At 58.5% G+C, this 48,827-nt stretch carries 36 protein-coding genes (1 of these 36 only partly in view); 15 read left to right on the top strand and 21 right to left on the bottom strand.

What is annotated here, in order from left to right:
• Nucleotides 1-420: 420 nt before the first annotated feature.
• The 4 genes from VMA09_12850 to VMA09_12835 form a co-directional block, all read right to left on the bottom strand.
• Entirely contained in the window at nucleotides 421-657 is a 237-nt protein-coding gene (locus tag VMA09_12850; protein ID HUA34490.1) for a hypothetical protein, read from the bottom strand.
• A 72-nt stretch (nucleotides 658-729) separates the two neighbouring features.
• Nucleotides 730-984, bottom strand: a complete 255-nt coding sequence (locus VMA09_12845; protein HUA34489.1) for a hypothetical protein — start codon at nucleotides 982-984, stop codon at nucleotides 730-732.
• 65 nt (nucleotides 985-1,049) lie between these two features.
• Complete coding sequence (locus tag VMA09_12840) at nucleotides 1,050-1,955, bottom strand: SAM-dependent methyltransferase (GenBank protein ID HUA34488.1); 906 nt, start codon at nucleotides 1,953-1,955, stop codon at nucleotides 1,050-1,052.
• Between the two features lie 299 nt (nucleotides 1,956-2,254).
• Nucleotides 2,255-2,851: a GNAT family N-acetyltransferase gene (locus VMA09_12835; GenBank protein HUA34487.1), complete on the bottom strand. Its 597-nt coding sequence runs from the start codon at nucleotides 2,849-2,851 to the stop codon at nucleotides 2,255-2,257.
• Between VMA09_12835 and VMA09_12830 the strand changes: the two genes are divergently transcribed.
• Nucleotides 2,844-3,296, top strand: a complete 453-nt coding sequence (locus tag VMA09_12830; GenBank protein HUA34486.1) for a hypothetical protein — start codon at nucleotides 2,844-2,846, stop codon at nucleotides 3,294-3,296. The two genes, VMA09_12835 and VMA09_12830, sit on opposite strands and share 8 nt — an antisense overlap.
• Nucleotides 3,297-3,311: 15 nt before the next feature.
• On the opposite strand, the gene VMA09_12825 is transcribed toward VMA09_12830, so the two are convergent.
• The 3 genes from VMA09_12825 to VMA09_12815 form a co-directional block, all read right to left on the bottom strand.
• The gene (locus VMA09_12825) at nucleotides 3,312-4,472 is read right to left on the bottom strand and encodes an acyl-CoA dehydrogenase family protein (protein HUA34485.1); all 1,161 of its coding nucleotides are present in this window, start codon (nucleotides 4,470-4,472) and stop codon (nucleotides 3,312-3,314) included.
• 110 nt (nucleotides 4,473-4,582) lie between these two features.
• Nucleotides 4,583-5,446 carry an SDR family oxidoreductase gene (locus VMA09_12820; protein ID HUA34484.1) on the bottom strand — a complete coding sequence of 288 codons (864 nt, stop codon included), beginning with the start codon at nucleotides 5,444-5,446 and terminating at the stop codon, nucleotides 4,583-4,585.
• A 133-nt stretch (nucleotides 5,447-5,579) separates the two neighbouring features.
• A complete protein-coding gene (locus VMA09_12815) occupies nucleotides 5,580-5,885 on the bottom strand; it encodes a hypothetical protein (protein HUA34483.1) in 306 nt (101 codons plus the stop codon).
• Nucleotides 5,886-6,284: 399 nt separating this feature from the next.
• Between VMA09_12815 and VMA09_12810 the strand changes: the two genes are divergently transcribed.
• From VMA09_12810 to VMA09_12800, 3 genes are all read left to right on the top strand, one after another.
• The gene (locus tag VMA09_12810; protein HUA34482.1) at nucleotides 6,285-9,161 is read left to right on the top strand and encodes an AAA family ATPase; all 2,877 of its coding nucleotides are present in this window, start codon (nucleotides 6,285-6,287) and stop codon (nucleotides 9,159-9,161) included.
• An 833-nt stretch (nucleotides 9,162-9,994) separates the two neighbouring features.
• Complete coding sequence (locus VMA09_12805; protein HUA34481.1) at nucleotides 9,995-10,171, top strand: hypothetical protein; 177 nt, start codon at nucleotides 9,995-9,997, stop codon at nucleotides 10,169-10,171.
• Nucleotides 10,172-11,069: 898 nt separating this feature from the next.
• Nucleotides 11,070-12,206, top strand: a complete 1,137-nt coding sequence (locus VMA09_12800) for a hypothetical protein (GenBank protein ID HUA34480.1) — start codon at nucleotides 11,070-11,072, stop codon at nucleotides 12,204-12,206.
• A 247-nt stretch (nucleotides 12,207-12,453) separates the two neighbouring features.
• Here the strand turns inward: VMA09_12800 and VMA09_12795 are convergent, their stop codons facing one another.
• From VMA09_12795 to VMA09_12785, 3 genes are all read right to left on the bottom strand, one after another.
• Nucleotides 12,454-17,181, bottom strand: a complete 4,728-nt coding sequence (locus VMA09_12795) for a protease pro-enzyme activation domain-containing protein (protein ID HUA34479.1) — start codon at nucleotides 17,179-17,181, stop codon at nucleotides 12,454-12,456.
• Between the two features lie 268 nt (nucleotides 17,182-17,449).
• The gene (locus VMA09_12790) at nucleotides 17,450-17,620 is read right to left on the bottom strand and encodes a hypothetical protein (protein HUA34478.1); all 171 of its coding nucleotides are present in this window, start codon (nucleotides 17,618-17,620) and stop codon (nucleotides 17,450-17,452) included.
• Between the two features lie 35 nt (nucleotides 17,621-17,655).
• Nucleotides 17,656-19,629 carry a S53 family peptidase gene (locus VMA09_12785; protein HUA34477.1) on the bottom strand — a complete coding sequence of 658 codons (1,974 nt, stop codon included), beginning with the start codon at nucleotides 19,627-19,629 and terminating at the stop codon, nucleotides 17,656-17,658.
• A 706-nt stretch (nucleotides 19,630-20,335) separates the two neighbouring features.
• On the opposite strand from VMA09_12785, the gene VMA09_12780 reads away from it, so the two are divergent.
• From VMA09_12780 to arsJ, 6 genes are all read left to right on the top strand, one after another.
• On the top strand, nucleotides 20,336-21,457 hold the full coding sequence (locus VMA09_12780) for a hypothetical protein (protein ID HUA34476.1): 1,122 nt from the start codon (nucleotides 20,336-20,338) through the stop codon (nucleotides 21,455-21,457).
• A gap of 192 nt (nucleotides 21,458-21,649) precedes the next feature.
• Complete coding sequence (locus tag VMA09_12775; protein ID HUA34475.1) at nucleotides 21,650-22,897, top strand: carbohydrate porin; 1,248 nt, start codon at nucleotides 21,650-21,652, stop codon at nucleotides 22,895-22,897.
• A gap of 177 nt (nucleotides 22,898-23,074) precedes the next feature.
• Nucleotides 23,075-23,944 (top strand): hypothetical protein, encoded by an 870-nt coding sequence (locus tag VMA09_12770; protein ID HUA34474.1) that lies wholly within the window; start codon nucleotides 23,075-23,077, stop codon nucleotides 23,942-23,944.
• A 337-nt stretch (nucleotides 23,945-24,281) separates the two neighbouring features.
• Nucleotides 24,282-25,175, top strand: a complete 894-nt coding sequence (locus VMA09_12765; GenBank protein HUA34473.1) for a metalloregulator ArsR/SmtB family transcription factor — start codon at nucleotides 24,282-24,284, stop codon at nucleotides 25,173-25,175.
• A 9-nt stretch (nucleotides 25,176-25,184) separates the two neighbouring features.
• Nucleotides 25,185-26,243: an ArsJ-associated glyceraldehyde-3-phosphate dehydrogenase gene (locus VMA09_12760; protein ID HUA34472.1), complete on the top strand. Its 1,059-nt coding sequence runs from the start codon at nucleotides 25,185-25,187 to the stop codon at nucleotides 26,241-26,243.
• A 5-nt stretch (nucleotides 26,244-26,248) separates the two neighbouring features.
• The gene (gene arsJ / locus VMA09_12755; protein HUA34471.1) at nucleotides 26,249-27,496 is read left to right on the top strand and encodes an organoarsenical effux MFS transporter ArsJ; all 1,248 of its coding nucleotides are present in this window, start codon (nucleotides 26,249-26,251) and stop codon (nucleotides 27,494-27,496) included.
• Nucleotides 27,497-27,823: 327 nt separating this feature from the next.
• On the opposite strand, the gene VMA09_12750 is transcribed toward arsJ, so the two are convergent.
• Together VMA09_12750 and VMA09_12745 are read right to left on the bottom strand one after the other, a co-directional pair.
• On the bottom strand, nucleotides 27,824-28,303 hold the full coding sequence (locus VMA09_12750; protein ID HUA34470.1) for an ArsI/CadI family heavy metal resistance metalloenzyme: 480 nt from the start codon (nucleotides 28,301-28,303) through the stop codon (nucleotides 27,824-27,826).
• A complete protein-coding gene (locus VMA09_12745; protein ID HUA34469.1) occupies nucleotides 28,300-28,686 on the bottom strand; it encodes a metalloregulator ArsR/SmtB family transcription factor in 387 nt (128 codons plus the stop codon). The genes VMA09_12750 and VMA09_12745 overlap by 4 nt, the downstream gene beginning before the upstream one ends.
• A 279-nt stretch (nucleotides 28,687-28,965) precedes the next feature.
• Between VMA09_12745 and VMA09_12740 the strand changes: the two genes are divergently transcribed.
• Nucleotides 28,966-29,259 carry a TauD/TfdA family dioxygenase gene (locus VMA09_12740; GenBank protein ID HUA34468.1) on the top strand — a complete coding sequence of 98 codons (294 nt, stop codon included), beginning with the start codon at nucleotides 28,966-28,968 and terminating at the stop codon, nucleotides 29,257-29,259.
• Nucleotides 29,260-29,284: 25 nt separating this feature from the next.
• Entirely contained in the window at nucleotides 29,285-29,506 is a 222-nt protein-coding gene (locus VMA09_12735; GenBank protein HUA34467.1) for a hypothetical protein, read from the top strand.
• Between the two features lie 84 nt (nucleotides 29,507-29,590).
• Here the strand turns inward: VMA09_12735 and VMA09_12730 are convergent, their stop codons facing one another.
• From VMA09_12730 to VMA09_12715, 4 genes are all read right to left on the bottom strand, one after another.
• Nucleotides 29,591-30,313: a VacJ family lipoprotein gene (locus VMA09_12730; GenBank protein ID HUA34466.1), complete on the bottom strand. Its 723-nt coding sequence runs from the start codon at nucleotides 30,311-30,313 to the stop codon at nucleotides 29,591-29,593.
• Nucleotides 30,314-30,507: 194 nt separating this feature from the next.
• Nucleotides 30,508-31,614, bottom strand: a complete 1,107-nt coding sequence (locus VMA09_12725) for an ABC transporter permease (protein ID HUA34465.1) — start codon at nucleotides 31,612-31,614, stop codon at nucleotides 30,508-30,510.
• Nucleotides 31,615-31,616: 2 nt separating this feature from the next.
• On the bottom strand, nucleotides 31,617-32,201 hold the full coding sequence (locus tag VMA09_12720; GenBank protein HUA34464.1) for an ABC transporter substrate-binding protein: 585 nt from the start codon (nucleotides 32,199-32,201) through the stop codon (nucleotides 31,617-31,619).
• Nucleotides 32,198-33,058 carry an ABC transporter ATP-binding protein gene (locus tag VMA09_12715; GenBank protein ID HUA34463.1) on the bottom strand — a complete coding sequence of 287 codons (861 nt, stop codon included), beginning with the start codon at nucleotides 33,056-33,058 and terminating at the stop codon, nucleotides 32,198-32,200. Before VMA09_12715 ends, VMA09_12720 begins: the two co-directional genes overlap by 4 nt.
• A 338-nt stretch (nucleotides 33,059-33,396) precedes the next feature.
• On the opposite strand from VMA09_12715, the gene VMA09_12710 reads away from it, so the two are divergent.
• Both VMA09_12710 and VMA09_12705 read left to right on the top strand, forming a co-directional pair.
• Nucleotides 33,397-33,990, top strand: coding sequence for a GNAT family N-acetyltransferase (locus VMA09_12710; protein ID HUA34462.1), 594 nt, complete (start codon nucleotides 33,397-33,399; stop codon nucleotides 33,988-33,990).
• 15 nt (nucleotides 33,991-34,005) lie between these two features.
• Nucleotides 34,006-35,043, top strand: coding sequence for a HAMP domain-containing sensor histidine kinase (locus tag VMA09_12705; GenBank protein ID HUA34461.1), 1,038 nt, complete (start codon nucleotides 34,006-34,008; stop codon nucleotides 35,041-35,043).
• 3 nt (nucleotides 35,044-35,046) lie between these two features.
• On the opposite strand, the gene VMA09_12700 is transcribed toward VMA09_12705, so the two are convergent.
• The gene (locus tag VMA09_12700; protein HUA34460.1) at nucleotides 35,047-35,319 is read right to left on the bottom strand and encodes an antibiotic biosynthesis monooxygenase; all 273 of its coding nucleotides are present in this window, start codon (nucleotides 35,317-35,319) and stop codon (nucleotides 35,047-35,049) included.
• 28 nt (nucleotides 35,320-35,347) lie between these two features.
• The gene (locus VMA09_12695) at nucleotides 35,348-36,403 is read right to left on the bottom strand and encodes a cobalamin-dependent protein (GenBank protein HUA34459.1); all 1,056 of its coding nucleotides are present in this window, start codon (nucleotides 36,401-36,403) and stop codon (nucleotides 35,348-35,350) included.
• Nucleotides 36,404-36,686: 283 nt separating this feature from the next.
• On the opposite strand from VMA09_12695, the gene VMA09_12690 reads away from it, so the two are divergent.
• Nucleotides 36,687-42,524 carry a sigma 54-interacting transcriptional regulator gene (locus VMA09_12690; protein ID HUA34458.1) on the top strand — a complete coding sequence of 1,946 codons (5,838 nt, stop codon included), beginning with the start codon at nucleotides 36,687-36,689 and terminating at the stop codon, nucleotides 42,522-42,524.
• Between the two features lie 760 nt (nucleotides 42,525-43,284).
• Here the strand turns inward: VMA09_12690 and VMA09_12685 are convergent.
• The 3 genes from VMA09_12685 to VMA09_12675 form a co-directional block, all read right to left on the bottom strand.
• Nucleotides 43,285-44,031, bottom strand: a complete 747-nt coding sequence (locus VMA09_12685; GenBank protein ID HUA34457.1) for a hypothetical protein — start codon at nucleotides 44,029-44,031, stop codon at nucleotides 43,285-43,287.
• 376 nt (nucleotides 44,032-44,407) lie between these two features.
• The gene (locus VMA09_12680) at nucleotides 44,408-45,667 is read right to left on the bottom strand and encodes a hypothetical protein (protein HUA34456.1); all 1,260 of its coding nucleotides are present in this window, start codon (nucleotides 45,665-45,667) and stop codon (nucleotides 44,408-44,410) included.
• A 548-nt stretch (nucleotides 45,668-46,215) separates the two neighbouring features.
• On the bottom strand, nucleotides 46,216-48,827 hold the 3' portion of the coding sequence (locus VMA09_12675) for an AAA family ATPase (protein ID HUA34455.1). The gene runs 724 nt beyond the window's last position; only the last 2,612 of its 3,336 coding nucleotides appear in the window; its start codon lies off the right edge, out of view; the stop codon is at nucleotides 46,216-46,218.

Genomic DNA, 48,827 nt, shown 5'->3' with positions numbered 1-48,827 from the left:
AATCCTTGGATGAAGGCGAGAATACTTTGCCCTCACCGTGCCCGAACTGGTGATGCATACCGACATATGAAGGGCGTCTACGATTGTCGGATCAGGCAAAAAAGGCCGAATAAGACGACGCAGCCGCCCCGCATATGTCTGCAGTGCCCCCTAGGTAGACGGACTCCGGAACCTCAAGTCCGGGTTCGACTCCCGGCCGGGGCAATCGACTTCGACCTGTTCGATGTTTTCCGTGCCCGACATCTGGTAGAAGCCGCTTCCGCCTATCACTCCGATTGTCGTTTTCGCCAACTACTACCCAGCTATCCGACCTGAACGGTTCGCTCACCGCCTGCTGAACCCGAACGATGATCTGCGCAGAGTTGCCCGCATGCCGCGGCGATATCGCGGCCCCTCCTCTCGCGGATGGTGGCGGTCAAGTTACCCCGATGAAGAATAGCTTGAAAGGCCTCTACCGAAGCGCGCGCACTGCTCTCGAACCCCCGATTCCTCGAACGGTTTGAAGAAAATCAGGTTCACCTTCGTCTTCAGCGGAGCCAACGGTTTTACCAGCCGGTGCGCATCCATGGGCGTATCGTTCACCCCCGCCAGCATCACGTATTCGAAGGCGATGCGACTGCGTCGTTTTAACGGCAGGCGCTGGCAGGTCTCGAGCAATTGCTCGATCGGATAGCGCGCGTTGAGCGCAATCCGGTCGCAGACTTGTCCACCAGTTGCCGCCGTTGATAATCATCGTAACCCCGCCACTTGAGGAACATCCTTTGCCAAGTTCAGCCAAGGTTCTGACGATCGTCGGCAGCGGCGCACCGTAACCCCCCAACGGCACGGCACCATCATCTTGAACAGATTGGCGGCTTGAAGGGCCTCGACATTTTCGTCCGGAAGACGACGGTCGCGTTCAGCACGCGTCGCATTGCGCGCCAGCAGTGGACGTAATTCAGCGGCTAGTGAAACCAGCTCCAGGCAGTCATCCGTTTGAGCCATTTTTCCTCCGCGAGCCTCACTGTAAATTGAAGCCAGGGGTACGGATTGCGCAAGCTTCTAGTGAACTAGGTGGAGCGCGGGCCGACTCGCGCGCGCATGTAGTGATTTAGCGAGTGAAGGCGAAGACCGTCCGTGCGGCCGGTAAAATACCGCGCCGTTGCCTCATCAGGACCGAAATCCGTTACCTCGGCGAAGCCGACTTTCCGCACTTGTTCAGCCAGTTTGGCGGGTTCGAAAAACGTCGTCTGTGGTTCACCACGAGCTTGCGCAGCCATCAACACAACGGCAAGCATTTTTTGTGTCTCCGCATCAACTAGATCTTTTGGAACGCTATACTCGAAGATGATTTCCGTTCCGGCTGCGAGTGCGGCTATCGCCTCCAATGTGCCGAAAATCGCGTCGGTAGAAAGGTACATGGTAACACCGAGCCATGAGAAAAGGCTGGGCGCGACTGTCCGATAGCCACTCATCCGCAAATTATCGATCAGCGATTCCCTCTCGAAATCGACCGCTACAAGGCTCAGGTGAGCCGGCAGCTCTATACCTGCCGCGCGAAGACGAGTCCGCTTCCAGGCCTGGGTGGCAGGATGATCCACTTCGAAGGTATGCAAAGCCGTTGCGAGTTCTGATCGCCGATAAGCGAAAGAGTCCAGCCCGGCGCCAAGGATCACGTACTGGGAAACGCCCCGTCTAACAGCCTCGTCAACTTCGTCCTCGAGGTAACGGCTTCGCATGACAAGCTGAGCCGTCATTGTGCGACGAAGCTTTAGAGCGAAGTCGGGAGTTGTAGTTCGCGCCAATTCTCCATCTAACTGATCGATCTGCGCCTTGAGAGCGGCCTCGCTCTCGCATCCGGAAAGCTGCAGTGCAAGCGTATCTTTGAAGACCTTGGGCGGCTGGTCCCACAAGAGATGAGCAGCGCGACCCATCGCGCTGATTATGGCGGTGGCGCTCGGTTTACCATCTTCCATTTGATCCCCCTAATGATATCGGCATCAACCGTAATTCAGTAGCGTTGTCTCTCGTTCGTCAGATCCAACTCGAGAGCGCTACCGCTGGCGGGACCTTTTCTCCCTGCACGGTTATGACTGCGACGACCTGACGTCTTGGCAATTCGACCAATCGCGAGAAATCCGCAGCGACGACCGTCCGATGCATCACGCGGGTCGCCTCATCACAGTCGTGATCGCTTGGTGTCACGTGCAGCGATTGTCCCACATGATGCGTGGTTTTCTTAGCGCCAACTCTGTTCGCGCAAACTGAGCTCCGATTATTCGTGAGGTTTGCGAAGCATTGGAAACAAGGGCGGCGAGTCAGCCACCTGGATGGTGCCCATAAGCTCGAACCCGCATCGGATATACAAGCTGAGATTGCGCGGATTGGATGATTCAAGGTACGCAAGCTTCTTCTCGCGATCGCTTCGTTCAAGAGCGTGCATCATCAGCCGGGAGCCGAAGCCCCGCGCTTGAAACATTGGATCAACGCCAACAACCGGCAGGTACCAGTGTGGTTCATCGGGATGGAAGTTGCCCATTTTTTCTAATATTGAGAATGTCGTCTGCAGCCGATGTTTGGGGACGCTCTCTCTGATGATCGACACCATCTTTTCCTCGTTCGGTTGAACCTTGGGCGGGAGCCAGAGCGCCGCGCCACAGTAGCCTTCCACATAATAGGCACTGCCGACATCGAAGGACGCACCGCCGAACGCATTAACAAACTCGTCCATTCGTCCGAAGTATTTGTGCGCTTCAGGCCACAGCCATCGCGCCACCGGATCGGTCACGAACGCGGCTAAAATCGTTGATATCAGCTTGTTCTTCTCGTCGCAGGTCGCGGACTTGACTGTAGTTTCCATTTTTATGTCCATTTTTGTTTTAAGCGTTCTCAAATCCGGCATTCCAGCTAGCGGTATCGGTGTATTCGCGATGACGGCAGATCAAGCCCTCGCGGAAATCGAAGATCTGCACCCACCTGGCCTCGACAACCCGGCCCGTCGCGCGGACAAGGCATCGCTCGTGTCCAAGCACGACGACGGAATCGCTACTGAGAATGAATTCGTCGCCTTCAAATTCTTGAAAATCGAGCACTGCGGCCAAGGTCCTAAAGTATTGTTCGACTTCCGTGCGACCGCGCCATGGATGCGCCCAAGGCACACGCGCCATAGCCGGAGGAAAAAATTCCACATCGGCGGAGACAGAACTCAGCAGCGTCGGCAAGTTGCGCTCGGTGAAAGCCTTGTAAGCGCGCTGTATCGTTTGCAGATTGTCTTGTTCGCTCATCACGGTTCTCCATCGCAACCCCATCACGCTTGATTAGTCACGGGGCGATTACAGCATGGGATTGGCGTCGGGCTGCTTCAGTTTAAACATACCCACGGCGCGATATGCCCCCTGACTCACAGCAAAGTGCTGCGAGGCGGCAGCGATATCGCGGAAGCATCGCTGCAACGGATTGGCGTCGAAAAGTGCGGTTCCTCCTGCCGCCTGGAAAGCGGCGGTCGTCACGCGTTGCGCCACCTCGGTGATATAGCTACCGGCGGCACGAACTTCGGCCTGACGCGCAGGTGGCGGCACGCATCCAGTCTGCGCCTCCGTGTAAAGATCGCTCATCACTCGGATTCCGTAGGCACGCGCCGCAGCGAGTTCGATCTCTGCCTTGCCGAGAGCGAACTGAACATGCGGCTGTGCGGACAAGCCGGAGGGCGGAAACCCGCGACCCTTCTCGGTTGCTTGTACGAGGATTTCGTCCAATGCCCGGCGCGCGATTCCAAGCGCGATCCCAATATGAAATGAAATGACCCACGCCGGTGTGCCGAGCCTGAATGCCGGGCCGCCCGTTGTTGCTTTTCCCATCAAGAGGTCTTCAAAAGAGAAAGTCATCGCGTCCGGAACGAACTGGTCTTCGATGCTGTAATCGGAGCTTCCGGACGCCCTTAACCCCGCTACCTGCCAGTTATCGTGAATAACAACTTGTTCGCGAGGCAGAACAACTACGCGCGCTTCCATAATCGGCCGGCCCGGAATCACAGCTCCCGCGGCCACCCATTTGACATGATAGATGCCGCTCCCATACGGCCAGCGACCTCTGACTCTATAGCCTCCGGTAACGCGTTCAGCGCTGCCCTTAGGCAGGAGGGAACCGACAACCAGCGGAATCGTGTCGGCAAAGAGTCTTCTGCTCGTAGCGATCGGCAAGTATGCTCCGAGCGTGGCGGTTGCGCCCGCTAGAATCCCAACTGTCCAACTTGCGGATGCATCGAGTCGGGCAATCGCTTCTAGAACCAGGAGTTGCGTAACTGGATCAGCTTCCAGTCCGCCAAGCTCGCGAGGAGAGCAGAATCGTAATAGCCGCGTAGTGCGCAGCGCCGCCATCGTGGGCTCATCGAGTCGGCCGAGGGCTTCCGAGGCCGCTGCATGCCCGGCCACAATCGGCGCTATCGACTCGATCTCGGCCAACAACCCTTTGCGAAGCACTTCTTCCTGATGCATTCGCTTGCCTGGCTCTGGCCGGTTCGGGAGGTCACCGTGTAACTTCTTGTCAACACGCGGGAGCGCTCTCGAAATACTCATAGCTCCTCCGCTAAAGAAAGATTCGCTGACTATAAGTCCAGATCCATGCCGACTTCGCGCTTCATGGCGGCGGCGAACTCCTCGTCAGTTGCGATGGCGTGCAGGTCTACCCAGTGCTCGTCAGTGATCGACGCGCGATACTTGAGCAGGCCCTCGGCGTCTGGTCCGAGCGGGTGGCGCAACTGCCAGGTGCCGCTCTGCACGATCTCAACGATTCGATTAGCGGCCACCGAGGCTGCCTGGCCCATCTTGAGCGACGCCGCGTAAATGGCGTTCATCCGCCGTTCTTGCGGGTAATGAGTATTCTTGGGTAGGTCCCGCATCTTCCCGAATATCGGAGTTACAAACACTCCGGGCTCTACGATCGTGACGTGAATGCCAAACCGTTTGACCTCGCCGGCCAGGATTTCGCTGATCGCCTCGAGCGCGTACTTGGAGCCACTGTACGGACCTTGCGAGAGGCCGCACATCCGCCCACCGACGGTTGAGACATTAACGATGTGTCCGCTGCCCTGCTTACGCATGCCGGGAAGCGCCGCCTGGATGCATCTCAGCGCGCCGAAATAGTTCGTTTCCATCACACGCCGGAACTCGGACAGGGGAAGCTCCTCGGTCGCTCCTTGAGCGTGGATTCCGGCATTGTTGACCAGTACGTCGACTCGTCGGGCCTCGGCGAGGATTTTGCTGAATGCCTCGCTGACCGAGCGATCGTCATCGACGTCCATAGTCACGATCTTGATCGGCAACTTTTCCGCTTTGGTGATGGTGGCCAATTCCGGCGATGCCTCCGGACGACGCATGGTTGCGTAGGTTTGATACCCAGCGCGACCGAAAGCAACCGCGCTCGCGAGTCCGATTCCGGTGCTCGTTCCTGTAATTACAGCGACGGCCATTGCAAACCCTCCCCTTGTTCTGTTGGTGCTTTTGGATTGGTTCGATTTTCCGAGCAGATAGTTCGCGAAAACTTGATGCCCGCGGGAATCGACAGCTTACGTGGCGGTGAAACTGCCGATCCCCGCAACACGATTAAAGCGGAACCTCTTCGATGATGTTTGCCACATACGATTCATACGGCGGGTTACCATTGCTGTAGATCGTCTGGAGCAGTCGCTGCATCTCCGGATCCGAACTGGCCTTGTCGAAGGCTGCGTAGCCGGGATACGTGTGGACGACGATGATATTTCCAGTATCAACGCCAGTGGTCACCCGGCCCACGAGATAATCCCCGCCGCACCGCTCGACCACCTTCTTGAAAGCCCTCGCGCTCTCGAAAAGCTCTGCGTAGCCGCCCGGCTTTACCCGAAAATTTACTCCGATTCGTATTGCTGACATTGGTTATTACCTCCCTTCATTTGATCACCGTCGCAAAGTCTAGGCGTTCATTCTGAATGTACGGACCGTTCATCGCGACTCTGCGGTGTTGAGCTGAGATGGACGGGATCGCGCCTGGGTCGTTTCTCCAGACGTTTTGTCCCGATCGTTTCGAGCTTTGTTCGAGCTCAAGTACACCTGTCTACCGTTCGTCGGTCATCGAGGCGTAATCCGATTTGCAGCATGCTGGGAATCGAATTAAGGTCGCAGATGACGCGCTTCGTTTGGGATCCAGGAAAATGGGTCTTCGGTCTCCAATACTCACTCCGGTTAATGGTAAATAAGCTAGATTCGATCAGGATGTCCTTAAATTTCGCCATAATTTCTACTTAATTTTTCCAACCCCGTCGGTTGATCGACTTGCCGATTCCCCAGCTACAGCTCTTTCCGCCCTTCAATCTGGATGCTGCAAATGGCCAACTGAAGCGAGGGAAGCAGCGCATCGCGTTGCGACGCAAGACCTTCGAAATGCTCTGCTATCTGGTCGATCGTCCTCAGGAGTTGGTGACGAAGGAGGCCCTGCTCGACGCTCTTTGGCCCGATGTGATTGTGAGCGATTCGATGCCTTCAATTTGCGTCGCCGAATTACGCAAGGCGCTGGGTGACGATCCAAGAGAACCAATTTTCATTGAAACAGTGCATGGCCGCGGCTATCGCTTCGTCGCCAAGGTCGAGATTGCCGGTGCGATCGCTTCTTCATCCCGCCTCGCGTCTGCGCCACAGGATCCGCCGGTGATTATGGTGGGACGCGCGACCGAATTAGCTCGCTTACAAGGGTTCTTTAGGCAAACGCTAGCGGGTGCCCGACGGGTTATCTTTGTTGCCGGCGAGGCCGGAATCGGGAAAACGACGCTCGTCAGGGCGTTTCTTCGTTCAATCAGCGATAACAGAGTTCGAATCGGATACGGTCAGTGCGTCGAGCGATATGGCAGGGGCGAGCCCTATATGCCGGTTCTTGAGGCTTTGACTCGCCTGGGTCAAGAGGCAGGTGGGGAGCGCGTCGTGGAGATCCTCGACCGGCTCGCCCCAAGCTGGCTTGCACAGATGCCCGCCCTATTGAGCGAAGCAGATCGCACGCGCCTTCAGGCCGCAGCGCAGAACGTAGCGCGGCAGCGGATGCTGCGTGAGTTGTTGCAAGCCCTCGAAGCGCTTACGACGGACTCGCCGCTGGTGCTGTTTATTGAAGATTTGCACTGGTGCGATTTCTCGAGCTTAGAGTTGATTTCGGCTGTCGCACGGCGGACCGAACCAGCACGTCTGCTCGTAATCGGTAACTATCGACCGATCGAGATGCTGACGAGCGACCACCCACTGCTCGCTCTAAAGGTGGAGCTGGAACTTCATAAACAATGTGAAGAGCTTCGACTCGAGTTGTTGAGTAGGAGTGACGTAGCGGCCTATCTCGCCGAGCGCTTTGCCGATCTTGAAAAACATTCGCTGGAGAGCCTCGTCCCGGTGATTCATGAACGATCCGACGGGAATCCGCTGTTTATGGTCAACATGGTGGATTCCCTCGTAAAGAACGGTTCACCTTTCTTGCCAGGCAAGTTCGAGCCGCCACGCAGTATCTTGCAGATGATTGAGCGTAACTTGCAGCGTCTCAGTGCGGACGAGCAAACGATACTCGAGACGGCGAGTGTTGTAGGTGCTGAATTCTCTGCCGCAGCCGTGGCCGCAGGGCTTGAATGCCCAGTCAGCGCCGTCGAGACCTGCTGCACTCGCTTGTCGCGTCACGAGCAGTTCGTTACTGCTCAGGGGATCAGTAGGTGGCCTGATGGTACTCGCGCAGCCCACGTGCGCTTTCATCACGCTCTTTATCGAGACGTTTTGTATGACCGCGTGCCGCCCAGTCGACAAATCGAGCTGCATAGACGGATTGCTGCGCGGCTGGAACAAGGTTATGGCGCGCAGGTCGGCGAAATCGCAGCGGAGCTCGCCGATCACTATCGTCGCGCCAATGACGGGAATAAATCCGCTGCATATTTTCATCTCGCCGGTGAACGCGCCGCCGACAGGCGGGCCTATCGCGAAGCCGAACAACATTACCGCGACGCTCTCGCGATGCTGTTATCAATGCCTGAGTCGACCGAGCGTAAGAGCCGCGAACTTATCTCGCAGCTCGCGCTCGGCGGAATAATGGTGGCGACGCGCGGTTGGTCAGACGTAAAAACCGCCGCAGTCTATTCGCGCGCGCGAGCCCTCGCCGATCGAGCGGGCGCAGCCGCGTCACTGCAAGTATTCAACGGCATCTGGGCCTCCGTAGCCACGCGCGGCGAGCTGCACATGGCCGTCGCCATAGCCGACCAAATGCTCGACCTTGCACGCGGCATAGACCATCCGCGCGCTCTTTTCCTCGCGCACTATGCACAAGGAGTGCGCTTCGCCCTGGGCGATTTGGCCTCGGGTGCCCATCACTTTCTCAAGGCTGCAGAGTACTATCGCGAAGACGATTTCCGTGACACTCCTGACGACCCTGGAGCGATGTCTCTCGTTTGGGCAGGGCTCATAAAGTGGTTGATGGGTTATCCAGCACAGGCGCGGCGGCTGACGGACGATGCTCGCAGGCTCGCCCTGCGTCTAAATAAATCTTTTGCGTTGGCTTACACCAACGCGATTGGAGCGGTGACTGACGGCTTCCTGGGTGACTTCGCGCGCGCGAGTGCTGCCTCCAAAGAAGCGGAAAGAGTAAGTACGGATTTTGGATTTCCGATCTTTAACGGATTGGGCAAGATCGCCGGGGCTTGGTCGCGGGCTGAAATGGGGGAAGTTGGTGACGCTGTTGCCTCAATACGATCTGGTCTCCTAGAAATAGACGCCGTGAGATTCTACGTCTTTAGGACACTCTATTTAAGCATCCTGACCCAAACGCAAGTCTTGGCTGGAAGTATCGATGACGCGCTAGTTTCGGCTCAAGAGGCACTAGAGGCCAATCCCGATGAGTTGTTCTGCCGCCCTTGGATGTTTCAGCTCCGCGGCGAGCTTTTTCTCCGCAGACCGGTACACGAACAGAATCGCTTAGAACTCGCTGAGCATGATTTCCGCGAAGCCATCGGCCTGGCGCGAGAGATTGGCGCGAAGTCGCTTGAGCTGCGCGCTACTATCAGCCTCGCTCGATTACCTCGTAAGCGAGGACGGCGCGACGAAGCACTCGCGGAGCTCGCAGAGATCTACGCGTGGTTCACCGAGGGCCACGACACTGCTGATCTTGAACAAGCGAGGACCTTGCTTGAGTCTTAAGCTCGCGCGCCAAGCGAAAGCGACGCCTACGGCCCGTTCCGCTTGGCTCAAAAGCCGAAACAACGAGCCCAGGAAATCACTCGTTTGCTCGAAGGCTCCGGGTTCCGCGCGGAAGATAAAGGCGGAGAGATCAGCGACAGCCAATGTCTCCAAACGCTTGATCTCATCCTTTATTGTCGACGCATCGCCAACTAATGCGACGTCGACGGGTTCGGCAACGTCGCCTCGATCCCACATGGCCCGATAGGACCGCAAATCGCGATAAACCCGAAAAGCTTCGCGGCGACTGCGCGTGCGGAAGCTACGTCATCGACGGTTGCAAGTGGGACCTGACTGATATCTGCGAACTTCACGAAGAGTCAGTCCAGCCGATCGAAGCAGTTCGTTAAGCTCAGGCTTGGTTCTCGTTCTTCCACCTCTCTGGGCCAATTTTCCCCAGCTCAACTAAGAAGCCCCACACGAGGGGGCCTTTTTCCGAAGTCCCGTACAGCTTCGACGAACAGTAGTGCGCCCTACTGCCCAGCTCGTCGAGCTTCTGCGCGCAATCACTGTTTCTATCGGCCCGGAATAATCACGCCTTGCACTGCGCGAATTACTTACCGCGATGCCGCCGGACGACCACGGGCGCATAGGTCAAGATTCAGCACAGGTCCCGGTAAGTTTCCGATTTGACCTCGCGATGGAGCGAGACAAGAGCGCCAGCGGTTGTACTACGCTCGAACAACTTCACACTTACCTTTTTTTAAATGCGAATTACTATTTCGATCATCTTCAGCGCGAAATTTCGTAATGGAGCCGGCCTTCGGACAACCCAGCAGGCGATCGAAAACAGTATGAAAAACACCATTTTGACGGTCGTCGGATGCGCGTTGCTGGTTTGGGTCGGAGCGGCGCATGCACAGACAGGGCGCTACGTGGATAATGGCGATGGCACGATCACCGACAAGAACACCGGGCTCATGTGGGAAAAGAAGACCACGGGCGGCGGTGTGCACGAAGTGAACAACTAGTATTCATGGAGCAAAGATGGGACGCAGCCGAACAGAACGGCCTTCGTAGATTTTTTGGGCACCCTCAACGAAGGGTTGGTGTCCAGTAGAACCGCGCCTATCACTAATTGTTTCGCCTACCACTGTGACTGGCGATTGCCGACGAGCGAGGAACTCCGGGGGATTTTCGATCCAGCCGCGCCTGGCTGTGCGCAGCCCGGAGGATCTCGGATTTTTCCAGTTTCCGCACCGCCCATGCATCGACCCCGCATTTGGGCCGACGAAGCCAAACTTCTACTTGTCGGCCACGACCGACAGCACCAGTTCGAACTACTCATGGGGCGTTAACTTCTCCGATTTCCGCGGCACCTTGGGCAGCGGCACTAAGACCTTTAACCTCTGGGCACGTGCAGTACGCTGAGGCTTTTGGTGATCGATTATTGGGTGATTCGTCGATTGGCTATTTGATAAGGAAATTTCGGTTCACGGAAAGAAGGTATTATGAGAAGCATCAATCCGACGCTTTTTGCATGTGCGCGATATTGTCAGTGGCAGTTCGCACCCAATTCCGCTTGCATCGCGCAATAGTATTGACCGACATTCTAGTCCGATTCAAACTCTGACAACGACTATTTGTTGAAGCGATGCTATCATGGAATTTACGAGCTGGGTTGGCTGGGGTTTGGCAGATACTGCAGCAAATCGAGCTCGTCCGGCGCATCACCAAGCCTGGTTTCAATTTTGGTACAAGGCAACCCGTGCGGAAGGCCACTCTGTTGGCCGGACTGCGGGGAAAGCTGTGTCGCATTCTTTTTCGTTCCGAGCTGTGTTATCCACTACCCTCAATGTTCGCTGCGATCAGACACCGATACGACGCCGGAATCCAAAAATCAGTCGCGGCCGACGCATCGAGGCATCCGTGATCACCAACCGTACGCAGAATTCATGGCTGACCGTTTCGATGGTTCTCGTGCTGGTCTTTCTCCCAGGATACTACGGGAGCATCGCCGCCGCGGAGATACCAGAAACATATGCCTGTAACGAAGGATGGGGACGCGTATGTTCGGTGCTGTTCGTTGGCGATAGTTTCACGCACGGGCGCTATACACCGGTGCGAACCTACAATGCGCAGACACCCGGTGAACCGTGGCAGCCTCCCCAGGTTATCGACGAGAACTATGGCCAGACTGGCGAGCGCGAAGAGTCGCCCGCTGAGTCCGGGCCATGGGGCGGCATTCCGGGGATCTTCTCCGAACTGGCCCAGGAGATGCGCCTCAGCTACGAGGTCCATATTGAGGCCATCTCTGCAACCAGCCTGAAAAAGAACTACGAGGCAGCCTCGGACGTGATCGCGCAAGCGGGCTGGCAGGCAGTGGTGCTGCAGGAACTAAGCGTCAAGCCGCTGCCACGCTCCCTCACCAATAATGATCACAGTGATCCGCCCGGTTTCTGGGCCAGTGTGCAGACGATCGAGCAAGCCGTACACGTAGTTGCGCCAAAAGCCCAGATCATTCTCTACGAAACCTGGGCGAGCGGAGACCTGGCAGAGGAAATCGCTGGCGATCCGACCCAGCCGGGTTTTTCTCAGAAATATATAAAGGCGTTGAACGATGTTCTCGATGCGAACCTCGCCAGTTATCGGTGCGCCGCGCAGCGCGATGGCAAGGTCACCGGTGTCGCACCAGCGGGTGAAGCGTGGCGCCGTGCCTGGAACGACGGACTGGCCAATCCGAATCCCTTTCTATCTCGCCCTTCCGCCCTGCCGCTCCTTTGGTACGGAATCAATGCGGTCAACGATCCTCCCATCAAGAAACCCGACTACCACCATCCCAGCCGGTATGGCGCCTATCTGAGCGGTCTCGTCCTTTTTGTGAAGATGACGGGGGCTGATGTACGCAAACTTGGAGCGAGCGAGCAGGCGGCCGCTGAACTCGGCATCCCCGGCAAGCTTGCATCGCGATTGCAGCAGGAGGCTTGGCTGGCGGTTAAGGGCTTTCCGCTCACGTGGGCGGGTATCACTCCCCGTCCGTGCAGTCTGGTCGACACTGGAGACTAACCGTCTCAATCTTCGAGCCGAAACCGTAGTCCGCTGGTATCAGCGAGGCTTCCACTTCTACTGCCGTAGCAAGGCCCAGATTCAAGAGCCTCGGGTTGTCGCTCGACGAGCTGCCAATCAGAGTCAGAGACGCGCTTTGTTCTCCCGGCAAATAGACGTGATGTAGCTCCGGATTGTAAGCGATGACGTCTACGCCATTGTCAGATGAGATCTGTCCTGTCGGTAGGAGGTAAAGGCGGAATCTACTCTAGCGGCGGGTGACTATTGCCACTTGCAGCGGCAGGCCGCTGATTGCGCCGTCACCGCCGCTTGCCTGGGCGCCGGTGATGGTGATGGCGGACTTTGCGAGCGCCGGTTGGGGTGTGCTGCTGCCGCCGCATCCGGCGGCTGCGACCGCCAGGAGCAGGCCCAGCGACATCATCGCGATCAGCGCGCGCTTGCGCTTGTCGCGCTCGATTAGCGCAAGACAGACGCCGAGCAGAATCAGCCCGAGCATCAGCGGCATCGCGTCTTCAGGATGGGGTGACAACGTGTTCGCGTATGCAAGCTTCAGCGGTCCACCAAGCATTGCCGCATTCCCGGCGATAGTCGCAGTGACGGTGAAGGTCACTGAGCCGCCGGCCGCAACCATCAGCGCCGGGCTGAAGGTAAAGCTATTCGATTCGCCAATCGCGCCGGAGGGCTGCCCGGACTCGCCGGCGCCACTCAGACTCAACCCGGAGAAAAGCCCCGGATGGCTGAGCGCGATCGTAACCGAACCGATGGTCTCAGCCGCTCCTGTATTGTTGACGGCCTCGAACGAGGTGCTCACCTGCTGACCGGGCGTGCCGCTCAGATCCGCCGTCGAGCCGGAAAATTCGGTTGTGCCCATCACGGGCGTTGGCGTCGCGGATGGCGTTGGAGTTGGCGTCGATGTCGGCGTGGGTGACACCGCTGCGAGCACAGTGAAGCCTTTTGAAGCGCTCGATCCATTGTAGGGCGAGCTTGCGCTGAACGCCGCGCTCAGCGTCTCGACTCCATCGCCAGTCGGGGTGACCTGGCACGTCGCATTGCCATTGGAGTCAGTAGCGGACGAGCAAGTCGCTCCACCGACCATGAAGTTCACTTGCTGATCTAAGACCGCGGCTACCGGGCTGCTCGAGACATCGACCAGGTTGGCCGCCACCGTAACGGGAACGCCCTGCGTTCCGCTGGTCGGGCTCTGATTGACGTTAAGGAACGTAACATCGGTTCCACTGGCCCATGTAACCACCGCGTTGTTCGAAGTTACGTTCGAGACCCCGACGGTCGCCGCCGCGCTGAGTGTGTCCACACCTTGATGCACTGCGGTGTAGGCGAATGTCGCCACGCCGCTTTTCGTGTTGGCTTGCAAGGTCTGCGGATTGGCGCCGGTTACGCGCAGCAGAACCGGGGTGCCATCAGGAATACTCGTGTAGTGGAAGGTTGCGGTGAATGTTTGCGAGGTTCCCTGCTGCGGATTGGGACTGATCGTCAGAGGAGTGAGCGAGAGCGATGGTGAAGGATTTGCCGCAGTGTAGGTACATTGCCCGCTGGTATCGGTGATCCTGAATACGGCCACGCCGCGCGCCGCGTATACGCAACCATCGGGCCCAATAGTCATGTCGATGGCCTGGCCATTGTCAGTCACGAGCGTGCTACTTTGGGCCGGCGGAGTGACGCTCAGGTCGAAAGTCCCGATGCCGCCGGGCACTGATCCGTTCAGATTGAAACTCGAAATTAAGAACTGTGCGGCCGCATTCTGCGGACCCTGCGCGATCAAGCCGAGACCGAACGTGTTGGGCACGGCGAGCGTTTCCTGCGTCGGGGTCGAGGGTCCATTGGTGCCGCTGACCTCGACGAGCTGGATGCCGCCGGACGTCGTCGGCACGTAGATCGTGCCGTTGGGCGAGAATGCGATGGTGCCGTTGGGACTGCCGGGCAGCGCGGTATAAAGAGAGGTGGTGGGCGAGACGCTGCCAGGATTCGAGATTCGCCACATCGAGCTGTTGTTGAGGCCCTCGCCGTTGCAATTGTCATCGGCGAAAATGTCGCCGCTCAACGGATCGATCGAGATGATACCCGGGCAGATGAGGTTCGACGCAACGGTGCGTGTGACGTTGCCGCTCGTGGTATCGATCTGAACAACGGCACCCTTGGTATAGTCGAAGGCACTGCCGGTGTTGGTGGCGTTGAGGCCGCCATACAGATTGTCATGGCTGTCGATTCGCACCGTGTCGAGCGTCGTCAGCGGAGTTTGAGTCAGCAGGGTACTTGTACCCGCCACGCCGCCGCCGGGAGGGAACTTGTAGATGTCGCCGGTCGGCTGATCGACGGCGTACAGGTTGCCGTTCGAATCGAACGCGACGCCGAATGCCCCGGGGCATCCGGTGATGCAGATGCTTCCGACACAGAAGTTCTGCGCGAGAAATCCGGTGGCGTACGGCTGCGCGACGAATCCGGGAGCCGCATCGAATGTATTCGAGCACCCGGGCTCGGGCGCATTGCTGAAAGTCACCGATGCGGTCTGCGGGAACGGCAGGTTGCCATCGGTCACGTCAATCGCCGAATAGGTGATGGTCTCGTTGTTCGAGTCGACCGCGGTCAACTGGATCATTCCGTTCGAGTTGGTGACTGGTGGATTGGATCCGCTAATCACAGAGTTACCACCGGTCTGCGAAATCTGTATGAGTTTGCCGGGCGTCGGGCGGCCCAGCGAATCCTGGAGGGTCACCGTGATAGTGGCGGCGGTCTTGCCATCGGCGGTCACCGTGCTCGGCAGCGCCGTGAGACCCGCCGAAGCGGCAGCCGGCGTGACGAAGATCGCCGTGGGCGTGACGCTCGGCGTGAGCTGGATATTGTCGGTGGTATCGGTTGCAGTGAAAGTCACGCTCTCCGAGACGGTATCGGTGACGCTGAACAGCGCCGAGCCGTTAGTGGAATCGGTAACCGCTCTTATAGTGGAAATCTGCGCGCTCGAGCCATTATTGGGTGTAATGCTGACCGTCTTTCCGGGGACACGGAATCCATTTGCGTCAGCGAGCACCACCGAGACGAATTCCTGCGTGTTGCCGTCGGCTGGTGCGCCGTTGCCGGAGGGCGCGATCGAACCCGGGGCAAGATACACTCCCACCTGGGAGACGGTGGCGCTCACCGCACCTGAACTCTGGCCGGTAAGTTGAAGGTATAGCGCCCCCAAGCTGGGCGAGCCCAGTCCAACATGCGCGAAGTCGCTGCCCATCGAGGCCGGGATGTGAAACGCGCCACTGTTTGAAAGCGGATAGATCTGCGGGTTCAGGAACCCCAGCTCTTTGCCGATCTTTTGATTGAGCGCCGCGGTATAAGCCGCCCAACTGGGCGCGGCCATGCTGGTCCCGCCGTTAAGCGTGCCGTTGGGGCATCCGCCATTGTCGGCCTGGCATATGAGCATCCCCTGGGCGGGGTCGGCATTGGTTACGACATCCGGTACTGAGCGCTTCGTGCCGCTAAATCCGCTCTGATACGGCGGGGCGCTAAAGAACTTGCTTACGCCGAATCCGCCTTGACCGGTGACGGGTACCGAGTTGGAGCCGTTCCACCATGTCTCGCTGCCATAAGTAAGTCCGGGGCCGACGGTCATCGAACTGCCGCCGACGGCGGTCAGGTTGGGCGAATCTGCCGGCACCGCCACGGTATTCGGGCTGCCGTCGAGGCAGGTGCTTCCGTTATCACCGCTGCCGCTGAACACGCTGATACCGGCCACTCCCGCTTGTTGCACCAGCGTATCGATGCTGGTGACATCGGCGAGCGTGGTCTGATCCTCGCAGTACGCCCAACTGTTGCTGATGATGTTGACCTTGTCGTCGATCATCTGGCTCAGAACGGATTGGAAACTGCCAGCGCCGGAAAACGGCGCATCGTAAACCGTGACCTTCGCGCCGGGCGCGATCGTCATCACGTCATCGATGTCTATCAGGACTTCGCTTTCGCCCGGGCCGACTGGAACGCCACCGTCTACATCGATCTTGGTCAGATTGTTGATATCAGGCGACGAAAATCCGGCCAGACTGGCGGCGGTTGAGACCAGGTTGATGTAGTCGCTTACGTCGCCCTGGTTGAAACTGTCGAATTCGAGCAGACCGACGGTCTGGCCGGAGCCGGGCGGCGGTGTGGGAGGGTCAACGTTCGCGCGAAGTTGCGCCTCGGTCTGTAGCGATCCTTCCGAATAAAGCAGCAATCCAAGAATGAGAAGAAGCGTGGCAATAAGTATGATGAAGCCCAGCGCTATCGCAAAACCGCCCAAGGCCAGCGATCCGGTCAAGACCGCGTCTATCCCGATGGACGCACTTATACCGGCCCCGGTCAGGCCAGCAACTGGAATCTGCTCGGAGCCATGCTCCGGCCTGGGAAGATTATTGAGTCCGATCACGGCCTCTACGCCGGAGGCAAGGTCTATTGGCAAAGATGGATCGACGTCGTTGGCGTAGAACCTCTGCCCGCCGAGTTGGTAATCGCCAATATGAACGATGAAGGTTTGCTCGACCTGCCGGCGGGTCCCGCGCGCCTCGATCGTCAGCCGACTGGTCGAGCCTTCAATCAGGCGCAAATCGCAGTTGTCCAGGTATCTTAGAATCGATTCATAGCGGGCTCGCGTAGGGCCGAATCGATCCGCGATCTGTTCTTGTGTGAGGAACTTGCCGAAGTTCTCCGAATCTGGATCGTAGACCTCTCGAAAATATTCCGCGAAGCCCTGCTCATCATCGTGATGCAGAACGATTGTCAGAGTGAGCGATTGGTTCGGTTCGTCCGGAGATGGCGCCAGCTTGATGGCCGTCGGCAGCACGCCCAGGACGTGGCCGGGAATCCGCGCCATCTGTAGAGGAAATTCCTGCTGCTGATACCTGGACTGCGAAGCGTAGGCAACCGCGTTCAGGAAAAACAACAACGATGCGGCAGCCAGCCATCGTGCTGAATTCAATCCGACGAATTTGCGGCTCATCCTTGGATACCCTCGTCGGCCGCTCCTCCCGCCATAACCGAGAAAGTGGTGCAGAAAACAACGTAAGGTGAAGAATGCAAAGTTGGGGCGTGCATTAGACCATTCGATAACTACCACGAGGCCACGCGCCTCACGCTCGAGTGGTTTAGCCAGTAAGACGCTCTGCCGCGCCGCGCAGCTAAGTGACGCATCAGCGCGCTTTGAGCAACCGGCCATGAATGACAATCTGTCGAGAGAACTGCTTTGAGTTTACAGACGATTTGGCTGTTCAAGCAGCATTTGGACATGGTTGAGCACCTGTAAGGCGGTTGGCGAGTTCGAGGCGCAGATCGAGGCTGCGCTTGAGTCCTTTTCGCGCCGTCATCGAGCGGCTCGTGACCATCGCGGGAGTTAGCGCAACGGTGGCCAGCGTGATCGTGGCCGAGGTTGGCGTTGACATGAAGCTCTTCCCGACCGTGTGGCGCAGCGCGAGACTTACGGTAGTGGGAATCCGAATGCCGCAACCAGTTTGTCGATATCAGGACTGCCAAGGCCAGTGCCCAAATCGTATCCCGGTCCGATCAGATAAAGGTTGGGAGTTCCGCACACGCCAGACGAATCCACCGTGCAGTTGCTGCCAGGCACCGAAACATCAACCAGCGCGCGACTCCTCAGCGCGGCAAGCAGATAGAGTTGCGGATTGATGTTGCCCAGAAACCGGCTACCTAGATGCTGTTCAATCCGGTGCTGCGCGATCAGTCGCGAGATACCTGCCCACACCGGTGAACTGGCGCTCGTTCCACCAACGGAGGCGAAGCAGGTTGAATTATTATCGTCGCAAGTCAGACCGACCCCCTGCAGCACAGTGTTGGTAGTTGCAACCCAATATCCTGGGGAGTCTCCGCTGGCTGCGATCGAGACATCGGGCACGGCCCGCATCGTAGGCGGCCTTTTCAAACCGTATGGAATGATGCCTAGTTGCCAGAGGGGCCGAGGAATAACCGTGCTTATTCCTCCGCCGCTGGCGCCTTTGGTCGGTGTCGCAACGGGTGTCGGCAGCGGCGTGGCAAACTGCCATACCTGCTCGAAGTTCTTCGTCAGCACTGAGACATCATTGCCGTCGCTGTCATACTCCGGCTGGAACTCCGTGCCGCCAACCACCGTCACGTCGGAACTGGCAAAACTCTCCTCGATACTGGGCTGCTTTCCGGTCGGACCGGATTGATTCCCGGGCTGTCCGCAGACGTAGTTTGCGCCGTAGTCTCCAGATGAGTGGAACACGGTCTGGCCTTGCATCACCGCTCGCGCCTCGAGGTCTTCGTAAACCTGAATCAGCGACCGGCTCGGGCATGGGGAGGCGCTACCGGCTGCTCCACGGTCGTCAATACTCGAACTGATTGCGCCGCAAAGACGCGGATCGGTAACCGCGGCCCTCAGCGTATCCAGTGCGGGCGTCGTCGAGTGGGGAATGGTTGCAACATAGACCTTGATCGGCGTGTTGGGCGCGATCGCATGAGCCCAATCAACATCCAGGTTTGGTTCATTGTCGGACGGCTGCCCGGGCGGTGTAGATGGATCGGTGTAAACAAATGTAATCCTCGCCTCGGGAAGGCAGAACTGGTTGGTAAAGGTGTTCACTACGCCGGTGTCCGTAGCAATCGCCGCCGGCGCTAACGAACAGTCTTCTGGTACCGCTGGCGTGGGTGTTGGCGATGGAACCGTCGGCAAAGTGTCGTATTCGAGCAGTGCGATACAGTCGGGGCCTAAAGTCCCGCCGTTGGCGCCGCTAGACTTACCCTGGGAATTGATGGGAGGCGTCTCGTCGTAAAAGTGCCACATGTCCTGCGGGCCAAAATGCGGACTTGAAGTACCGCCGGGGATTAGATAATCCCGCCCCGCTCCAGTCTCAGCAATTCTCGACTTTCGTGAAGCGAGGTTATCCAGCCCGAGAAACGCCACCACCGATCCCGACAGGCTCGCGGGAATCCGGGGCTCGTTCAGGTTGGCATACAGAGAGCCGTTGCTAACAAACCTGACGCCCAAGGCCTGTTGCACCCGTGCAACCGATCCGTCAAACCTCACTTCCGATTTGCCCAGATCAGCGGATTCGATATCGAACCCCCTGCTACTGAGCCAATCGGTCACCGCTTTCATTTGCTCAGAGGTGGGGCCAAACCGACGTTCAAATTCAGCACTGGTCAACCATTTGTGGAACTGCGGAGAACCCGCTTCTTCGAGTTGATTTTTGAGGCTCTCCATTTCGGCAGCGTGGCGCAAGCTGAGGGCCGCCGTCAGATGGACCTCCATGTCGGGCGGCGCCGCTGCCCAATTCCAATAGTTAGTGAGAAGCGTTTTGCGTGGTGCGGCGGCCTGCGGAAGCGTCCGCTCCCAGGCGAATATCAGAAGTGCCAGCGGCCCCAATAATGCTACAATTAGACGCGATTTATGCCTGACGGATCCTGTTGACATCCGAATTTGATCCTTCCCCTCCAGGTACCGGGCCGGCTTATGGGCGATAAACTGAACTTTCGCGCGTACGCCGTGCGCACGGGACCAGGCCAAATGAGCTCGGTCGCTTTTTCTCTTGTAGTCAGCGTCAGGTTAACAGCCAGTGTGTTATCATTTGAGTTCGGCTACGACAAGCTTTAACGATTAAATTTATTCCACAGCGCCTAAAACATATTGTTTATCGATATAGATAATATCTCATTCTAATAGCCTTGAGATGCTGGTATTAGATTGCAAAAGTGCAACTGCTGTACCTTTCTCACGCCACCAGTGCCGCAGCGGTCCAGGCATCGGTTAACAAATTATGGGTGGCGCATCTCGGTAGGCGCCGCTTCGTGACGTGGCGGGTAGTTTTGATGCGGCGGTCGAAGGCCTGCGCCGGAACCGCTCAAGCCGCCGCATGAGTGGAGATTCAATAGTTGGGCAAAATTCATCGGCAACGAAATATACTCGCCAGTCGAAGGACAATCCTTTTTTGGCTCGACATGTTTCTTCGCCAAGACTGGCAGAGAACGCTGCTCCAGAGGGGCTCTCGTGCGCTATTGCAAATCTCCACAGGATGTCAATAGCCATTGCGAGTTCATGTAGTTTTTAGCTACTGTCTGCTGGTTTTCGGGCTTTCGTGGTTGAAGCATTTTCGAAGGAGAATTGAAGCGAAAAAGGGCCTATGAAAAAGCCACAGTATTTTGCTTTGATGCTGGCGCTCGGACTTGCAACGGCCGCGGCCGGCCGATGCTTCGCCGAATCGGCCGCGCAACTGGGCCTTCCCGACTATATGAACATCATCGTGGGCGACGAAGAGTCCCGCCCTTCGGCGCAGACCGCGACGCAGAACCTGTTGTCGTTGGACCTCGCGATGTTTGGCATTTACGACGACGCCCTCGCCAAATATCAGAAGAACTTCGAGGCACAGCATCCGATCGTCATGGGCCTGTTCAGCAACGAGGGCGGCAGATTTATTCTCTACCGCCCCGGCCAAGCGCCGCTGGAAGCGCCGCCAGTCCCGGTCCAATATCAAATCCTCAAATCAGTCGGTCATTCTGCGCTTGCGATATTTGAATTGACGGGTTCGCACCTCGGCACTGTTGCCGATCATTCCTGGATGGGGCCGATGGCGGCGTTTCGTGCCGCCAATCAAACTGCGTTAGGCACCATCGACGCGAGTGAACTCAGTCCGGGATGGCGACAGAATGAAATCGACGTTCTCAGGGCAAATATCAAGTTCATGGACGAATGCATGAGCCGGGGAACTTACTCGTTTGCGGATATTCAGAGTTATGCAGATCAAGTGAAACCTTTTCTAGAGAAAAACATTCACTGGGGTGCGACGATCCAGGTGGAACATTGGATGAAGGTGTTGAAGGACTGGAAGGAGATGCTCGGTCCTGAATGGGACAATACCTATGCAATCAGCAATACGCTATATGTAGCGCGTCAGAATAATGTGATCTTCAGCGTGCTGGCACAGTTCTTTGGCAAAGAAGCGATGAACACCCGCCTTTTCCTTTTCGAAACTTCCGATTTCGTCACTACTCCCGACCAAATGCTCAACGTGCTGATTCGAACTGTGGCCGATCGCTCAGTCGGCAAAGTCTTCTTCGGTAGCTACTACCTCATGGACTACGAGCTGATGGGCGGTGACGGCCGCCTGGCGATCGAGGCAGAAGACAAAAAGTACGGCCTGCCGATCTTCTTGCCGCCACTGGTCCCTTTCCATTCCAACGAATGGCCATTCCGCATCGATCCGAGCCAGGGTGAGGGCCCCGCGACGATCCAACAGATCAAGTAGATTGGGGTGCCGGTGAAGCGCTCGCAATCCTGGACGCGTGTGGGTCGCGCGATTGGGAGCCGCCGCGCCAGACTGGTATTTGGGCTGCCGTGCATCATCGCGTTGTGCGCCACATCGCCCGGACCGGCACATAGTGACGGTTCCCAGCCGGCAACGTCGCCCAGCGCGACATCCTCGTCAACCGTTTCTGCATTGTTCACTGAGCGCCCGCCTGCCATAGCGGCCAACCCGGGGGCCTCGAATCCGTTCCCAGGGACCGGGCTGCTGGGCAGACTGCTCGGACTCACGCCGGAGTCGGGGATCAAAGTCGGCGGTCTGTGGGCCGGAAATTCCGACTACTTGTTTACGGGAGGACAGAAGCCGCGAACATGGTCGTTCAATAGTCTGTTGATTCTTAACGTCAACCTGAATCTCGACAGGATCGTCGGGCTGCCGGGAGCAACCGTCGATTGTTCGATGCTCGAATTCAATGGGGAGGACGCCAACGAGAAAGCAGGCGTCGTGCAAGGTTACGACGGACTGCCCGGGGTTTCGCCTCTGGTTCGCACGGAGCTTTATCAGCTTGTGTGGAGACAGAGTCTTTTCGAAGACAAGCTCATCGTTCTAGCGGGCAAGAGCGTCCCGACGGTCGACTTCAACAATGTCTCGCGACCGGTGGATGTTTCAGATCCTGCGCGGATGATACCAGCGGTTACGAGCCTTACTTATACTCCGATATTCATAAATCCGGCGATGTTGGGCGTTGCGCCCGGATACTACAATTCCGCGTACGGGATTATGGCCAACTGGGCGCCGAGCAAAAAGTTTTATATCACCTATGGTTTCTACGACGGCGCCCTGGCTGACGGAACACAAACCGGTCTCAAGGAAGCCCCAGTGCTAGATGGCCACTACTTCACTATCGGCGAGGGCGGCTATTGCTGGCTGCTTGGCCGGGAGAAATTGCCGGGCAAGATCGCGGTGGGCGGATGGATTCAAACCGGCGAGCTATACGGACCCGACGAGTCTTTGCCGGGCGGGACCAAACCCGAGTACCAGGTCGCCGAGGAGGGCGCGCAGGGAGCCTATAGCCTGGGTTCGCAACGCTTATGGTATCGAGAGCCCGGTACTGACGACAGTGGCGTTTCGGCTTTTTATCAATTCGGTTTCAACCAATCGAATACCATGTTGATCAACCGCTACTTCGGCCTGGGTCTGACAGACTTCGGACCGATCCCGGGGCGGTTATCAGATTCCCTGGGTGTAGGACTGGCGTGGTCCTGGCTTGACCGGCGTTATGGCTTTCGCAGCAATGAGGCAATGCTCCAGGGCTACTACCAGGCGCATCTCATAGGGAGTTCGTTCATTCAGCCTGTGATAAGTTACATCCCGAACCCCGGACTTAATCCGCGCATTCAGGGTGTGGTGACGGCCACCGCGCAGCTGATCATACTATTCTGAGCAGCGATATAAATTTACCGGACTGAGTGAAATACAGGCACGCAGCAAAGAAAGATGGCTCCCACAAACCTCAATTATACAGCGATAAAACCAAGATCGGCCGCGACTATCGGGTTCACAATCACGTGCCTGATCGTGGCGATGATCCCCGCGGCAGCTCAGGCATGGACTGATTGGATGTCAGAGTTGCCACGCCGGCCAATTCATGTGTCAGCATGGCCGGGCGGAAGAAAAGTCGCAGTTTGTTTCGTCCTCTACGTTGAGGTGTGGGGGATTGGTCAGGGCCCGGATCTCAGGCCTGACACGGTCGCGCGTCATCCGGACCTTTTGAACGAATCATTCCGTCAATACGGAATAACTAATGGAATCCCACGAGTCGGCCAACTCTTCGACGAGCGCTCTCTGCCCTTGAGCATAGCCCTAAACGCCCATTTTCCCGAACAATATCCCGCGGTGTGGAAACAGTTCCGCTCTTTGGTTCCAAAGGCGCCGATTATCGCGCATGGTATGAACAATTCGACCGAACTGTTGCCTCTCCAATCAGGTCTCGCGGGCCAGGAGACCTATATTGAAAAGACCCTGGAGCTGATCCAGAAAGAAACAAAGATTCGATCAACTGGTTGGTCAAGTCCGAGCGTGTATCCAAACGCGCTTACTTTTTCGGCCGTCACTGCCGAGGGCATTACCTACTCTCTTGATGCCATGGATTCCGATTTTCTTTCGAGGCTCGATACCAGATCCGGACCATTGGTGCTGATTCCTTATCCGACAGTTACTGTCGACATGGGCCAATACTTGCAGCGCTTTAAAAACGCGACCGACTTGGAGAAGCTGTGGATAGACTACGTGGATGAGCTGGTCGACGAGGCCAAGCGCCATCCCAATCACGAGGCTTCGATAGTAGCAATTGGAATTCATCCTTTTGTGGTCGGAACGCCAGATGGCGCCCGCGCGCTCGGACGAGTCCTGGATCATTTCAAGGATCAAAAGCTTGTCTGGGTAACGGACGTACAGTCGGTTATCGACTTTGTTGGCGGGAAAGACTAAACGAGCCTGGCCTCGTTGCCTGGATAGAGAGTCCAAGTCAGATCGCAAAAAGCTTCAGCCTTGGATGCGGGAAAAACCACCTGGCCGGAACCGTAAAGCTGAGACCGAAGCCTCGCTGCCGAACGAGGACGCGAGTCCTGTTGCTCCTCGGCTCGAACATCGTCCGAATATTTCATCATCGGGTACGCGAATAAAATTCGGAAAAGACGCGTCAATTTCGAGCTATTGTTCCAGAGTTCTGGAAATAATATGATTCCAGATAACTGGAATCATGGAAAGGCTTATGTTCAGGTAGTGGCTGGTAAACATTCGGCCGCTAACAGAAGTTGTGCGCAGCTTGCAAGGCGCGACTCGCAACCGGACCGCCGGAAACGGCGGTCAACGACACGGAACGGCGATGACTAAAGCAGAGGTAATGGCGGTTCTAGGGGCGCTGTCCCAGGAAACCAGGCTCGAAATTTTCCGGATGCTGGCGCAGCGCGGCCTCGCGGGGATGCCGGCCGGTGAAATTGCCGAGCGAATGAAGCTCCCCTCTCCGACGCTCGCGTTTCATCTCAACAACTTGAAGCATTCGGGGCTGGTAGCTCCTCGCCGGCAGAGCCGAACGGTTTTTTACGACGCCAAGATCCGAACGATAGACGCCGTCATCGATTATCTCGCCGAAAATTGCCGCGGCCGCGTGAAACCATCAACGCGAGAGAAACGCTCGTTCGTCACGCACGGGGACCGACCAATGAACGTGCTCTTTCTATGCACCCGGAACTCGGCCCGCAGCATCATGGCTGAGTGCGCGATGAACCGCTGGGGCGGAGAAAGGTTTCGCGCGTTCAGCGCCGGTAGCGCTCCGGCCGGCACCGTTCACCCCGCCACACTACGGCTGCTTCGGGAATTGAAGTACAAGACCGAAGGATTGAGCAGCAAAAGCTGGGACGGGTTCGCGGTGCCCGATGGCCCGCGGCTGGATTACGTCTTCACCCTTTGCGATCGCGCGGCCGCCGAGACCTGTCCGGCATGGCCGGGACAGCCGTTAACGGCGCACTGGGGCTTCAAGGATCCGCTGGCCTTCAAGGGATCCATCTCCGCGACCCGCAGCCCGTTTCTGAAAACCTACTCCGCGATCGAACAGAAGATCAGAATCTTCACCGCTCTTCCGATCGAGACACTGGAACGATTCGCATTGCAGCGTTGGGTAACCGAGATTGGAAAGCTCGATTTCGCGGCCGCGGCCTAGGTGCGTCTAATGAAAGAAGACGCGAATCCCCCGCCGGCGAAGATCGGGATCAACGGATTCGGGCGTATGGGGCGCCTGGCGCTGCGTGCGGCTTTCATCAATCGCGCATTCGGAATTGCCCACATCAATGAGGTCAAGGGCGGTCCGGAGACCGCTGCTCATCTACTCGAATTTGACAGCGTTCATGGCAGATGGAGAGCGCCGATCGCTTCTGAAGCGAACGCGCTTGTAGTTGAAGGCGAACGAATCAGTTACAGCAACTTCGCCGAGATCCGCGAAACGCCCTGGCGGCAAGCGGGAATCGATATCGTTCTTGAATGCTCCGGCAAGCTTCTAACTCCAGAGGCCCTGCAACCGTACATCGATCAAGGCGTTCGAAAAGTGATCGTCGCCGCGCCGGTCAAGAAAGGCGCCCTCAACGTCGTGATGGGCGTGAACGATCGCCTCTACGATCCAGACCGGTATCACATCGTCACCGCCGCCTCGTGCACCACGAATTGCCTCGCCCCGGTAGTGAAGGTTGTGCATGAGAAGCTCGGCATCCGCCACGGCGTCATCACAACTGTTCATGACGTGACCAATACTCAGACAGTGGTCGATCTGGCGCACAAGGATCTCCGGCGCGCGCGTTCCGCATTGATGTCTCTGATTCCCACGACTACCGGCTCTGCCACTGCGATAGGTCTCATCTATCCGGAACTACAGGGCAAATTGAACGGAATGGCGATTCGAGTGCCGCTGCTCAATGCTTCGCTCACCGACTGCGTATTCGAGGTGGCGCGTTCCACGACGGTCGACGAAGTGAACGGATGCTTGCGCGCTGCTGCCGAAGGCAAGCTGAACGGAATTTTGGGTTTCGAGGCGCGGCCCCTGGTCTCGGTCGATTTCGTCAACGACGCGCGTTCATCGATAGTCGATGGACCTTCGACCATGGTCGTCGACGGAACCCAAGTCAAAGTAATTGCCTGGTACGACAATGAATGGGGCTACGTAAACCGGCTGATTGAACTCGCGGCGAAGGTCGCGGCGAGTCTTCACGCGGGGCAGGACTCCGCGGCCGCGAGATAAGAACCGTGAACAACGCGCTACGCAATTACGCCCTGGTAACCGGTGCATACTGGGGCTTCACACTCACCGACGGCGCGCTGCGGATGCTAGTGCTGCTGCATTTCGATCGGCTCGGATATAGCGCCGTCGAAATCGCGTTCCTGTTTCTGTTCTACGAATTCTTCGGCATCGTCACTAATCTTCTCGGCGGATGGATCGCAGCCCGTGCGGGTCTCAAAGTCACACTCTACGGCGGTCTTCTGCTTCAGATCGGATCGCTCATCATGCTGGCGTTGCTGCAGCCGGCTTGGTCGCGGCTCATGTCGGTTTGCTACGTGATGTCGGCGCAGGCGTTGTCGGGAATCGCCAAAGACCTCACCAAGATGAGCGCCAAGACTGCGATCAAGGTCGTAGTTCCGGAAGGTGCGGAAGGCGCTCTCTTCAAATGGGTCGCACGGCTGACCGGCTCCAAGAATGCACTCAAGGGAGCCGGGTACTTCATGGGCGGCGCACTGCTCGGGGCGCTTGGATTCACGGGTTCGCTCATCGCGATGGCCGTTGGCCTACTCGCTGTGCTGCTCGCGACGGTATTCGCGCTACCGCGCGGGATGGGCAAGGCCAAGACCAAGATCAAGTTTTCGCACCTCTTCTCAAAGAGCTCGGCGGTTAACTGGCTATCGGCCGCCCGATTATTTCTTTTCGCCTCGCGCGATGTCTGGTTTGTGGTCGGGTTGCCGGTGTTTCTCTATTCGGTACTCCACTGGTCATTCTGGCAAGTCGGTGCATTCGCGTCCGCGTGGTTCATCGGCTACGGCTTCGTGCAGGCACTCGTTCCGGAGATCCTGCGGCTAGTCGGGGCACGCGAAGGAGTCACTGGCGACACTGCGCGCCTGTGGGCCTTTGTGCTGGTCGAAATACCGATCTGCCTGGCACTCGCGCTGGGATTAAATGTGAGCCCGGGTCCTGCGCTCATGATCGGGTTGGCCGTATTCATGGTCGTGTTCGCGATCAATTCCTCCGTGCACTCGTACCTGATACTCGCCTATTCCGGTGAGGACGAGGTCGCGGTCAACGTCGGCTTCTACTACATGGCTAATGCGGGCGGGCGGCTTCTGGGCACCTTGCTGTCCGGATTGATCTTCGAGTTTTACGGATTTATCGGCTGTCTTCTGGCTTCGGGCATCATGGTGCTTGCCGCCAGTCTGCTGTCATTCAACCTGCCGCGCGCGCAAGGGGTTCAGCTTACCGTCAAACTCAAAGAAGCTGACGCATGACGCGAGATTGCCGCAACGAGCAGCGCAGGTAAGCGTCGCAATCCCATAAATTTCAGGACGGGAAATCAGCGGAGAAGTCGTGTGAAAATATCTCTCACTAGCGCAATCAGTCTCGCGGCTATCTCGTTGATAATCGGATCGCTGCCGATGACGAGAGACTCAGCTCTTGCCGACACTTTAGTAATCGCGGGCGATGGGTCGACCTTCGCCTACCGATACCGAAGTGCCGCGCGGCGAAAGCCGCTGGCTAAGGCGGCTGGAAGTCCGGGATGTACCTGGCTATGCGATAACGTTGGGCGCTGATTCGCCCGTGTATAGCTGGGTATCTTATTGCGTCTTTGAAGCCCCGCAGCACGGGGTCGTGGAAGACTTCGCCGGCGCACAGCACGACTCGGACTCCAGCGGCTTGGCTTCGAGGCGTGGAGCAAAATCATTGCCGTACACCGTACTCTCTCCGAACGTGTGGAAGGTCTCCCAGGAAATGCCGCTGGGATCGGATACCCAGCCTTTATTGCCGCGAGCATAACAGCATGCCGCGTTCTCCTGCTTTCTGACTGACTGGCCGGCGGATTCCAGGCGGCCCGCTATCATCGCCAAGTCCTCGTCAGATTCCACCTGCAACCCCAGATGGTCGAGGCCGGTCGAGGTCGATCCCGCAGTGATCGCGAAATTTATGCGCGGATCCTCGAGCATCCATTTCGCGTAGTCCGATTTAAGAACTGCCGGCTCGGTGCCGAAGAGCGTTGAGTAAAACCGCACCGAGGACTCCAGGTCATCGACCCGGACATGAGCGTGAAAGCGTTTCATACCGCAGCCCTCCGATTCTTTTTTGGCATTAGCGTTTTGGGTTGAGGTGCACATTCGGTCATGCAGTTGGACGCCCGCGCGGGCGCGCAAAGTTCCGACCGTCCGCCACAGCAGTTTTCGGTCAGATAACCGAGCAGATCGGTCATGGCTTTGAAATTCGCGCTGTAGATTATTGATCGGCTCTCGCGGCGCGAGGTAACCAGGCCCGCGAACCTGAGCTGGTTCAGATGAAACGACATCGTGGGCGACGGTTGTCCGAGCCGGGCGCCGATCTCGCCGGCGGGCAGACCTTCGGGGCCCTTCTGCACCAGCAGGCGAAAGATGTCGAGCCGGGTTTCCTGCGCCAGCGCACCCAGCGCAGCGATCGCGGTTAACTTCTTCATAGTTTTATATTTATAAAGATATCTCCAAGGCAGGTCAAGCGGCCAAATCGGGAACCACCAGATATCGAAGAACCAATTCAAGGCGCCAGCGTTTGGAAGGGACCTGAAATCGCGCACGACGCTTCGTGGGTTTATCAATTGAGCCACGATGAAATCCGTGAGCTTGACGGAGCGATCGCCGCGGCCAAGCGGGCCGGAGGCACTTTGGCCGCTCTGACCCGCGATCATTTCGAGCTTCCCAAGCTCGCGCCCGCTATCCGCCAATAGATGCGCGATCCGGTGCCACAGAATCGGGATGGGGACCTGCTGGGGCACGTGCGCGATACTGGCGGGATCGCGACCAATGCCGATGTGCCGCGGCTCACGTCGGTGCAGTTCGAGCTGCTCGAACTGATTGAGTCGATCGCGAACGACCCCGCTTTCCGGCTCGACATGGGGTTTGAGCCAGGCGATATCCAGTTTCTGAAGAACTCGACGATCCTTCACTGCCGCAGCGAATATGAGGACTTCGACGATCCCGATCTGAAGCGCGAACAAGGGAACCGCCTGTTGCGCTCCGGCGAAGTCGTATGAGGCGATAACTTCGAACCTTTACGACGTGAACGAGACCGCACAACTCCCCGACGACGCGATCAGGGCTTCACTCGGATGCGGCAGTCCGACCGCGCTTGCCGAACTGAAGGCTGGCGAGACCGTTCTTGACCTGGGGTCTGGTGGTGGAATCGACGTGTTGTTGTCAGCACGCCGTGTCGGGCCGGGCGGTAAGGCCATTCTCGAACTCAGCCGCTCACGCATCACAATGGTGCATGGTGTACGCTGAGCGGCGCCCTTCCCTATTCAAGTCGCGCTGATTGGGAGGCGCCTGGGCGGGAGGCATTTACCAAACCCTTGATCGCAGAACGAGCTATTCAGTCTGAATGTCGAGCATCTCCGGATCCGACGAATTCGGGGCCGTTCCAATTGACTCACGATGTTGGCTTGTACCTGAAAAGCTCTTCCAGATTCGATCGCGATCGCGAATTGCGTCGTCGATAGATCTTTGACGCCGCTGCAAATAGCCATTTCGCACCGCGGCGTAAAGATCGAGCGACGAATCTTCGACGTCGTCATAGAGTTCCATGTTGTCGGCGCGCTGATTGATCGTATACGCCGCTCCGCGTCCCACGTCCGCTAACAACGGGGTTACAAACCAGGAAAGAGGATCCATGAAGGAGTCGGCCGCATAGCCAATCGCGTCACGGACAGTCAACGGCTGCAGAACCGGCAAGACGAGGTACGGCCCAGGCTTGACGCCATAGACGCCGAGGGTCTGACCAGTGTCCGCGTCGCTCTTATCGATTCCAACACACGAGGCGACGTCGAAAAAACCGGCGAGTCCGACCGTAGTATTCAGCACAAAGCGCACCAGCTCTTCGCCGGCTCCCGGCAGGCGGCCCTGGAGAAGCTTGTTGACGAAGCGCTTCGGCATCCCGATGTTATCGAAGACGTTGGCCAGACCATGGCGCACCGGCTCAGGCAAAACGTCGGCCCATACCTTGGCGGCGGGCTTCAACCCATAGCGATCGAGCACGTTGAAATTGAAATCAAAAGTCTCCGCATTGAAGGACTCCCACGGATCGTAGTCCATCGTCTCGCTGGTGCCGGGCGCGCGAAGTGGGTACGGAGAGTCCGAAGCGAGCGCGGTGCGATCACTCTGAGTGTACGAATTTCGGGTCGAATCCCTTTGCTCTGAACAACCGCAGAGGCCGAGAGCTAGCACCAGCATCGCCGGAGCTAACAGCAACTCGACCGGGCGAGAGCGGAACGATAGGTAAAAAATGTTCACGACTGGGCTTCGTCTCCATAGCGGAACAACCGCAATCCAACGACGAAAGATGCGGCCGCATAGCCTGTGAGAACGACCAGCTCAGTGGAGATCCCGGCTAACCCACGATCGCGAAGAATCACATCCTGGATCGCCGACATCGACCACGAAGTCAGTAATACATGAGCAACGGCCTGTATCGCTCGCGGCAAGTCATAAAGAGGCCAGAACAGACCGCCCAGCGCCGCCAGGACGAAAGCCACCGCAAGACCGATGGGAATAGCCTGTTCGCGTGTTCGAACAAAGGCGGCAACAACCGCGGCGAAGCAAGTCATCGATGCGACCACTGTCACCGCGACTGCGATCATCGCGATGGGCGAATGACCTAGCCTGAGTCCGTAGACGAAATGGCCGAACAGCAGGAGTAGCAGCAACTGCGCGGTGGCAACGATCAACCGCGCGAGCAGCTTGCCGCCAAGGATCGAAACCGGCGAAACCGGCGCAATCGATAACCGCGCGCTTGTTTGCCAGACTTCCTCCTCGCGCAGCGCGAGCGAAACGCTGAAGATCAACGTCAGCAGCACGAACATCAGGCTGAAACCCGGGATGTTCTGTTCGAGCGACGAGAAGGCAACATGGTCGCCGGTGATACTGCGCTCATGCAGTGTGAGGAGCTCCTGGCCGAACGGATCGCCGAGGGAAGCCGTTTCGCGATCGGCCAGCAGCATCACGACTTTGATCGCTTCGAGTTCCTGCCATTGCGCGGGATCCGTCAGTAGTTCCACTGTGGAAGGCTTTTGCGCGAGGTAGTGCTTGCTCAGCTCGGGCGGAAGAATGAGCGCCGCTGGGGCATCATTGGCTTCAGCGACAAGATGATTTGCCGTCGCACGCGATACGACGCGCACATCAAGATGCTCGCGGAAGGCACGAATCAAGGCGGTGGCAACGGGTCCCTGATCCTCATTGACTACCGGGAACAATATACTTTTACTGCCCTCGCCCGACTGGGTAGCTGCGGCAATGACCATGATCACGACGATCGGAACGAGCAGCAGAGCCACCAGGCCAAAGCGGTCGCGCCAGATCAGCCGAAGATCCTTCATCATCACGGCCAGCGTCTTCATGACTAGGCGGCTCCATTCGGGTTACCGTACTTGCGCCGCATCAGCGCGAGCAGGTCGTCGACCGACATCCGTGCAAGAAGATCGCTCAGCTGGCTGCCAAGGTTGGCGGTGAGACTCACGTCCTCGACCGTGATCCTCGTAACCATCCAGACGCCGCCCGTTGGTATCAATCGATAAGTGACGTCAAACTGATCCCGTGGAGTGACTATTTTGGTGTCAACAATCGCGGTAGCGCCATTAATCTGCTGGCCGGCATAAACGAAGTCAGGATTTTCGAATAGTAATAACTTCTGTACATAGGTACGCTCGACTAATGCGCGGAACAGCGCAAGGAAGTTCGTCTGCTGATCGGGGCTGAAGGTCGACCAATGCGAGCCAAGCGCCTCGCGGCCCATCTCGTCGGTGTCAAGGAACTTGCTGAACAGCACCGAAAGTGCGCCGAGCTTCTCGTCGTGCGGCTGATTGCTTGCGACGATCGATTCGGCCTGTTCGAGAATCGTTCGCGTGTAATCAATCGGAGTTGCTGCGCGCGCGGGCGCAATAGTCACAAGCCAAATTACGACCACGATGGGCAGTCTTCGGATCATGCGGGAACCTCGCTGCCCGTTAGTTGCATGAAGATATCCTCGAGACTGACCGGCGTAATCTTGAGGCGAATCGATCTATCGCGGCTGACGAGCTTTTGCAGCGGACCCAGATAGTCTGTTGCGCGTTTAACAAAAAAACGCACGAGCCCGTCGTGCCGTTCAACCCGGCATCCGCCGGCCATCGCCCGAATCGCGGCATCGACTCGACTGTCCGGGCCGCTCAATTCGATCACTTCGGAAAAATCAAGGCCGGCCAGCAACGTGTCCATCGTACCGAGCGCCACGAGTTTTCCTCGATTGAGGATCGCCAGTCGATCGCAAAGGCCCTCGGCCTCTTCCATGTAGTGGGTCGTATAAAGAATCGCATTGCCGTCGTGGCGCAGCCTCCGCACGATCGTCAGGATTTCTTCGCGGGATTGCGGGTCGACGCCGGCCGTCGGTTCATCCAGCAGAATGAGTTTCGGCCGATGTATCAGGGCAACTGCAAGGTTCAGCCGCCGTTTCATTCCGCCGGAGTACGTAGCAACTTGATCGTCGCGACGATCGTGGAGTCCGATCAGGCAAAGCAGCTCATCAATACGGATCGCCAGCTCGATGCGACTCACGCCGTAGATGCGGCCGAAGAAGTGGAGATTCTCAGCTGCGGTTAGATTCGGATAGAGCGCAATTTCCTGCGGCGCCACACCAATCATCTGGCGCACCGCGCGGCGCTCATCGCGGATACTTCGGTCCAGCAGTTGCGCATCGCCCGCGGACGGTCGTTTCTCCGTCGCCAGCATCGAAATCAACGTGGTCTTTCCGGCCCCATTCAGTCCCAACAGCCCAAAGACCTCACCTTGACGAATGTCGAAGCTCACTCCCGCTACGGCATCGATCGAGCCGTAGACTTTGCTTAGCCCCTCGACGCGCAGAGCGACGCTTTCGCGTCCGTGAGAGGTCGTTAGCGAAACCAGCGGGCGTTTTTCGCCGCGATCGGGTTCGGGATTGCGATACGCGGATGATGACGATCGATACATTCCTGTCTAACCTAAGTGCTGTCCGCCGCGGGGCTACACTGCGGCGATCCGAGACATAGATGCCGGTCGTCAGGCTATAGTTACGAGAAATATTCTCCAGATCGCGCCATATGCACTTGCTCTGCATGGGAAAAATAGACAGACCTGGAATTCGCCAGGTCACCGCCAGGGGCCGATAGATGACCGACAACGAAAAGGACGCGCAACGATCCCTTGCGCAAGACGACGCAGCGCTCGATACAAGCGTCGCCGCCTCCAGGTTCAGCGCGACAGAAAGGCTGCATGACGGAACATCGATCCTTATTCGAGCGATCCGCCCCGATGACAAGGAACGGCTCGCCGAGCATGCGCGCGGGCTGAGCCCGGAATCCATTTATCATCGCTTTATGTCTTTCAAGCGCAACCTGAGCGAGGAGGACTTGAGGAAGTTTACTGAGCTGGATTTCGCCCAGCATGTCGGATTAGTGGCTACTCTCACCGAGGACGGTCGCGAGCATATTGAAGGAGTCGGACGCTATATCCGGACCTCGGATCGTCGGGCGGAAGTAGCACTTTCAGTCGTCGATCAACTCCAGCGGCACGGTATCGCGCCCCTGTTGCTATCGCATCTGAGCCGCATAGCTCGTCATCAAGGAATAGTTGAGTTCGAGGCCAACGTGATGGCTGACAATGTCCACATGCTCAATGTACTGGCGGCCAGCGGATTCAAAACCCACAGCGAATACGATTCGGGCGTCGTGCACGTCATAGTGCGCATCGACAATGGCGCTTAACGATGAGACTCCAGCTTGCGGCGGCGTGTTCACGGTGATGCCAGCGGCAGCCGAGAGGGTCAGCTACAAAGGACAGGCGCGCTGTACACCGCGCCATGCCAGCGAAGACAACAGGTTTCTAGTGAAGACGACGCCTCGAACCCAGCCTGGAAATGCGTCATCATAATTGCTTGGGCAAGCAAACGGGGAGCTTTCTTGGCTGACAAGCGACAATCCGGAAGAGTAGGCGCGCACAGCGGCGACGAAGGCATTGACCCGCCCGACGACGCGCGCGTGCTCCAGGCGCTCGCCGGGCTGAACAGCGAACTGGCCAACGTTCAACGCGAGTTGGCACGCCGCAACGCGGAACTCGACGCCGCTATCCGAGAGAAGAATCAGCTGTTGGGGATGGCGGCGCATGACTTGCGCAATCCGCTCAGCGTCATCGTCGGCGTACTGGATCTACTCAGCGAAGAATTGGCTGACTCGTTGAGCGCGCAGAACCGCGATCTGCTCGCGAGGGTCACTAGCGCAGCCGGGCAGATGCAGGCCCTGATCGACGACATCCTCGACTATTCGAAAATTGACGCGGGCCGGCTCGACCTCCAACTGGCGCCCGTCGATGTCGCCGAGCTGATCCGGCAAGGCCTGGAGTTCAACACGCTCCTTGCCAGCAAGAAGGGTATCAAGCTGCGCTTCGAAAGCGAGAGAACACCTCCCACACTTAATCTCGACTCAAGACGTATGCAGCAGGTGCTGAGCAATCTTATCAGCAACGCCTTGAAGTTTTCTCACGCCGGAACGACGATCACCGTGTCCTTGCGATGTGACGCGGCCGAAGTGACGATCGCGATCGCCGACGAGGGACAGGGAATCCGGGCCGACGAGCTTGAGCAATTGTTCAAGCCCTATTCGCGCACCAGCACCAGGAGCACCGCCAACGAGAAGAGCACCGGACTCGGGCTTGCGATTGTGCGGAGGATCGTCGCGGCTCACGGCGGCCGCGTGCGAGTCGAGAGCGCATTGGGGCGCGGGTCAACCTTCTATGTGGTGCTGCCGATTCCGCCGCGATGAAAGTCATCGCGCGACGAGATCGTAAATCCGGAAATCCGCTCCCTCGTCAGCGCCTGCGTGGACTGACCTGAAGTCGGCCGATTGCAGGTAGGCTTTCAGCTTGGCGCGGCTCTCCCATCGGGTGATCAGAACAAAGGTCACCGGATCGCTGCCGGTCTTGAGAACTTCGCAGCCAAGAAATCCTTGATGCTTATCGACCAGCCGCGGGCGCCGCACGAAACGCGCCTCGATATCACCCGCGGCCGTTCGGGGAACGCTGAAGCGGGAGATTGCCACGGCTATTGATTGCGCTGAGTTCAAGGGATTACGCGGGCGGTGCGACGAGGTCGTTGGCGATTGAGAGCGCGGCGTCGGCGTCATCCGCGCATCCGTCAGCGCTGAGTTTTTCGGCCAGATCGGCGCTTGCGTGGAAAAGATAACCGCCGACAATGATTGGGATATTCGAGCCGTCGCGGATCGCCGCGATCGTTGACGCCAGGCGGACGACCTGCGACGGCATCGTTGCCGAAAGCGCGATCAGGTCCGGAGTACGGCGCAGCCGCGCTATCAGCCTGACCAGCTCGCGGGCGGGCAGGTTGGCGCCGAGGAAGCTCGTCTGCCATCCGTTGAGCTCGAAAACGTCCGCGATCGTGCGCGCCCCGAGTTCGTGTTGCTCGCCTTCAACGCACGCGACCAGTATCGAGCACCCGGTTGGGACCGTGGCGGGAAACAGCCGGCCGTAGAAACCGGCCAGAATCGTCTGTACCGCCGTGCTGCAATAATGCTCATGGGCGACGCTGATCTCGTTGATCTGCCACAGGCGGCCGATCTCGCGCATCAGGGGCGGAAAGACCCGCGTATAAATCCGGCCCAGCGGCAAGCCCGCCGCCATCGCATTTTCCAAGGTCTCGCGCGCCGCGGGTGCGTCGAGCCGGATGAGCGCTTCCAGGCATCGCCTCGCGATACCATCCTCTTCGCTCAGTCCGATAAAGCTCTCAACTTGATCCGGCATCGAAACGAACCGCGCCACCGCATCGTCGAGGTACGACGCCGCGACCTCATGATCGCCAATGGCATCGTCGCGCAGCGCAAACGTCATGCAGCGCAGGCTTTCGATGATGTCGTCCACGGCGACACCGCGATGGGTCAGGAGGATCTTCAGCCAGCCGACGTAGCGCAAGAACATCGCCACGTCGTCCGCGTCGACAGCGGAGGAGAGCGCCGTGATATTGTACAGGATATCTTCTCGATATTTGCTGCGGCCCTTGTCGCCGTAACGCTCGAGCAACAACGGGCGCCGCGCGTAATCGCGGGCGACAGTTGCTTCCGCGATACGATCTGCTTCGGCACGCAGTCGATCACCGGGTTCGAAATTCAGCACGCGCCCCTCTCCGCGAAGCCTCTTCGACGAATGCGGTCCTCGATCTAATGTATGGAGAATTGCTCCCGGATCAAATCGGGATCGGGATGAATGGTCGCTTAAACTCGAAGTGGACAAAATTTTCCTGCCATGGACCGTCACACGATTTTATCCAGTCTCTGACTACCGAGCGCCGCCCCTCTGCGGAATGGGCCGGAACCGCTCGGACCGAGGGTCGCAACAATCTTGAGGTTTGTGCTAATCGGCGACTAACGGAGTTTTCCTAACTCGAAAGGGCCTCGAGATGGCGCGCCGGGCGCCCAGCGACAAAGCTTCCGTTTCGGAACCATCGAGGAGCGACGCCGCCGAACCACTTTGGGACGATGGCGAATACGTCCTGTCGCGTGTGTTCCAGGGCGATCGACCGAAAGCTTTTCTCGCTAAGTCCCCCACTCTGCCGGATTGGCGACCTGCAACGGCAAAACGGCTGGAGCACGAGTATGCGCTTCGTGATCATTTGAATCCGGCGTGGTCGGCGCGCCCAATATCGCTCACCTGGCAGAAGGGTCGCCCGCTGCTATTGCTGGAAGATTCCGGCGGAGCGCCGCTCGCCCGACGGCTCACGAGCCCTCTTCAGCCTCTGGAATTCCTGCGCGTGGCGATCAATTTGACCCGGGCGCTCGTGGCAATTCACGACAGCGGTATCGTTCACAGGGATTTGACGCCGGCCAATATTCTCGTGAACTCAGGCAGTGAAAGGGTCGTCCTCACCGGGTTCGGCATCGCATCGCGCCTGCCGCGTGAACGTCTGTCCCCGGATCCGCTTGAGGTCGTCGCAGGCACTTTGGCGTACATGGCCCCCGAACAGACCGGTCGAATGAACCGATCCACGGACGCGCGGAGCGATCTCTATTCATTGGGCGTCGTCTTTTACCAGATGCTCGCCGGCGAACTTCCGTTTACCGCCGCAGATCCGATCGAGCTGGTCCACTCCCACATCGCGCGCCTTCCTGAGCCGCTAGTGAATCGAGCGACTGAAGTACCGCTGGTGATGTCGGCGATAGTTCAGAAGCTGCTCGCCAAAAATCCTGAAGACCGATACCAGACTGCAGGCGGTATCGCCGCCGACCTCGACAAGTGCCTCTCTGAGTGGGAATCCCGAAATTCAATTGATTGGTTTCCGATCGGCGAGCATGACCTCTCAGATCGATTGATTGTTCCCGAGCGGCTGTACGGCAGGGAGGGCGAGATTGGAATCCTTCTCGATGCGTTCGAACGCGTCGCGGCCGGCGGGAGAACCGAGTTGGTACTGGTGTCCGGCGGCCCGGGCATTGGCAAATCGTCGCTGGTAAACGAGCTGCACAAGGTGCTGCTTCCCAGGCGCGGCCTTTTCGCCGCAGGCAAGTTCGATCAATACAACCGCGATGTTCCCTACGCGACCCTGGTCCAGGCGTTTCGCGGTCTCGTTTCTCAGCTTCTGGCTTTGAGTGAAGAGACGCTTCGCCCATGGCGAGACGCACTTGGCGAGGCGTTAGGTCCGAACGGGCAGCTGATCGTTAACCTGGTTCCTGAGCTCGAGATTATCGTCGGCGTTCAATCTCCCGTCGCGGAGCTCTCGCCTCAGGAAATGCAGCGGCGGCTGCAAGAGGTTTTCGCACGATTCATCGCGGTTTTCGCCAAGCCCGAGCATCCGCTCGTCCTGTTCTTCGATGATCTTCAGTGGCTCGACGCCGCGACGCTGGCGGTTCTGGAACCTCTCGCCGCCAATCACGAGCTGCGCAATCTGCTTTTGATCGGCTCCTACCGGGACAACGAGGTTGGTCCGTTACATCCGCTGAATAGATCGTTCGATACGATCAAGAGATCGGCGGCAGCCATCCACGAAATTCTGCTGCAACCGCTTACAGGTATCGAGACCAACAAGCTGATCGCGGATACATTGCATTGCCAGCTCGAGCGCGCTCGGACGCTGTCCCAACTGGTGCACGAAAAGACCGGCGGCAATCCGTTTTTCGTTATCCAATTCATGTCCACCCTGGCCGACGAGAGGCTCCTCTTATTCGATCGCAGGGCGGCGGGCTGGACCTGGTCGCTCCATTCGATTCGGGCCAAGGGCTTCACCGACAATGTCGCCGACTTGATGGTCGCTAGATTAACCAGCCTTCCGCCGGCGACCCAGGAACTCCTGAAGCAGCTCGCCTGCCTCGGAAACAGCGCGACGGTCGGCACGCTCATCGCGGCTTGCGGCGGCTCTCAAGTGGAAATCGATGCCGTCTTTTGGGATAGCATTCGCGCCGGGCTCGTCTTTTGTACCAACGAGACCTACACCTTTTTGCACGATCGCGTTCGGGAGACGGCATATTCTCTCATCCCGAGCGGCGAGCGTGCCCTCGTCCATTTGGAGCTCGGACGCCGGCTCGTCACCTCGATGAGCGCCGAACAGGTCAGCGAGCGAATTTTCGACGTGGTCACTCAGTTCAATCATGGCGTGGCCTTGATCTCCGATCCCGGCGAGATCGAGCGGGTCGCGAACCTCAACCTTGGCGCGGGCAGACGCGCCAAAGCTTCGACGGCGTATGCCGCCGCGTGCGGCTATTTTAATGCCGCAATCGCGCTGCTGGGATCGTCCGGGTGGCAGACGCGTTACGGCGTGATGCTGGTTCTGATGCTCGAGCTGGCCGAATCGACGTTGCTCGCGGGGCAGTTCGAGGAGGCCGAACGGCTCATCGCGGCTGTGCTCGAAAGAGCGATTTCAGCGGTGGACAAGGCCGCCGCGTACCGGCTCAAACTCGAACTCCACATCGTGCAGTCGCAGAATACACAGGCAGTTACGACCGGCATCGAATGCTTGAGCTTACTCGGATTCGAAACTCCGGCAAATCCGACTCCGCAGCAGGTTGAGGCGGAATACCGCGCGCTCTGCGAGATACTGCACGAGACGCCGATCGAGAGCCTGATCGACCTGCCGCTAATGCGGGACACGCGGCTGCAAGCTGCGGCGCGGGTTCTGGCCGCACTGCTGCTGGCCTCGTTTTATACCGACGTCAATCTGTTTGTCAGCCTGCTCTGCCGCCTGGTGGCGCTGAGCATCACCCACGGCACCACTGAGGCAGCGACACAGGGCTTCGCGCTTTTCGGATGGATTCTTGGCCCGGTATTTCATCGCTACCGGGATGGCTATCGTTTCGGCAGGCTTGCCCTGGATCTTGCCGAGCGGCGGCGCTTTCTCGCCGACACCGCTAGGGCCCATTACGCAATGGGTATGACAGTGTCGTGGGATCATTCCTTAGCCGAATCGATCGAGTACTTTCAGACCGCGATCGACATCGGCATCAAGACCGGCGACCTCTTCTTCGTCTGTAGCAGCACCAGTCAGATCATAATCCGACGCATCCTGGCCGGTGATCCTCTCGCGGATGTTTGGAATCAGTCCGAGGAGTACGCGGCTTTCGCCCGGCGGATAGGATTCCGCGATGGTGCCGATCTCATAGTGAGCCAGCAATTTTTCATCCGGGCAATGGCAGGCGAAGACGCTTTGCCCGGCGCTTCGGACTTCGATCAAGCCGCCTTCGAGAGTCAGCTTACCGAAGAGCGAATGAGCACGATGGTCTGCTGGTACTGGATCCTCAAGATCGCCGGGCGTTTTGTCGCAGGCGACTATGCAGGCGCGCTGGAGGCCTCGGACCGATCACGTGCCCTGCTCTGGTCGTCCACCGCGGAAATCCAACTTCTTGACTATCACTACTTCACGGCGCTGACGCTGGCTGCGCTTGCGACCAGTGCGGTGGCCGAGCAGCAGCGTGAGTGGCGCGAACGGATCGATTCCCATTGCGAACAGCTCAAGGAATGGGCGGAGATGGGAGCGGCGATTTTCCTCGACCGCCATGCTCTTGTATCAGCCGAGTTGGCGCGCCTCGAAGGCCGCGAAATCGACGCGGAGAAGCTGTATGAGACCGCGATCCAGTCGGCTCGCGAACACGGATTGGCGCATAGCGAGGCAATCGCAAGCGAAGTCGCGGCACGCTTTTACGCGGCGCGGGACCTCCGCACCGTCGCCGCTGTTTATATGAAAAATGCGCGAGCCTGCTTTCTCCGTTGGGGCGCGAAACACCAGGTGAAGAGACTCGACGCGGAGCATCCCGAGCTTCAGGAGGATCAAATCGCGGCCGTTCAAGCAGTCACCCTCGGTACGAGCATTCAGGAACTCGACCTCGCCACCGTGGTGAGAATGTCGCAGGCGGTATCCGGCGAGATCGTGCTTGAAAACTTGATCGAGAGACTGCTAACGCTCGCGGTCCAACATGCCGGCGCCGCGCGCGGGCTCCTGATCGTGGAGCGCGGCGAGGAGACTCGGATCGAGGCCGAAGCGATCACCGAGGCTGACTCCGTCGTGGCTCACTTTCGCCGTGGACAGCCGCGCACGTCCGGGTTACCCGACACGCTGCTGCAGTACGTTCAGCGCAGCCGAGAGGCGGTGGTCCTCGACGATGCATCCGCACCGAATCCGTTCGCCTCCGATCCGTACCTCATCGAGAAGCGGGCCCGATCCGTCATGTGCCTTCCGCTGGTGAAACAGACTCGGTTGGTCGGAGTCATATATCTGGAGAACGATATTGCTTCGCAAGTCTTCACTCCGGCGCGCATCGAGTTGCTGAAGATTCTGGCTTCGCAGGCGGCGATCTCTTTGGAAAACGCGGTGCTCTATTCCGAACTGAGGGATGCGCAGGCCCGGCTTTCGGAGGCCCAACGGCTGAGCAAGATGGGCAGCTTCGGATGGCAGCCGGCGACTGGCGATGTCGTATGGTCCGCGGAGGCTTACCGCATATTCGAATTCGATCGCACGACCAAGCCGACCACGGAACTGATGCTCGAGAGGACTCATCCCGCGGACCGCGAGCGCCTGCGAAAGATGCTCGAAGACGCCCCTGGCGAGCCGAAAGACTGGGACATCACCCAGCGCATCAGGATGCCGGACGGCCGCGTCAAGCATCTGCGCATCGTCGCGGGGGCCGCGCTCGACGAGTCGTCCGGAGACGCGGAGCACGTCGGATCGATCGTCGATGTTACGGCCGCGACTGAGTCGCGTCTGGCACTCGAAAAAGCCTACCGCGATATCGAGGCGCTCAAGAATGAGCTGCAAAACGAGAACGTGCTGCTGCGTGAGCAGGTCGACAATGCCTCGATCTTCGAAGAGATTGTAGGTTCTTCGCGACCTCTGCTCGCGGTGCTCTCGCGGGTCGAAAAGGTCGCGCCCACTGAATCGACGGTTCTTATCACCGGCGAGACGGGAACCGGGAAGGAACTGATTGCGAAGGCGATCCACAAACGGTCATCGCGAGCGAACCGCCCCTTCGTGAGCGTGAATTGCGCCGCGATTCCGACCGCGCTTATCGCTTCGGAGCTGTTCGGCCACGAAAAGGGTGCCTTCACGGGCGCGCTGCAGAAGCGCCTCGGACGTTTCGCGCTGGCCGCGGGCGGCACCATCTTCCTCGACGAGATCGGCGAGCTTCCCTCGGAGACGCAGGTTGCACTGCTGCGGGTGCTGCAGGAGCACGAGTTCGAGCCGGTCGGCGGACAACTGGTCAAAGCCAACGTGCGGGTGATCTGCGCGACCAACCGCGATTTAGCCGAGGCGATCGCGGCCGGATCGTTTCGCAGCGATCTTTTTTACCGACTAAATGTGTTTCCGATCGAGATGCCTTCGCTCAGGGAGCGGCGTGACGACATCCCGATGCTGGCGGAGTACTTCATCGATCGATTCGCGCGCGCCGCGGGAAAGCGGATTCACAGCATCAGCAGAAAGACCTTGCAGATGCTTCAGTCCTACCCATGGCCTGGCAACATCCGCGAGCTGCAGAATGTGATCGAACGCTCTGTAATCCTCTGCGACACTGACCAGTTCGATATCGATGAGAGTTGGCTCTCGCAGGCGGATGTCGAACAAATGACCGCAGCGCAAACTCCTCTCACCCGGCATTTGGACGCAGATGTTCGAAGGAGAATCGAAGCCGCACTGTCGGAGTCGGGGGGCCGTGTGTCGGGGCCGGCGGGCGCCGCGGTGAAGCTCGGCATGCCCGCTTCAACTCTCGCCTCGAAGATTCGTGCGCTGGGAATCAACAAGTATAGCTTCAAGCGCAGTTAGTATTCAGCGCGAAGACCCCACGCTCACTTCGGCGCGCCGCGCATCGACCGTTCAAGATATCCAATCGCGAGCCGACTCATCGACGTGAAATCACAACTCGAATCCCCTCTCAACCCACCACGGCAAACCGAGCATATCGACCGGGCCCGGCGGCCACGTCATGAAGTGTCGCCGGTTTACGCGAAGTCGCGATTCGACTCTGAGCTCGCTCCTCATGAACTCCGCCGCGCGAGTGAACATCGCACTCGCGATGCCACGATGACGGCACTGAGGCGGAATTTGGACCACGGGCGGATCGCCGTCACCTGGCACGAGAACACGGTCTCGGCAGCAGAGACGAGAAAGAGCGTGCGCGCTGCTACATGGTCGAAGAGTGTCTGTACGACGCTCAAGAAACTCCTTGGTCGATAGACGTTGTCGCCACGTTCTGATCCGACTGCTTTGGCGCCGCTGGCTACGTGCTTCGAGGAAGGGAATGGTTCTCGACGCCCGGGAACTCGAGAAACAGACCTTTCGCCACGGCCGCCGCCGGTTGATGAATCCCTGACTAAGGCGGGCTCCGCGAACCACGTCGAGACCGACGTCCGCGAGCATGCACGAAACGAATTCCGAGATGAATCGCGCGATTTAGCGTGGCGGGTACTGAAATTCGCGAACAAGACGGCCACGAACGGATACCAACGAGCGTTTCCGTTGAAGGATGAGATACGCGCCGGAGAGGTCTCCGGCGCGGCGCAAGGTCAAAGCTGTATCATCGCGGTCAGAGCACCTGTTTGATGGTTGTGTTGACGGTGATGCGGGTCGCGCTGACATTTCCCTTCACTTCCGCGAGCAGGTTTCCATCCGGATCATATTGGTCGATGGTAAAGGTCCCGGCGTACGAGTTGCCTTTCCTGTCCAGCGTGACGTTCTCGCGGATTTGGGCCGGACCGACAAAATTGTTGCTGGTGTCGAAAGATAGCGCGAAGTGATTCAGCTGGTAGGTGAATATGCCAGTCTGGCGCCATACACCCATGCAAAAACTCTGGGTCACCGGCGGGCGTGTCGAATTCATGATCTCTGTGCCGTCGCCGTGCCATTGCACAAATGGGTTATCGACGATCGTGCCGTCCGGAATGCCGTTGCTGCCCTCGGAGACGAACTGCGCCTTCCAGAATCCGACGATGCCAGCGATTTCGCTGCCGGGCGCCGCGAGCGAAGCGTTGATGAACTGGCCATCGCCCCATGCCTGCGGTAGGACACTAACAGTGTTGGATGATAGCGCCGCGCACTGCGCGTTTGCGCGCGAGAGACCAGACTCGTCCCCGTAATGAGCATCGCAAAGACCGCGATGCCGACCGCTCGAAGTACCGTCTTCATACATTTTCCCTCCCGAATTTTGCTCGCGCGGCTTTATCACCACGCCCAGGAATTCAAGCGGGAAAGGTGCGGTTACAGAATGTGAAAGCCTGAAGCGCCGATCGTGGCAACAATGCCAGCTGCGCGTCCGCATCGCGCGCTCCGCCATCGTTCACATTCCGTAACTCGATTGTTCACGCGATAGGATCGGAGGCTCGTAGGCATCGCACAGAATCTAAATCAGTAATACCCGATTTTTGCCATCCGCGTTTGCCTCACCAAATGGTGGGAATCGTCCGTTCGCACCACTAAGGCATGCCCCTGTTCACCGCGCTCGACGTAATCGTCCGACTCGGCCCTCAGCGCCGCCATCAGCATCCGCCGCGCCCCCTCGCGGGCGATCGACCCTCTAGCGGATTCGAAGTTCCGTCGGACAAAGGTGCCACCTCTTTCAGATTAACCTGTCCTCAATTAAATCGGACCAAGCGCGTTCTCAAAGCGCGGGTTACGTTCGTCGAACGACCGCACGCGGACGCCTTGAGTCCTTAGGTGATCGAGCTGATGGGGTGCGTCAAGCGGCGGTAGATGAGCACGGCGGTTAGCGCAATTGCTGCCGCGAACAGAATCAGACCTGCGAGCGCCAGCGTGGCGAGCCAGATCGAGCTCCTGAGCGTAGCGCGCGATTCACGCGTGAGGGTAGTCAGATCGCGCGCGGTTTGCCCCAACTGCTCCGCGGCCTTCTGATAGTCGTTGATTTGGAATGGCGGCGAATTCGGTGTTTCCCAGCCCATCTTAAGCGCGAGGCGATCGAACGCATCGAGGCTGTGATTGACCTGGCTGACCAGCTGCAACGCCGTCGCCAGCGTCGCCTGGGTAGCGCCCAAAAGCTCCTGCGAAGGACGCTGGGAAGCCTTGAGCGAGGCGAACAGCGCTGCTTCCTCAGTCTTGAAGCGATCGAAAACCTGGTCGAGAGCCTGCCGACGCTCGTTGGCCACCGCGGTCATCAGTTGCTCGATAGCCACTCGGCGCTGCTCGCCGAGGTTCTCAGGCATCGTTTCAACTGAATTCGCGACGCGGTCTGCAGCCTGGCTAAAGGTGGTAACGCTGTTGAGCAGGTCCTTGGTCTCCTGCTGGGCTGCGATCTGGTACTCGCCCAGTTGCGCTTCCATTCGAAACAACGCGGGAGCCTCCTGCAAATAGAGCAGCAGGCGCTCACTGAGTAATCGAAATTCGTCGATCGAGCGGGTGGCATCCGCCACTTCCGGTAACAAAGTGCTGCGTTCGAGCCCCGCCACCGCATTGGTGCCGAACTCCTTGGTGAAGCTCTGCAGGCGGACTTCGGCCACGTAAATCTGATCAGGATGGTCAGCGCGCCAGCGTGCGATCAGATCGGCCAGCGACCGCTGCTGAGCCGTAGTGAGTATCGTGTCGGCAATTGCCCAGATATCCTGCTTGCCCCGTTCCGTCGCGGCCAGCAGTGGTTGTCCGCTGGCGCCGTACACTTTCGGCACCCAGTAGTCCTTCATCACATCGTGCAGGAGAGTGGCCAGGACCACCATGTCGAGCAGATTGGCCTCCGGCTTAGGGCCGAGCGCGATATCGATCAGGGCGTTGCAATACTTAACCTTCGGGTCGGCGACCATCACGCGCTCGTCCGGAGTCCGTGCCGCGCGCTCGACCGAATCAAACGCCTGCGTCAGGCTCGCGAAATAGGAAGACGCGAAGCGCACAACATCCTGACGCACCTGCGCTTGCGTCGTCTCGCGATCGCGCGCGGCCTCGCCGCCAGGCGAGTTGAGTGACATCCAGGCCGGATCGTGGGAGCCGGAGACGCGCGCGCAACCGCCCAGAGTAGTGAGCAGGAGGACCATCAACGTGGCCGCGAGCAATGACCGCCGAAGGGTTCGCTTCGTTCCCGAAATCAATCGCGACACACTCGTAACTCGCGCCAACTGGCTGCTGGATCCGAGCCTAATACAGCCACAAAATGATTACTAGAGAAACCGATGAGCCATCAAAGCGAGCCACTGATAAGTCAGGTTTGAGGCACCAGTGCTCGCTTCGGTGCGCCGCCCCATGCTCCGGACTAAGTTGAGTTGCTTCCTCAAGCGTACGAGGTGCCAGCAACTTGAACGGCGCGGGAATTGTCCCGAGATATTTGTCTACTCGACGGCGTCTGCTCCCACGCAACTAATCTTCCACACTTTGTCGGCTTCAATTCCATCGCTCTCCTCTCCTTGTGCCCGCGGACGGCCTAATGGCTTCCAGCGTGCCCTTTCAAGGAGATGCGTAAGATCTCGCGGTTCAATTTCGTACAGTAGTTTCGTACGAAGCGTGAACGAGGGAGGGCAGCCTAAAGGCGCCAGCGGACCGCCGGGGTGGCGGACGGGCGGTACGAACAGAACGTGCCGGTCTTTATTGCCGAAGTGAGCATCTTCGACAAATCAGCGTCATTCTTTGCGATCTTTCCGAGGGCAAATCGGATCGCTTGGGTTACTGCTATGCGCGCGCGCTCGTGGCCGGACGCCGCTCGCCGATCGCGGCCGGAGAGTCCTACGGCTCGCTTGAGTTCACGGCCGAGTGCCACTATCTCTTGCTGGGTGCTTTCAACCCGGGCTTCATTGCCGAGTTCGCGAGCGTCCTCCAGCTCTTCTTCGAGTTGGGCGAGGCGTGCCCGATAGGCGGACTTGGCCTGCGCGTCGAGCACCTCACCAGCATCGCCGAGGTCGCTGGTCACGCTCTGGGACCGAGCGAGGTCTTGCGTCTTGCCGCTTTCTATTTTGTCAGGTGAATCGCCACCGACAAGGAGGACCAAGTCGAGCGCGCGTAGATCTTCACCCGGACGGGCCAGGAGATACGCGATGTAGTGGAAGCCTTTCGTATCCCTGAAGCGCAAGGTTTTGCCGCCGAAGGCAATCGTCCAGTAGTCACCTTCACGACGAAACTCAGCTTCGTCCGCGGCGGGAGAGACTTGCGAAAAGCTCGCGTTCAAAGACGGAGGTGCTTTCAGCACCACTCTGCTCGCCTCGATACGCTCGATCCATCGATCGCCGGCGCCGCATCGCTGGTAGATTGCGATCGCGGAATCGAACTTTGCTCCGGCCTGGGCGCACTCGCCGGCGCTAACCAGCGCCTGCCCCCACAAGAGCAGCGCTTCGACTTCTTCGAAGGGCACACGAAATCGGCGGAAAATTTCGATGGCCTTCTCGAATCGTGCTCCCGCCTCGTTCAATCCTCCCTGAGCTGCCGCGAGAACCGCCTCGGCGCGGATAACGGTACCCTCCAAACCCCGCCAATCCTCTCCTGCGGCCATGATCTGTCGGCATCGCGCCAGTTCGCGCGCGGCAGCTTCCAAGTGATTCAGCCGCGCATGTATCTCCGCGCAGACGGGCCGCACTGCCATCTCGTGCGCAAGTTGTAATTCGCCATCGGCCGTGGCAAGGAGTTCCCCGAAAGTTGCGAGTGCTTCATTTTCCCTGCCGCTGACGTGATGAATTTCGGCGGCCACGTTCAGGCATCGCGCGAGCGAATTGAGGTCGCCGCTGCTGCGCAATTTCGGCCTCTTTTCCGAGAGGAGCGTCGTTGCTTCGTCCCATCTTCCTTCAAGAAAGAGAATGTCCGCCCGATGCTGCGCAGGCACAGCTTCTGTCGCCAGGCTCTGAGCGCCGACCACACCGCCGCTCCGCGCGAGCAGGTTGGCATAGAGGCCTGCCAGCACCGCTCGGAATGGCTCGATGCGCGGCTTGCTAAGCTCGTGCTCAAAGCATCGTGCAGCTTCGGGGATGTCGAGCAAAAAGAGATGGCAACTTCCCTCGATCCAGGCCGCGAGAAAGGCCAGGCGTCCAATGTTCAGATGATCGATCTTTTGCCAGGCTTGCTCCTGCAGCGCGTGACTTTCGGCCAATCGCCCGCTCTCCACAAGGTGCAATGAATACTGTAGGGCCGAATTTGCCCATTGCGCGTCGTCGTTAAATCGTTGCGCGATTTCCATCGCCAGCTTTCCTGCCGCTAACCCTTCTTCGGTGCGTCTGCTGACGAACGCGGTCTGCATGATCCCGGTGTACACGCGCGCCAAGGTGAGCCCCTCGGGTCCGCCGGCGAGACTCTCCCTGGCTTTGCGAAAGTGCTCGCGAGCCCGGCAGACGTCTGAGGTGTCCGCATAGGGTACGGCGTAATAAATGCCCAGCCGCGCATGCCATTCTGCGACTCGGGCTTCATCGCCGAGGGTTCGATACAGGGCAAGCGTCGCTTCCGCGTAACGGATCGCCGCGCTGTAATCGATCATGAAGCAAAGACCCGCGAGCTGGTGCAAAAGAGACGCACGGCGCGGCGGGCTGCCGAATTCTCCTTGCATAAGGTTGAGCGCTCTTTCCCAATGCGCCCTGGCCTCCTGATAGGCGAAGACCGCTGACGCCGCCGCGCCCGCACCCAGAGAATGTTCGATCGCTTTTTCGGTGAAGCCTGCCGCGCTGAAGTGATGTGCTAGCGCCGCGTGATACGGATTCAGGTCGTCGTGATAGATATTTTCGATCGCCGCGCCAATCTCGCCGTGCAGCTCGATACGACGCTTGGCCGGCAGATCCTTGTAGAGCACCTCGCGAACCAGGGCATGAGAAAATCGATATTGCCAATGCGGCGCGCTCCCGCCCGTGACGATTCCAAAACGCGCGGCCTCGTCCATCCGTTCCACGATCTGCTCGGCTGAAAGACCTGGCAAGGCCTCGAGCAATCGGGCTTTGAAATCGTTGCCGATGACCGACGCGATCGACAGGGTCGAATTCGTTTCGGTGGAAAGGGCGGCGAGTCGGCGGCGAATCGATTCCCGCACACCATCGGGAATTTCGAAGGAGGCGGTGCTGCTATCAATTTTACCTTCCGCGACCAGCAGCCGGACAACGCCTTCGACGAACAGCGGGCTCCCGCCTGAGACTCTGTACAGCTCTGTGATCAGCGTGTCCCTGGCTT

The sequence above is a fragment of the Candidatus Binataceae bacterium genome (assembly GCA_035508495.1).
Taxonomy (GTDB): Bacteria; Desulfobacterota; Binatia; order Binatales; family Binataceae; genus JASHPB01.
This window is presented reverse-complemented; position numbering and strand designations above follow the sequence as displayed.

Excerpts from the sequence above, each read along its gene's own strand:
- VMA09_12845 (HUA34489.1), bottom strand. The coding sequence starts at position 984 with ATGGCTCAAACGGATGACTGCCTGGAGCTGGTTTCACTAGCCGCTGAA.
- VMA09_12840 (HUA34488.1), bottom strand. The coding sequence starts at position 1,955 with ATGGAAGATGGTAAACCGAGCGCCACCGCCATAATCAGCGCGATGGGT.
- VMA09_12830 (HUA34486.1), top strand. The coding sequence starts at position 2,844 with ATGTCCATTTTTGTTTTAAGCGTTCTCAAATCCGGCATTCCAGCTAGC.
- VMA09_12835 (HUA34487.1), bottom strand. The coding sequence starts at position 2,851 with ATGGACATAAAAATGGAAACTACAGTCAAGTCCGCGACCTGCGACGAG.
- VMA09_12825 (HUA34485.1), bottom strand. The coding sequence starts at position 4,472 with ATGCATCAGGAAGAAGTGCTTCGCAAAGGGTTGTTGGCCGAGATCGAG.
- VMA09_12820 (HUA34484.1), bottom strand. The coding sequence starts at position 5,446 with ATGGCCGTCGCTGTAATTACAGGAACGAGCACCGGAATCGGACTCGCG.
- VMA09_12815 (HUA34483.1), bottom strand. The coding sequence starts at position 5,885 with ATGTCAGCAATACGAATCGGAGTAAATTTTCGGGTAAAGCCGGGCGGC.
- VMA09_12805 (HUA34481.1), top strand. The coding sequence starts at position 9,995 with ATGAAAAACACCATTTTGACGGTCGTCGGATGCGCGTTGCTGGTTTGG.
- VMA09_12795 (HUA34479.1), bottom strand. The coding sequence starts at position 17,181 with ATGAGCCGCAAATTCGTCGGATTGAATTCAGCACGATGGCTGGCTGCC.
- VMA09_12790 (HUA34478.1), bottom strand. The coding sequence starts at position 17,620 with ATGTCAACGCCAACCTCGGCCACGATCACGCTGGCCACCGTTGCGCTA.
- VMA09_12785 (HUA34477.1), bottom strand. The coding sequence starts at position 19,629 with ATGTCAACAGGATCCGTCAGGCATAAATCGCGTCTAATTGTAGCATTA.
- VMA09_12780 (HUA34476.1), top strand. The coding sequence starts at position 20,336 with ATGAAAAAGCCACAGTATTTTGCTTTGATGCTGGCGCTCGGACTTGCA.
- VMA09_12770 (HUA34474.1), top strand. The coding sequence starts at position 23,075 with ATGTCAGAGTTGCCACGCCGGCCAATTCATGTGTCAGCATGGCCGGGC.
- VMA09_12760 (HUA34472.1), top strand. The coding sequence starts at position 25,185 with ATGAAAGAAGACGCGAATCCCCCGCCGGCGAAGATCGGGATCAACGGA.
- VMA09_12750 (HUA34470.1), bottom strand. The coding sequence starts at position 28,303 with ATGAAACGCTTTCACGCTCATGTCCGGGTCGATGACCTGGAGTCCTCG.
- VMA09_12745 (HUA34469.1), bottom strand. The coding sequence starts at position 28,686 with ATGAAGAAGTTAACCGCGATCGCTGCGCTGGGTGCGCTGGCGCAGGAA.
- VMA09_12730 (HUA34466.1), bottom strand. The coding sequence starts at position 30,313 with ATGGACTACGATCCGTGGGAGTCCTTCAATGCGGAGACTTTTGATTTC.
- VMA09_12725 (HUA34465.1), bottom strand. The coding sequence starts at position 31,614 with ATGAAGACGCTGGCCGTGATGATGAAGGATCTTCGGCTGATCTGGCGC.
- VMA09_12720 (HUA34464.1), bottom strand. The coding sequence starts at position 32,201 with ATGATCCGAAGACTGCCCATCGTGGTCGTAATTTGGCTTGTGACTATT.
- VMA09_12710 (HUA34462.1), top strand. The coding sequence starts at position 33,397 with ATGACCGACAACGAAAAGGACGCGCAACGATCCCTTGCGCAAGACGAC.
- VMA09_12690 (HUA34458.1), top strand. The coding sequence starts at position 36,687 with ATGGCGCGCCGGGCGCCCAGCGACAAAGCTTCCGTTTCGGAACCATCG.
- VMA09_12685 (HUA34457.1), bottom strand. The coding sequence starts at position 44,031 with ATGGCGGAGCGCGCGATGCGGACGCGCAGCTGGCATTGTTGCCACGAT.
- VMA09_12680 (HUA34456.1), bottom strand. The coding sequence starts at position 45,667 with ATGTCACTCAACTCGCCTGGCGGCGAGGCCGCGCGCGATCGCGAGACG.